We start from the raw sequence: 44,962 nt of genomic DNA, 5'->3' as shown, positions 1-44,962 counted from the left end.
GTTTATTGCTCACCATAATATTTAATTAGAATTTTATTAAAGGTACCGTCTTGTTTCAGTTTTTTAATGGATTGTTTTAGTTTCGGTATTCTATTTAAGTAGGGGGATTTTTTAGAAAATTGGAGCCATTGTTCTTTTTCACCGAGTACAAGTTGATCATTGAGGTTAACTTTTTCTATTACGTGGAATTTTTTTAACTGGTACATTAACGCTAATCCGTTGCCGGCGATTGCATCAATTCTCTTAAGATTAATCATACGTGTTTCTTGTTCAAAGTTGGTCAATTCAATTTTATTAAGAGTATTATCGTTATCAAATCGCTCGCTAAGGTGAATGCCCCGCATGGTTCCAATTAATAAACCCCTTAAGTCATCATAGCTTTTTAAGTGTAAGCCTTCTAAAGGGATAACAACGGTTGGTACTGATTTAATGTGACTAGCATAAACGACTATTGGTGAGCGACTTTCAGATTTAAATATAATTCCTCCATCATGTTTACCATGCTTAATATTCTCCCAAATCCTAGCATATGGCATTAATTCTTTATTAATACATATTCCAGAGTCTTTCTCTATTGCATTTAAGTAGTCCCAATGAACACCTGTAGGGGTTCCCGAGTTATTTACAAAACCAATGGGTTCACTATGAATTACATGAAACTTTAGGCAGGGTCCCTGGGCTTTAGTTTGTAAACTAACAGTTAAAAGCAATGAAGTTAAAAGTTGATGAAACTTAATTTTCTTCAAAATATCGATCCTAATAGAAAATAGAATGTATATTTTTCACTGTTTTTGATTCTTTTTATTAGTGAATGGATTAGGTTCTAGGTTAGCTGTTCCATTTGGGGGTTTAAATAGATAATTAGTCGTAGTAATAAAGTTATTCTGAAGTTTGGTCACGTCCAAGAAGAGAAAGAGCCGCTTCTTTAACCGATTTGTTTTGATATAACACTTTATATATTTGTTCACATATCGGCATTTCTACATTCATTCTAGCCGCTAATTCGTGAACTTCTTTAGTATTTTTATAACCCTCAACCACTTGGCCAATCTCAGTAATTGCGGCTTGAATGTCGAGCCCCTTTCCTAAAGCCAAACCAAAACGTCGGTTTCTAGATTGATTATCAGTACAGGTTAGGACTAAGTCTCCTAGTCCTGACATGCCCATGAAAGTTGCTGGTTTTGCACCCATTTTCACACCTAAACGCGTAAGTTCTGCAAGACCTCGGGTAATAAGTGCTGTTCTTGCGTTTGAACCAAAACCTAAGCCATCAGCTAAACCAGCTCCAATAGCGATGACGTTTTTAACTGCTCCGCCTAATTGAATACCTATGAAATCGTCATTTCGGTATACACGAAATGATTTTGAGCAATGTAATTTATTTGCAAAATCTTCTGCTAATGTTTCATCTGAGGAACTAATTGAAATGGCAGTAGGCAAGCCAGCAACCATTTCTTTGGCGAAAGTAGGACCAGACAATGCAGCAAGGGGAGTGTCATTACCTAGAATGTCTGTGACAACATCTTGCAATAATCTACCAGTATTAGGTTCTAACCCCTTGGTAGCCCAAATAATACGATGTGCTTTAGTTAGGTACGGCTTTATTAATCTTAGTGTTTCAGCAAAAGCATGGCTAGGCACAACAACCAATACGTCGTTACTAAACTTTAGAGCTTTTTGAATGTCAGATTCAACAGCCAAGGCATCTGGGAACGTGGAACCAGGCAAATATTTAGCATTGGTCCGAGATTCAGCCATTATTTTAGCTTGAGCGGGATCTCTACTCCATAGGAGGGTAGGGGTGTTGTTTCTAGAAAGGCAAAACGCAAGGGCAGTACCGTAAGATCCTGCCCCTAAAACACATACAGAACTCATACTAGATGAATTGCTTATGCATCTAGTTTCTGTGGAGATTGCTCTTGACCTTGTTCAGCTCTTTGCTTCATATATGCAGCAAAAATTTGATTGAAGTCAACAGGGGCCAAATTCAATGGAGGGAAAGTGCCACGGTTAACTAAATTTGAAATGGTTTCTCTAGCATACGGGAACAAGGTGTTAGGGCAAAATGCACCGATCATATGAGCCATGTTTTGCTCTGGCATGTCGCTAATGCTAAATACACCTGCTTGTTGAACTTCACATAAGAATGCAGTTTCTTCACCAAGTTTAGCTGTAACTGTTACACTTAAAACAACTTCATATAGATTTTCACCTAATGGTGTGCTTTTTGTATCTAAATCTAACTGAACTTCAGGTTTCCATTCTTTTTGGAAAATAGCTGGAGAGTTAGGTGCTTCAAAAGAGATATCTTTAGTAAAAATTCTTTGAATATTAAATTGTGGAGCTTGTGCTGCGTCTGCTTGTGCAGCGCCTTCAATTGGTTGATTTTCGTCAGCCATGGAAATTCCTTAAAATATTAATTAAACAGCAAGTAATGCGTTTAGTTTGTTTTTTGATTCTAACGCGAACAAGTCGTCACAACCGCCAATATGTTGATCATCAATAAAAATTTGTGGAACTGTATATCCACCGTTTGCTCGTTCGATCATAACGCTGCGCAACTCTGGGTTTACGTCAATTTCAATTTCGTTAAATTGAATGTTTTTATCAGCCAGCAGTGCTTTTGCTCGATGACAGTAAGGACAGTGTCCTTTGGTATAAATGTCTACATTTGCCATAAAAAACCTGGTACTTATTTATTGATAGGAAGGTTGGCACCTTGCCAAGCGCCAATACCACCTTTTAAAACAGATACATTTTCAAAGCCTGCTTTAAGCATTTGAGATGCAGTACGTTTCGCGCTCATCCCCATTGCACAGACAACTATGATGGGTTTGTTTTTTTGATTTTCAAGAGAGCTAAAGTCTGCTTTAGTAACTAATTCAGCTTTTATTTGTTTAGAGCCTAATATATGACCTTTTTTGAAGTCTGCTGTTGGGCGGATATCTAAGATGTATGCATCTTCTTTGTTCATTAATAAAGTTGCATCATGAGTACTTAACTCTTTCAAAGAGGAAAGCTGGGTTGCAACTGTGGTGTAAATTAGAGCGGCTAATAACACGACAAAGGCACCGGATAAAATAAGGTGATTACCGGCAAATTCTACCAATTGTTCCATATCTAAGGATCTCGCTAATAAATAACATAAAAAAAGAGCGCAAAGTATAAAGGTTTTATAGGCAGAAACTAGTCTACAAGCTAAACATATTTAAGAACTGGGAATAACTTATTGTTATCCATTTGGTTTTAAGCATGATTTGCAGATGACGAGCAAGGCTAGTAAGGATAAGATTGGTTAATATAAAGATATTTGTAGATTTACACCATAGGAAACAAACATGAGCCAAGCAAAAAAGACAACAGCACTGATTATTTTGGATGGCTGGGGCCACAGAGAGAATAAAGAGAGTAATGCAATTGCTCATGCAAACACTCCTGTATTAGATGGTTTGTATAACACAAAAACTAATACTTTAATTTCAGGTTCCGGTTTAGATGTTGGTTTACCACCCGGACAAATGGGTAACTCAGAGGTTGGCCATGTGAACTTGGGAGCCGGTCGAGTTGTATATCAAGACTTCACCCGCGTAACAAAAGCTATCAGTGATGGAGACTTCTTCGAAAACCCGACTTTGGTTGAAAATTTAGATAAGACTATTCAAGCAGGTAAAGCCGTGCATGTTATGGGATTGCTATCAGCAGGTGGTGTACATAGTCATACTGATCATATTTTTGCCTTCATTAAAATGGCCGTTCAACGCGGCGCAACTAAGGTGTTTTTACATGCCTTTTTAGATGGTCGAGATACGCCCCCTCGAAGTGCAAAAGGTCCATTAGAGCAGGCTGATGAGTTATTCAATGAGTTAGGTATAGGTAAAACTGCCAGCGTTATAGGTCGCTATTACGCTATGGACCGCGATGCAAGATGGGATCGAGTTGAAACAGCTTACAACCTAATTGCAAATGCTAAGGGAAGTTGTCAGGCTGATTCAGCCATCGAAGCACTAGAGGCATCATACCAAAGAGAAGAAAATGACGAATTCATGCAGGCAACCGTTATTGGTGATGCCGCACCAATTGTTGATGGCGATGCTTTATTTTTTATGAATTTTAGAGCAGACAGAGCAAGAGAAATCAGTCGTCCATTTGTTGAGAAAGACTTTAGTGATTTTAGCAAAGATAAACATATTGAATTGAACGCTTTTGTTACGCTAACCCAATATGCAGAAAGTATTAAAGCGCCTTGTGCATATCCGCCGGTTGCTTTGGTAAACGTAATGGGTGATTGGTTAGCTCAGCACAATAAAACACAACTAAGAATCTCAGAAACGGAAAAATACGCCCATGTAACATTTTTCTACAGTGGTGGCAGAGAGGACTTATATGACGGTGAAGAACGTATTTTGATACCTTCTCCTAAAGTTGCCACTTACGATTTACAGCCTGAAATGAACTCAACAGAATTGACCGATAAATTAGTCGCGGCTATTGAGTCTGGAAAGTTTGATGCGGTAGTCTGTAATTATCCTAATGGTGATATGGTTGGCCATACAGGCAACTTTGACGCGGCAGTTAAGGCTGTTGAAGCAGTCGATTCTTGCATCGCACGTATAGTCGAGGCTATTGGTAAAAACGGTGGTGACTGCTTAATAACTGCAGATCATGGTAACGCTGAACAAATGCAAGACGCCACTACGGGTCAAGCTCATACTGCTCATACAAGTGAGTTGGTGCCCTTTATTCATGTAGGAGCTCGAAAAACTCAGGCGAGAGCAGGCGGTACCTTGAGTGATGTTGCACCGACTATGTTGCATTTAATGGGCATGGACCAGCCTGAAGAAATGACAGGTACACCAATTGTCGCTTTAGTTTAGTTTTACTAAAAATGTCTAATCTAACTTATTCAATCAAAGTAATTAACAGTCGATTACTTTGTTTTATATGGTTAGGTTTTAGTTTTATTGCATCTTGTGCCATGGCACAAGATGCAAGCGACTTACAATCTATTCAGCAACAAATTAAATCTACCCAAGCTGAATTACGTAAGCAAATAACGGCTGCTAAAAAACTTCAAACAAGTTTACAAAAAGCAGAATTAAAAATAGCGACTACAGCTAAATCCTTAAACTCAACTCAAACATCGTTAAAAGACAATCAAGGGCAACAAAAATCTTTATTGCAAAAACAGAAAGAATATTTAGATGCGCTAGCCCAGCAAAAAACAGCATTGGCCGCTCAAATCCGTAGTGCATATATGACCGGCAATTATGACTTTGCTAAAATGTTGTTAAATCAACAGGATGCGACAAACTTTGAACGCACCATTGTTTACTATCAATACTTAAATAAGGCAAGAAAAGCTGAAATTGATAGCTTTAATCTTTTAGTTACAGAGCTTCAAACCGTTAATGCTCAATTAATTGATAAACAAAAGGAATTGGAGGAGTTAAAAACTCGTCAAATTAAGCAACAGGATACACTTACTGCACAACAAGCTGAACGTGAAAAAACGTTAGTTCAATTACGAACCTCTATTCAAAGTGATGAATTAAAGATTGAACAGCTACAGATTAACGAAAAGAACTTAATGGCTGCGATTAGCAAAGCTCAAGCACAAGTCGAAGCAAAGCAAAGTGTCTCATTAACTGGACTTAATGCCCTTAAGGGGAAATTGTTAATGCCAGCGAAAGGTCGACTGCGTAAAATGTTTGGTCGATTTAGGCAAGGAAAAATTAAGTGGAAAGGTATAGTTATATACGGCAGTGTGGGAAGCTCGGTTGTCGCTATCCATGACGCTAAAGTATTGTATTCTGATTGGTTGAGAGGTTTTGGGTTAGTCACTGTATTGGATCATGGTAATGGTTATATGAGTCTATATGGACATAATCAAGCGTTATTAAAACAAGCCGGTGAAACAGTGACTGCTGGTGAATCAATAGCATTATTAGGACAAAGTGGTGGTCAAAGTCGGCCAAATTTATACTTTGAAATTCGCCATAAGGGAAAGCCTGTTAACCCCACAAGTTGGTTAAATTTGTAAAGATTTAAAGCAACAGCCCCTAGTAAATGTCTCCTATCTATTTATAATCAAATTATCGCTACTGCACTAATAATAATAAAAGATGCGTTTATATTTTTTACCACTGTTACTTTTGGTTTGTACCCACAGTTATGCTGCGCAGATTTCTTTGATCATTGATGATATGGGTAACAAAAAAAACGATGAAGCCGCATTTTCCCTCCCCGCTGAAGTTACTTTCGCCATTTTGCCGAACAAACGTTTATCTCAGGTATTTTCTATACGGGCTGCTGAACAAGAGCGTGAAGTGATTCTGCATATGCCTATGGAGTCTTTAGGTAGGCAGAATCAAGAAGAAGGTGTGTTACTGTCTAGTATGAAGCCAGACGAAATTGTGCAAAGCTTAAAAAACGCATTAAAAACAGTTCCTCATGCGGTGGGTGTCAATAATCATATGGGGAGCCGTTTAACTCAATTGTCTATGCCTATGGCTGTCACCATGCAATATCTTTCAAAAAGAGGGTTGTTTTTTGTTGATAGCAGAACAACTCGCTACAGCAAGGCTGAACAAATTGCTAACCAAGCAGGTATTTTGAATACTAAACGTAACGTATTTCTTGACCATGATTTACAGCCCCAAAAAATTGAACAAGAATTTCATCGTTTAATACGTTTAGCTAAAAAATATGGGCATGCAGTGGGTATTGCTCATCCACATTCGCAAACACTTAATTACTTAAAAGAACATTTGCATACGCTAAAAGAGCATGGCGTATCGTTAGTAAAGTTAAGTGATTTGGTGTCTAAATCTTCACACTTAGTGCAGGTTACTAAGCAAAAAACCTCTATACCGATTCTTTAAGGAGTTCACATGGCAGGTGCAAATTTATTAGCTTTGATCGACGACATAGCGACGCTTTTAGATGATGTTGCTATTTTGTCTAAAGTGGCAGCAAAAAAAACAGCAGGCGTTTTGGGTGATGATTTAGCACTGAATGCTGAACAAGTATCGGGTGTTAGAGCAGAACGGGAGTTACCGGTTGTTTGGGCTGTAGCAAAAGGGTCATTTCTAAATAAATTAATTTTAGTTCCGTCTGCATTATTAATTAGTGCTTTTCTGCCTTGGCTTATTATCGTGTTATTAGTAATAGGTGGATTGTATTTGTGTTTTGAAGGTGTTGAAAAGCTCGCCCACAAGTTTTTACATTCAAAAGACGAACTAGCCGAGGAACATCGTCAAAAATTGCAAGCCGTGGCTGATCCAAATGTCAACTTGGTGGAGCTAGAAAAAACAAAAATAAAAGGTGCGATTAGAACCGATTTTATTTTGTCTGCAGAAATAGTCGTGATTATATTGGGTACAGTGCAAGCAGAACCTTTTATGACCCAAGTTACAGTTGTATCCATGTTAGCTATAGCTATTACAGTTGGCGTGTATGGTTTAGTTGCCGGTATTGTTAAGTTGGATGATGCAGGACTGTATTTGTTAAGAAAATCTGTTTCAGGTTCGTTTAATACGGTACAACGCGCGTTTGGTAGAGGTTTGTTAATTATAGCGCCTCTTTTAATGAAGACCCTTTCCGTGGTTGGTACTGCTGCTATGTTCTTGGTGGGTGGTGGAATAGTTGTACACAGTGTTCCGGCTATTCACCATTTAATCTCACCAGCCTTACATAGTGTTGAGTCCATTTCTGTTTTATCGGTAGTAGGGCCTGTTTTAATGGATGGTTTAGTTGGGGTTATTGCTGGAATACTCGTGTTGGCTTTAGTTTTATTAGGTAAAAAGTTATTTGTTAAGTAATAAATTCTGATCAAATAAGCAGAAATTATCATAGTTTATACTTGATCATTTATTGAAATGTTATACTATAACGCTCCATTAGGTTGAGGCGATAGTAATGCAACAGAAAGAAGATAAAACGTTTTTAGACAAACTAGGTATAGTAGCCTCAGGTTTGTGTGCGTTACATTGCCTATCATTGCCTATTTTAATCCCTTTATTACCGTTTGTTGGTTCACTATTCTTTGCTCAAGAATGGTTTGAAAAGACTATTTTATCTATGTCCATGATTGTTGGATTTTGGGCCTTGTTTATTGGTTTTTATCGATATCACAGACAGATTTACCCATTGTACAGTTTAATGTTAGGTGGGCTCATATACTGGAATAAAGATATTTTCGGTGAATCATACGAACCTTTTACAATCGCAGTTGGCGCGTTTTTGATTATTGGTGCACATTTTACAAACTTAAAATTATGTAAGAGTTGCCAAAGTTGCGAGTCTGAGTGCGCTAGCTCTTCTTAGTTTTTTATATCTTCCTCAACAGTAAGTGAGCAAACTCAGTATTGTTCACCCTTAATATTTCTCAATTTTTCTACTATTTAAACGGCATAGAAGATGTCAATTTAGATCCCTTTCTACAAAATAAAACGATATTTATGTTGTTAGCTTTTTCCCTAAATTGAAGCAGTTGCACTATATCGGTGTTTGCTTTTATTACTCGCTTTTTCTGCACTCTAGTTTAGGTTTTAAATTAGTTAGACTTTAGTCTAGTTTTACTCATTCCCTCTTTTTTTGATATATAATCGCTCTATCGACGAACAAAGTATACTTTTTTAAGTTGTTGTTATTGTTGGTTTTATCTTATTTTCTGTTGTTTTTTTTTGCCATGTTATTGATCTTTTTTTTTAATTAAAACGTATACACGGTAAGCATAAATTTTGTTTGGTGCATTGGTGTATTTATTGCTTTGTCGTGCTGAAAGTTTTATTTGAATTCTGTTTAGTTAAGTGGAGTGTAATGTGTCTTTAAAAAGCCGTTTGATGATTGTAATGTCTACCCTATCAATAGTGATAGTCGCCATATCCATTATTTTGGTAGCCAGAATTTCCATTGAGCAGATGCATGAAGATACACTTAAGCGTTATGAGTCAGATTTGACTGCCAAACGAGTTCTTATTTCATCAGAAATTACCGCTTATTTCGATACTATTTCTAAACAAGTCTTGGTCATGGCTAACAGTATTTCCATTAAAGAAGCAACGGCAGAGTTTATTGAAGGATTTAATCGTTACCCGACTAATAAAGCGAATAAAACAGCTTTGGAAAATTATTATTCATCGGAGTTCAAACCTGTTTACAACTCGAAGAACACTGATTCAGTCAATACGCAAGAATTGCTTCAACCTTTGTCTCTTCGTGCCCAAGCAATGCAATCCCAGTTCATTGCCTTAAACTCTTTTCCATTGGGTGAAAAAGATTCGTTAACAGCCTTAGGTGATGATTCAAAATACGATGCGGCCCACCAACGTTATCACCCCACCATTCGTAAGTTTTTGAAGGAGTTTGGTTACTACGATATTTTTATAGTAGAGCCTAATTCAGGGGAAATTGTATACAGTGTGTTTAAAGAGTTGGACTTTGCTACTAGTCTCATTAGCGGGCCGTATAAGGATTCCGGTATTGCTAAAGCCTTCCGACAAGGTAAGCAGTTACAAGACGGTGAATTTCATTTTACAGATTTTCAACCGTATCTCCCTTCATACAATAGTCCAGCCGGATTTATTTCTTCGCCGATATACCAAAACAATAAACTAATTGGCGTTCTGATATTTCAAATGCCGATTAGTTTGATTAATGACGTCATGACTCAAAAAGGTAATTGGAGTAGTTCAGGATTTGGTGACAGTGGTGAGATTTATTTAGTAGGGCCAGATAAAACCCTGCGTAACGAAAGCCGTTTTTTTGTTGAAGACAAACAAGCGTATCTAAACCTGTTCAAATCTCTAGATCCAGCAGCTTATAAACAAATTTTAAAACATGACACCACTGTTGCATTTCAACCCGTGAATAGCGTTGGAGTTGACGCTGCATTCAAGGGACAGACTGGCTTTAATATTTTTGAAGATTACCGGAATGTACCTGTTTTAAGCTCTTACTCTTTGATTAAAGTAGGCAATTTAGAGTGGGCAATCATGTCTGAAATTGATGAAGATGAAGCGTTTCATAGTACAGATTCATTAGATGAATACATATGGTGGTCAGGCACAGTCATAGCGTTAATCATGACCGCAATTAGTTTATTGGTCGCTTATTTCTTAGCCGTGTATTTAATTAAACCTCTTAATCGATTAGCCCATCAGTTTTCAGAGTTATCGGAAGGTGAGGCTGATTTAACGGTTAGATTACCTGAGTACAACATGAGAGAAATAGACAATATATCTGTTGGTTTTAATAACTTTATGGATATATTGCACCGAGTGTTTGGGACGGTAAAAGATTCCGTTGAGCGTATTGCCACTAGTGGAGAGCAGCTTGGAGTATCTACCGAACAAACCAATACTCAGTTACTTGGGCAAAAAGATGCAATGAGTAAAGTAGAGGATTCAGTACAGGCATTTGGGCTGTCTATCCAAGCGATAACCCAAAGAACGGAAGATGCGCTGCTTGGTACTAGTAATGCCAGCGAGAAAGCGTCAATCAATTCAGAAAAAGCTCACCAAGCCGCTGATATGGTGCGTAGATTAGTTGAGGATGTTGAATCTTCGACTCAAGCGATTTTGTCTCTGCAGGCAAATGTACAAGAGATAGGCGACGTACTAAATGTAATTAACTCAATCGCAGAGCAGACAAATTTGCTGGCCCTTAATGCCGCAATTGAAGCTGCTAGAGCAGGTGAACATGGCCGAGGGTTTGCTGTGGTCGCCGATGAAGTGAGAGGACTGGCCTCAAGAACACAAGAAAGTACCGTCATCATTCAAGCTAAAATAGAGCAACTAACAGAGTCTACAGAGCATAGTGTCACATCAATGCATAATGCTTCTAGTGCCGCCAATGAAGGCATTAGTTTAGTAAATGAAGTTCGAGATGCGCTAGGTGAGCTTAAGTTTGCGGTTCAAGAGCTTAGCAATATGAATGCGGAAATTTCATCGACTAGCCAAGAACAATCTAAAACTATGGGCTTTATAGGTGACAGTGTGTCCACGGCCAATAATCAAACTAAAGACATAGCCGATGCATCTTCCAATATTAATCAAGTTGCCCATGAACTGTCGGATGTCGCTAAAGAGTTGAAAGAAAAAACCAATAGGTTTGTGGTTTAGGCTTAGGCCTATTCTACTCGTTTGATTATATTCATGGCATTTTTGGGGGCGTTACAAAATACGCAATCGACCTTCCAAGCTAACAGTTTTTGCAATTCTTGAGGGTTGTCTACGGTATACACCATGATTTTTAATCCTCTATTTTTAGCATCCGTTACAAATTCTTTATCCAGGACCGTCATGTCGATATTGACAGAGTAGGCGCCTAACTCTTCAGCAAATTCAGCATACTGCAGCGGTTTACTCGCTGTAATTGCGCCAATTCGAATATCTGTAGTGTAAGTTTTAAACTCTTTTAAAAAGTGGTGATCAAAAGATGACACAATAAATTGTTCAAACGAAAAGTTTAGTTGCTGGATTGCGCGTTGAATATAGGAGTCTAATAGCTCTGGGCTAACAGCTCCTTTCACTTCAATATTCAGTAAACACTGACCGTTTATGAGTGTTAAAACTTGCCAAAGAGTAGGGATTCTTTGACCTAATCCGGCGTCTAATTTTTGTAATTCTGTTAAATTGTGATCTTTTAATAAACCACTGCCATTAGTGGTTCTAGACAGCACCCTATCATGAAAAACAATAAGCTCGTTGCCAACCTGTTGAACATCTATTTCGATACCATGAGCCCGTTGATTAATGGCTTCTTGAATGGCTAGTAGTGTGTTTTCTGGTGCATCGACACTTGCACCTCTGTGGGCGAAAACTAACATAACGAATATTATCCTTTGTCAGGAATTATTTTTTGTGTGATTTTTGAGCGCTATAGGTTTCGTATATTGCAGCAGAGACAATCATTATGCCACCTAAAAATGTCTGCCAATTGGGATTTTCATTCAAAATGATAATAGCCATGATAGTACCCCAGAAAGGTTGCATGCAGGCTACTAAGGAGAAGGTTTTAGCTCGCAAGTGACGTAAACTTGCGGCGATAAGGGCATGTGGAAAGGCGGTTAACATAGTGCCTAACACAAAAAGCCAAATATAAGTGTGTTGATCAGCTTCATACAATTGGTCTGAAGAAAAAAAGCTCAAACATACAAAAATCACTAATGTCTGGTAGGCCATTGCGTGTGCACCAGAGTAGTGAGAGAAATGCTTACGGTGAATTAAGTTACGAAAAGCATACAATATTGCGGAAACTATACCGATCACTATGCCTAAAGTAGTGTCATTACTTAGCGATATTTCTGGAATGAGTAAAGCAATGCCGCACAATACAATGAAAGCGCTTAACAGATCTTGCCAAACTAAACGTATTTTTTCGAAAAATGGCTCGAGTAATACTGTAATTACGGGAAAGGTAAAAAGGGCTATCATACCAACAGACACCGAAGAATATTGCATGGCTGCAAAATACGTGACCCAATGGGCTGTCATTAATAAACCCAATATCAGTGCAACCAAATAATCTTTAGCACTATATAGGGATAACCTACGACCGGTTATTTTGACGATTGCTACTAACATTATACAAGCAATGATCGAACGACCAAACGTGATGTCGATGGCCGATAATGGAATGATTTTAGAGAACAGCCCAGTGGCACCTAGCAGTACAACAGTAAAGTGTAAAGATATTAGGCTTTTCTTAACAGGATCCACTAGCTTATTTCAATGCAGTTGCAAAAACGTCGCCAAGGCGTGTTACGTCTCCAGCACTAAGTTCAGCTAACTCAATTGCATCAGGTTCGAAACAAGCAACAATGGTTGAACCTAATTTGAACCTGCCCATTTCTTGGCCTTTTTCAATGAATACAGAGTTGTCACCTGAAGTTGGGTAAGTCCAATGTTGAACATTTTTTCCAGCGGGCGGCGATACTGTACCAGCCCATGTTGTTTCTATACTGGCAACAATGGTGGCTCCAACTAGTACCATGGCAAACTTGCCAACTTTAGTTTCAAAGATGGCTACTACACGTTCGTTTCTGGCAAATAAACCTGGTACTCGCTCAGCTGTCAGTGGGCTCACTGAAAATAGTTCGCCAGGCACATAAATCATGTCTGTTAACTGGCCGTCAATAGGCATATGAATTCGATGATAATCTTTTGGTGATAAATAAATCGTTGCAAACTTACCATCTAAAAATGGTTGGGCTATTTCAGGTTTGCCACCTAATAAGGTGGTTAAGCTATAGTCATGACCTTTAGCTTGAAAAATTGCATCGTGCTTAATGTCACCCAATTGACTGACTGCGCCATCTACGGGGATCGCAAGATGGTTTTCATCAGCACAAATATTTCTTGCGTCAGGGCGTAGTTCACGAGTGAAGAAGTCATTAAAAGACTTATATGACTCTGGATTTGAGTCTAGAGCCTCACTCATATCAACTTTATATTGTTTTATGAATAGTTTAATTAATGCCGTGGTGAATGCGCCTAACTCAGCTGCGGCAAGCGTACCTACTAATCGAGATAATAAGTGTTTGGGCATGATATATTGCAATGCAATCTTTAAAGAATCTAACAAGGGGACGTCCTAATAAACTATTTTACCGAGAAGAATTGTACCTAAATAATAGTGCTTGTGTGGTTTAAGCTAAGTTCAATAGGCTATATGGTAGTTAAATTTATAGGGCTTAATTTTACTAGGTAAAAGAGAGGGGATTCGAGATTAAGGCTTAGCGTGTGAAGGCCGTAATTCATCCATATTAGACAATATTTTATGATAACTTTGGTATCGTTGCTGGCTAACTTTTCCTTTTTCTACCGCTTCTTTTAGTACACAACCAGGATCGTTTTGGTGTTTACAGTCTCTAAATTTACAGCCACCCAAATAGTCTCTAAATTCAATAAAACCATTGGTTAATCTTTCAGTTGGTAAATGCCAAAGAGCGAACTCACGTACTCCAGGTGAATCAATTAAGTCTCCGCCAGCAGGAAAATGTAATAACTTGGCAGTGGTAGTGGTATGTTGTCCAAGTCCCGAATTATCTGAAATATCACCTATAACTTCGTCTGCATCAGGAAGCAGTACATTAATTAAACTCGATTTCCCTACGCCAGATTGACCAACGAAAACGCTAACTTTGTCTTTTAAACAGGCAGCTAGTTGTTCTACACCTGTGAGTGTTTTACAGCTGGTATATACAATTTGATAACCAATATCACGATAAACATTAAGTTGCGTTTCTACTTCAGCACGTTCCTCTGAAGTTAACATCTCAACTTTGTTTAATAGGATAACGGGTGTTATCTCGACGTCTTCCGAGGCAACTAAATAACGATCTATGATGTTTAAAGACAAACTAGGTAATACAGAACTCACAATGATTATTTGATCGATATTGGCGGCAACAGGTTTGACACCATCATAAAAATCAGGACGTGTTAGTACTGACTTTCTATCTTCAACCGCTTCAATAATGCCACTAATGCTGAGTGATAAGTCCTTGCCAGGACGAAACAACACTTGGTCTCCACAAACGACACTCGTGATAGTTCGGCGCATATGGCATCTATGAACTATGCCTTGTTGATCTTCAACATCGGCATGTTTACCGAATCTACCAATAACTCGGCCAACTTGTTGTTCTTCAAATTGGTTATCTTCCATTTCGCTTTGATCAGAACTTTTAGCAAGGCGTTTTGAGCGATTAACAGAGACTTGTCTTTTCTGTTTTTTGGTAAGTTTTGGTTTTTTTGCCACGTTTATATATAGTGCCCGTTGAGTTTCGAGTATCATGTTAACGTTTGAAACGTTTTATACCAAATAGTATTAGCAATTCTTTTTATCGCGCCGTAGGAGCCACAATGTCTATAGACAATGAAAACTTAGTTTGGATTGACATGGAAATGACCGGGCTAGAGCCAGAAACTGACGTTGTCTTGGAAATTGCGACTATCGTTACTGACAAAAATTTAAATGTCATAGCCGAAGGGCCTGTCTTGGCCATCCATCAAAGTGATCAGATATTAGATAACATGAGTCAATGGTGCATCGACGTACATGGCAAATCTGGATTAACAGCTCGTTGTCGAGCAAGTACAGTGAGTGAAGAGCAAGCAGTTCAGCAAACTATTCAATTTTTAGAATTGTATGTACCTAAAGGTGTGTCTCCACTTTGCGGCAACACCATAGGCCAAGATCGTCGATTTTTAGTTAAGTACATGGCTGAGTTGGAACAATACTTTCACTATCGAAATATCGATGTGAGTACGGTAAAAGAATTAGTTCGGCGCTGGAAACCTGAATTATTAGAAGGCTTTCATAAAAAGGGTGTGCATTTGGCATTGGATGATATTCGAGAGTCTATCGCTGAAATGGTTTATTACCGTGAACATGTGTTTACCATTTAAATTTGTTTAGAGATTAGGCAAATTTAAATAAAATTTTAAAAAAGACTATTTATTACTTGCATCAAATATAATTTTTTGTAAAATGCGCCTCCGTTTTAGGCATCTCTAGTTTAAGACGTTTAGTAAATTTGTTGCGGGAATAGCTCAGTGGTAGAGCACAACCTTGCCAAGGTTGGGGTCGCGAGTTCGAATCTCGTTTCCCGCTCCAATATTTATCTTCTTTGTATAAACTCCAAATTTTTTTTAATTAATTTAAAACTGAATATTTATTCGTCTCTTGTGTGCACCAAGTAAAGGATACCTATGTCCATTATCGGGCATTCCCAGTTAACCAGTTGATATACATTAAAATTTTAAAGCATGGTTCTGAACAGAAACCAAAGCCTCTCTTTGTGTATTTACAATTGGTTGCATAATAAATAGCTAAACATGCATTTTGGTTACAATTTGAAGTATTTTTTGTAGGGAAATCTGAATGCTTTAGGCATAGAATCTGCACTACACATTTTTTTAATATAGTTGTACCGATTTTCTGGGAACACACATGAATACACAAAAAAACTTATTTAAATATTCGGCCATTGCTTTAGCTATGTCTTCAACGTTTGTTTTACAAACGTCAGCCAATGCTCAAGAGTCGCAAAGTAATGTTGAAGAATTTGAACAAATCATTGTGACAGGGACCCGTCGAGTTAATGATGTACAGGATGTACCCGTAAATATAACAGCTTTAAGCGCCACTCAACTTGAACGAGACCGAGTAGAAAGTTTAGTGGATATCGCAAAGTGGGTGCCTGGATTGACTATAGTTGATCAAGGTGGACGAAATAGTAATACCATTATTGTACGGGGTTTAAATACTGATTCTTTGGGGCCTACTGCTACTAATGACGGTGGTGGAACGGTTGCAACTTACCTAGGTGAAATACCTTTATACCTAGACATGAAGTTAACTGATGTCGATCGTGTAGAAGTATTGATGGGGCCACAAGGAACCTTATACGGCGCAGGCACATTAGGGGGGGCTATTCGTTACATACCTAAAAAAGCAGAAATGGATATTTTTGAAGGGAGTGTATACGGAGACATTAATGACACTGCTCAAAGTGATTCTATTGGTAGTACATTTGGTGGCTTAATAAATGTGCCTTTAATTGATGATGTATTGGCATTGCGAGCTAGTTACCAACATTTAAAAGATCCCGGTTTTATTGATTACGCTTATGTAGTGCAAGAAATTGGTGTGTCAAATCCTCAGCCACCTGCAGGCGAATACGACCAAAATTTAAAATATTTGAAAGATGCGAATGGTGAAAGTACAGATAGTGCTCGCGTCTCGTTAAGATGGACTCCTACCGATGAGTTTGAAGCCAACCTAAATTACTACTATCAAGATCAAGATATCGAAGGTCGTAGTTTAGTTCATCAAGAGTCTTTTAACACTGGGCCTTACGAGTCAGGTTTACGTGTTGAAGAACCAAATAATTTAAAAAGCTCTTTGATTAGTTTAGAAATGAGTTACGACTTGGGATTTGCTGAATTAGTGTCTGCGACTGGGATCTCAAAGTATGATGAATTAGGACAACGTGACCAAACGGATTTGTTATTAGATTTTGAATACGGATATGAGTCGTTTCCTTCGTTCACGTCATTTACTCGTGAAATTCAAGAAGATGAAACGACTACACAAGAACTTCGTTTAGTGTCTACATCTGATGATGCACTTTCTTGGATTGTTGGGTATTTCTACAATAAATTAGATGCCTTTAATACTAGTGAAGAATTCACACCAGGTATTCCTGAGTTTTATGGTGTGTCTCGTCCTGACAATCTAGAATATTATGAAGTATTTAATGGCGTGCTGAAAGAAAGCGCTTTGTTTGGTGAAATAGGTTATGAAGTAACGGATGCTTTGTCAGTGACTTTAGGAGCTAGATTCTATGAATATGAAACAGATGTTACCCAAGGTTTTGATTTACCACTATTAGAAACTTTATATGGTGCTCCTTCAGATCAAATAGCCCCAAACTTGGTAACAAATGGTGCTAAAGATGATGGTAGTTTATTCAAGTTAAATATTGGTTATGACTTAACAGATGATGCATTGGTATATTTCACTGCCAGTGAAGGTTATCGAATTGGTGGAGTCAACTCCGTAGCGGAATGTACCGCAGAAGATCTTGGTAACCAAGGGCAGGCGTTATGTGCTTTACCTGAAGAAGTTCCTATTCTTCCAGATGAAACCAAAAACTATGAATTGGGTATCCATAGCACTTGGTTAAATAACACCCTAATTGTGAATGGTTCAATTTTTTACATTGATTGGACTGATATACAAATAGCTGATGTGACTGAAAATGGTGGGCTTTCTATTACGGTAAATGGTGGTAAAGCTAAGTCTCAAGGATTGGAATTGTCAATGAAGGCCTTGTTAGGTAATGGTTTATCTACCCAAGGTTCTTATGCCTATACAAATGCCGAGTTGGACTCAGATGAGCCAGGATTAGTTGACGGTGACGATGCTTTCATTGGTGACAGATTACCAGGTTCTCCGGAGCATTCATTTTCGTACGGTATTACGTACGACACTGAAGTATTTGATGGTATGCCACTGTTGGTAAACTACGGTATGAACTACACAGGTGATATATATACCAGAGTAGGCTTACGTGATTTTGGAGAAAAGTTACCTAGTTATACCTTACACAACTTATCTATGACTCTTTCTGGCGATGTATGGGATGTCACTTTATATGCCAAAAATTTATTCGATAAATATGCGGTAACATCTACTCGATCAGGTAGAGAGGAAATTCGTAAAGTAAATGGCTTTGATGTGAGATCTTATGGTCGTTACATCAATCAACCAAGAACAGTAGGTGTAGAATTCACTTATAATTTTGGTGACTAATTACCATTTTCTCGCAGAAAAAAGGGGCTTAATAGCCCCTTTTTAGTGTCTAAAGTTCATAAAGTTAATATTACATTAAGCCTACTTCAGTTAAATATTGTTGAAGTTCATCGAGTTCATTTCCGTACTTTTGCCAGCGACCAATGGATTTTGAGTTCATCGGTTGCCTGACTTGCACGCTACTCGCAGTAGAAACTGAAGCTGGGTTTTCGTGAAAGTTTAAACAGCTTTCTTGCCAATCTAAATTACAATAACTGAGTATCTTTCTAATTTCTTGTTCAGGTTTTTCAACCAGTTTTTCGTAGGAAACCTCTAATAAACTATCGCCATAGATTGATTGCCAAAATTTCATCAAATCTTTGAACAAGGCAAAATACTGCCCAGAATCTTTTAGGTCATAGGCATAATTGTAATATGAAAAATTGACGGCAAATAATGTTCTAAAATTGCTTAGGCAGACGTCCATTGGGTGTCGATCTAAGATTATTATTTTGGCATTGGGTAGGGCTTTTTTAATTAAGCCGATATACAAAAAATTGAGTGGCATTTTATCAACAAAATGTGATGTTTGGCTGGCGTTAGTTGATGGAGTAGGTTGAGTACTTTTAAGATATCGTTTGCTCAGCTCAGTGAAATCGATATTTTTAGTGGCCTGTATGGTCTCTAGATCTAATACCTGTCTGGAAGGCGTTTTTGCCAGCTTTTTTAACTCGACACCAAAGTTTTGAGATTCGCCCACTGATATAACGTTGGAATGACTCGATAGAATACGATCAACTAAAGTTGTGCCAGATCTTGGCATGCCTAATACAAAAATAGGTTGTGTGGATTGACAATCACTAACTTGCTGAGCGGCAAACTCATGATCGAATAATTGCTTCATTGCAGTAAACAACATTTTATCTTGTTCAATGTCATAGCCAAGTTGGTTTTTCTTTGCTGCGTTACCGCGCTTTAAAATATGTAAGGCTTGGTTATATTCATGCAAACACTCGAACTCTTTGGCCATGGCATGGCATAAATGCAATTTCCCATCGACATTATTGGCAACTTTGTCTAGTTCAGCTTTCAATCGAACTAGGTTGTTTTGTTCTTTGGTGGCCACTTGTAATTCGGCTAGAGCTGAATGAGCTTGGTAATAATTGGGTTTAAGTTCAATAACCTTTTCATATGCGGCTTGAGCTTGTTCAAACTCGCCGGTAAATTTTAAGGAAGCAGCAAGGTTGTAATAGAAACTTGGATTGTTTGGTTGTTGTTTAATTGCTTTATTAAATAATGGCACTGCTTTTTTATGCTCACCTAAACGGCTCAATACGACAGCCAGCGTGTCATTCACCATAGGATTGTCTGTACCCAATTTTAATGCTTCTTGTACCGCACTTTCTGCTTCTGGATATCGATTGACTAATGACAAAGCTCTAGCGTGGAATGCGTAATACTCTGGATTGTTGGGCGATTGGTTAATAGCGAAACGAATTAGCTCAATGGCTTTGGTCATTTGTTGCATGTTTAAAGCAATCATTCCTAACAAAAAATGAGCATCTGCATGTTTAGGTTGGATTTTTAATATTTGAACACAAGCTTGGTGCGCAGGCTTTAGCTGGCCTCGATTGATATGCTGTTGAGCGGCAATATGTAATTTTTTGATGTGTTCTGAAGGCAAAGTGCTCTCCGCTTAATAAATAATTATTCAATCCACTTGAGCTTTTCAAGTGGGTAACCCAGATACCATTTTGCTCGTTCTAATATTACCCGAGTTTTTATGTCTTTTATGCCTAAATTGGGATTTTTGCCTAGGTCATTACAACAATCATTAAGTGCTTTGACATCTGGAAAACAAGTAAAAGAAATGTAATCCATATCTGAAGCAACTCTTAAACAGTCCATGATTTCGGGGATTTGATTGATTTCTTTTTCGAACGCCTTGCGTCCGTGTGCAGTATTGTTAATTAGCTTAAATTCAACGTAGGCTAATACATGTTCACAAATACGATCTAAGTCCATTTCTGACTGAGAGTTTACAAAGTAACCTGCTTCTTTTAAGGCTTTAGTTCTTTGAAAACAAGCGCTGGGTGATAGCGCTATTTTTTCGGCTAATTCTTGATTGGATAGGTCAGCTTGTTTATGTAAGGTCATGATGATTTTTTTATTGATTGTATCTAACTTGACGATCTTTTTATTTTTCATGTTTGCCACAGTACGCCTGTTAATTACAAAAATACTATTTTGATATAGTTGCCCAAATAAAGACATTCTTTTTATTAAAGATATTAATTAGAAAGAATATTTTTTCTGGGTTGTTTTACTATTAAGTCATGATAGATAAACGTTAGAAAAGGATAGTGAACTTGAGTAGTCAAAGTGAATATTCTGCTGAACCCATAGCAAAAGAACAATTGTTGCCTTGGCCTAGAGTTGCAGCCGTTTCTGCCATGGTTGCTTTCTCATTACCTACTTTTATAAGCGGCCTCGAGGTATATCAAGGCTTGTCTGTTCCAGATACGCTTATGGCTATTTTAATTGGTTCTTTGTTACTTACACTCATTGGCGCGACTATGGGTGCAATAGGGGCTAAAACTCGTATGAGCTCATATCTACTCGTACGAATCGCTTTTGGCGATAAAGGTGCGGGAGTGGTTAACATTGCTTTTGCTTTGTCTTTGATTGGTTGGTTTGGTGTCAATATTGATTTGTTTGCTAGTGCAGTTAGTCGACTGATTGAAGATAGTTTTGCCATGTCTATTCCTCATTGGATGATTGAAGTGGCGGCTGGTATTTGTATGGTAACGACTACCATTTTTGGTTTTAAGGCTATTAATGTTATCGCTTCAATTATGGTACCCATATTAGCGATAGTCACAGGAGTCATGTATTGGGCCGCTTCAAGTCAGCTAGATTTTGTTGATTATTGGAATGTGCAAAAAGGCGTAACTTTAAGTTTAAGTGACGGGGTTGGTGCCATTGTTGGTGGCATTATAATTGGTGCAATTATTTTGCCTGATATCACCCGTTTTAGTCGGCATTGGCGTGGTGGGGCTTACACAGCATTTTGGTCCTATATGGTGGTGGAGTTAATTGTGTTGGTCGTGGCAGGCTTTGCTGCTGCCGCTTCTGGAGAAACTGAAATACTGAGTTTAATGTTAGGGTTAGGTTTGGGGTTTGCTGCCTTTACCATTGTTATTGCCGGTAGTTGGGTTTTAAATTCACTTAATTTATATAGCACTATGTTAAGCGTAGAAGCGACGTTCCCAAAAGTTAAAGGAAACCTTTATATCTGTTTATTTGGCTTGATTGGTGTCATCGCTGCCTTTTTTAACATTTTAGATTTTTTCATTACATTCTTGGTTTTCTTAAGTGCCATATTTATCCCTGTCGCAGGGGTGATTATTGTTGATTTTCTGGTTATAAAAAAACACGCATACACTGTGAGTAATCTTTCTAAAAATATTCAATTCAGTTTGCCGGCTTTTGTTGCATGGCTGGTGGGTTCAGGTATTGCGGTATTTGACAATTCTTCTGTTATTCCTTCAATAACCAGTATTACTGCTTTAGATGCAGTAATAGTCACAGGTTTATTGTATGGGATATTAGCAAAACTTTTTCCAAAAAACGTTGGGTCTAATCTTTAATTTAGGAGTTTACTATGCGTATCGGAATTGATGTGGGCGGCACGCATACGGATGCTGTTTTGATTAATGGCGACGAAATTTTAGCTACCATAAAAGCCTTAACAACAGCCGATGTGGTAACCGGTATATTAAATTCTTTAAATAGTTTATTAAAAGATAGTGGTGTTACCGACCAGCAAATAGAAGCAATTATGATTGGAACAACCCAGTTTACCAATGCTGTGGTTGAAAGAAGAGAACTATCACAGGTCGCGGCTATAAGACTTGGGCTACCTTCTGGAAAGGGGTTACCGCCAATGACAGATTGGCCATCAGATTTGGTGACTATTCTGGGTAATCATAAATATATGCTCAAGGGCGGTTACCTTTATGACAATTGGCCGGTGGCAGAATTAGACGATGACGAGATTAATTTTGTCATACAAGATTTGATAAAAAAAGGTCTGCAGAATGTGGCTATATCTTCGGTTTTTTCTCCAATGAATCCAGAGCCTGAGCTACTTGTAGCGCAGAAAATATTAGATGCAATCCCAAATGCCAATATTACTCTATCTCATAAAATTGGCCGCATTGGTTTATTAGAACGAGAAAATGCCGCCATCTTAAATACCTCTTTATTACCTTTTGCAGGCAAAGTGGTGCAGGCTTTTGAATCAGCTATTCAGCAATTAGGAATACAGTGCCCAGTGTTTGTCAGTCAGAATGATGGCACCTTAATGAATGTCGAATTTGTTAAACAATTTCCGGCACTGACTTTTGCATCAGGACCAACTAACTCTTTACGCGGTGCGAGTAAATTGACGGGAATGCAAGACGCTATTGTTGTGGATATTGGTGGCACTACTTCCGATATTGGGGTGTTACAAAATGGTTTCCCTCGGGAGTCCAGCGCTATTGTTGACGTAGGTGGCGTAAGAACAAATTTTCGTATGCCTGATATCAAAGCTTTAGGTTTAGGCGGAGGCAGTATTGTTTCAGCTGATGGAGTTGAAATTGGCCCAAAATCTGTAGGGCATAAACTTGTCACTGAAGGCCTTGTTTTTGGCGGTGATACGCTTACCGCGACAGATATAGTGGTTGCTGCCGGCGACGCAGAAGTAGGGAATAACCAAGCTGTGGCTAATATCGATAAACAGGTCATTAAAAAAGCAAAGGCAACAATGAAGTCTATGTTAGATCTTGGAATCGATATGATGAAACTAAGTAGTGAACCTATGCCTGTTATTTTAGTTGGAGGCGGCAGTGTATTGGTCAGCGGTGAACTAGCTTCGGCCTCTAAAGTAATCAGACCAAAACATGCAGAGGTCGCAAACGCGATTGGGGCATCTATCGCCCAGATCAGTGGAGAGAGTGAAAGGATGTTGTCATACCAAACTATGACTCGCGAGCAAGCTATAACCCTTGTCACTGAAGAGGCAACAAGAAATGCAGTCAGAGCTGGCGCTGAGCCTAGTTCTGTAAAAGTTGCCGAAATTGAGGAAACTGCCATTCCGTACATGGATGGTGCCAGCACTAAAGTTAGAATAAAGGTGATGGGCGATGTCGCTGCGCTATGTAACCTTACTCAGTCTTAAGCAAAGGAGCTTTTATGTTTTTTGACGAAACCCTGTTAGACGATTTGGCATTAGGCGCAGTATTCTTGGCAACGGGTGGTGGTGGTGATCCATATATTCCCCAGCTACTGACTTCAGAGGTGTTAAAAAAGTACGGACCCGTTGAGTTAATTAAAGTGCAGGAGCTCGAAGACGATGCACATGTGATTACAATTGGAGGCGTTGGGGCGCCAACAGTTGGGCTCGAATTATTACCCTCAATGGATGACAATCTGGATGTGTTGAACGCTTATGAAGAGCTAACCGGAAAGTCTGTAGATGCGGTTATTTCCTTTGAAATTGGCGGAGCTAATTCACTTGTACCTATTATGGCGGCAGCCGCAAAAGGAATTCCTGTTGTCGACGGCGATGGTATGGGACGAGCGCTTCCTGAAGCTCAGATGATGACATATGCCATCCAAGGCGCCTGTCCCACACCCGCGGTATCATTAGATTACGCCGGAAATATTACTTCTTACTCAGCCAAAGATACCCATACTTATGAGCGGCACATACGGGCGTTAACCCAAGCATCAGGTGGTATGTTGCTAACGGCAGAACATCCTATGACAGGAGCGTTTCTCAAGTCAGCCATTGTTGAAGGCACGGTTAGCTTTTCCATTCAGCTAGGTAGATTATTACGTAAAAATCGAGGCTGTGCGGAGTCTTTACTCGATCCTCTACAAGCGTTATTTAAGAGTTCTGTGTATGGTGCATGCCGCTTGTTGTATACAGGGAAGGTCACAGACAATAAATCATCGGTCATTGATGGTTTTGATGTGGGTGAAGCAAGAATCGAAGCTTTTGATAATTCACAAGATGCATTAACCGTGAACATCAAAAACGAATACTTAGTGGCAAGAATTGGAGAGCAGGTTATTGCAAGTGTGCCTGATCTAATTGTTATCGTTGAGTATGAGACATCACAACCAATCAATGCAGAGCGTTTACAATATGGTCAACGAGTTGGTGTATTTGCTATAGGTTGTCCAGAGTTCTTTGCTACACCAGAATCACTCAAAGTGGTTTCTCCTCGATGTTTTGGCTTTGATTTTGATTATATTCCGCTTAAAGCCTAAGTATTTGAGTTGCATGAATTGAGTTTTAAATGCACAATCAACTGGTCTAACCAGGAGTGTGTATGTCTCAATTAAAACCTCAATCCAACCCATTACGTAACTTTGTCGATTTTGCTAATCGCCGGCCAGCATGGTTAAGCTCTTGGTTAATCACTAAAGTTTTTCGTTTCAAAGTAAAGTTGGCCGGCACCACTGGCATTGAAATGCTGCACACGGATTGTAAATCCGTGACCTATCGACAAAAAAACTATCGAAAAGCCCAAAACCATATAGGAAGTGTACATGCTGCTGCGACGGCTTTGTTAGCAGAGTCATGCACTGGATTTATAGTGGGGATTAATTTACCTGGTGACAAATTACCATTAATTAAACGTATGGATTTGCAATACATTAAGCGTGCTACTGGGGATATGACTGCAGTGGCAAGTTTGACCGATAAACAAATTGAATTAATGCAGACTACTGAAAAGGGAGAGGTTAATGTAGCTGTAAAAGTCACTGATTCAACAGGGATTGAACCCGTTGTATGCGAAATGATTTGGGCGTGGGTAGAAAAGCGCCGATAACTAAGACCTTTAGTTAGTTTTGAAAAATAATAAAAGTTTCATACAAACACTATTGAAAGTTCTCAAATTTGGTTTATAAAACATGTTAGAGCGCTAATTTTCTTAGCTAGCTCAGTAACCTTGTGTTGTATATTTGCTATTGAGAGAAAAACTATGGCGAAACTTAATAGAGACACTTTGCTTAGTCAAATGTTTGCCGATCCTAAAAATTACCCTTATGGTTTTTCCCGTTCTGGGGATTTTTCGATTAATGAAAGTAAAGCGTTAGTGCAATCTGGTTGTTTGATTGCTGCATTAGTAGACGGGCTTATTGCTCCAGAAACAATAGAAGATAATGAACTACTCGCTGCAGCATTCGCGAAAAAAGAGCCTCAAACCCCAACTGAAAAAGCTTGGGTAAAATATCAAAAACGTATCAATAGGCCAAAATTGGGAAATATTTACGGCACTCATAATACGAGTCTAGAAGATGAAGATATTGTTGACGAAGATAACGATATTGAAATTGAATTAGACGACGAGTAAGTTGATTGGTTTTTATAAAGTTGTTTTATGTTAATACCATGTAAAATATCCTAATTTGTTCGTATAATTAAAGCTTAATTAGTATGTTTATCCTAATATTTCACTGTGTTAGGATATATGTCTCGCTTTTTTGTGTTTTACTGTTTAATCTTTCTAATCCCTCAAGTATAGTGCCGCCATTGACTTAATAATCACCAATTTCTGGAGAATTTCTAATGGAAATGATGTCAGGCGCCGCAATGGTTGTGCGAGCGTTAAAAGATGTAGGCGTAAAACATGTATTCGGCTATCCCGGTGGATCTGTTTTAGATATATATGATGCATTATACGTTCAAGATGACGTAGAGCATATTTTAGTAAGACACGAGCAAGCTGCTGCCCATATGGCAGATGGTTATGCCCGTTCGACTGGTAACACTGGTACAGTGCTTGTGACCTCTGGTCCTGGCGCAACGAATACTATTACTGGTATTGCTACTGCTTACATGGACTCAGTTCCAATGGTTGTTCTGTCTGGACAAGTACCTACCATGCATATTGGGGAAGATGCTTTCCAAGAAACAGATATGATTGGTTGTTCACGTCCGATTGTTAAACATAGTTTTTTGGTAAAGAGAGCGGTAGATATTCCTGAAGCCATCGCAAAGGCTTATCACATTGCAAATACGGGGCGTCCTGGTCCCGTGGTGATTGATTTACCTAAAGATATTGTTAATCCTTTAGAAGAACACCCATATGTGTTCCCTGAAAATATTCAAATGCGTTCGTATAATCCAACGCTGAAAGGTCATAACAAACAAATCAAGAAAGCTATCGATACAATCAAAGCTGCTAAACAGCCTGTTTTATATATAGGTGGTGGAGTGGTAGCGAGTGAGTCTAGCGAGGAAGTGACTCGTTTCGCGGAATTATTAGGTTGCCCAGTAACCTCTACACTTATGGGGCTAGGCGCCGTATCTGGTACTCATGAGCAATTTGTTGGCATGTTAGGTATGCATGGTACATTTGAAGCAAATAAAACCATGCATAACGCAGATTGTATTATTGCTTTAGGTGCAAGGTTTGACGACCGAGTGACTAACAATGTCGCCAAGTTTTGTCCAAATGCCACTATTGTACATGTAGATATCGACCCTACTTCAATTTCAAAAACAGTCAGTGCACATATTCCTGTTGTGGGATCGATTGAAACTGTTTTAGAGCAGTTTTTCGATAGACTAAAAGATTTTGATAAGTCTGCTCAGAAAGAGAATTTGGCTCATTGGTGGGAACAAGTTAACCAATGGCGTGCCACTAAATGTTTAGAATATAAATTAGATAATGATCAGATAAAACCACAACAAGTGGTGGAGTCTTTGTACAAACATACCAATGGTGACGCTTATGTGACCTCGGATGTAGGTCAGCATCAGATGTTTGCAGCGTTATATTATCCGTTTGCTAAACCTAGACGTTGGATCAATTCTGGTGGTGCTGGCACCATGGGATTTGGTTTCCCTGCTGCTATGGGTGTTCAAATGGCGCATCCTGAAGCAACCGTAGCTTGTGTAACAGGTGACGGTAGTATCCAAATGAATATTCAAGAGTTAGCGACCTGCTTACAATATAATATTCCTGTGAAGATTATTTCAATTAATAACCGAGCTTTAGGTATGGTGCGTCAGTGGCAAGACATGATTTATAAAGGTCGCCACTCACATTCTTATATGGATTCCTTACCTGACTTTGTAAAACTTACAGAAGCTTACGGTCATATTGGTATTCGAGTTGATAAGCCTGAAGAGTTAGATGACGCGATGAAGCGTTGTTTTGCAGAAAAAGATCGCTTGGTATTTATGGATATTCGAGTGGATCAAAATGAACATGTGTACCCAATGCAAATTAAATACGGTGCGATGGACGATATGCGTTTAAGTAAGACGGAGCGTACCTAATGAGAAGAATATTATCGGTATTAATGGAAAACGAACCAGGTGCATTATCTCGTTTAGTGGGAGTGTTTTCACAACGTGGATATAACGTAGACTCTTTAAGCGTTGCACCAACTGATGATAAAAGTTTATCAAGATTAACCATAGTGACTGAAGCTGATGACAAAGTGATTGAGCAGATCACAAAACAAGTTAATAAGCTGATTGATGTTATTAAGGTTATTGATTTGTCTGACGGTGTTCACGTTGAACGTGAACTTATGCTGATTAAAGTGGCGACTCGTTCAGAGTCAGTACGCTCAGAAGTAAAACGTAATGTAGATATTTTTAGAGCTCAAATTGTGGATGTGGATAGTTCAAACTATACCATTCAAATAACTGGCACTAGCGATAAACTAGATGCATTTGCTCATACAGTTAGCCAAAGTACTGAAATTATTGAAGTATCACGCTCTGGAGTTTGTGGTTTAGCTAGAGGTGAAAAAGCATTACGCCTGTAATGTGACAGTTTAAATTAATATGTTTAAAAAGCCCTACGGGGCTTTTTTTATGCTTGTTTACTCATTGTGATTACCAAACTAAGTCTTTGAAATGTTTGCGACACATTGATTCGTACCTATCATTTCCACCTACTTCAACTTGTTCACCTTCTTTTGCTGCCTGACCATTTTCATCTATCCTAACTACAAATGTGGCCTTTCTGCCACAGTGGCAAATTGTTTTTAGCTCCACTAATTTATCCGCCCAAGCCATTAAATAACGGCTGCCTTCAAAGGTTTCACCTAAAAAGTCGGTACGTAAACCGTAAGCTAAGATGGGAATATTGAGATCGTCGACTACGTGCACTAATTGTTGAACTTGCTGTTTTGTAAGAAATTGTGCTTCATCAATAAATAAGCAGTCGATATTTTGTTTGATAACCAATTGTTTAATTACTGATAGCAGGTCAGTTTGAGGTGTGAATAAGTGAGCTTTAGCCTCTAGGCCAATTCGTGAAGCAACTTTTCCTTCACCGTATCTATTATCTAATGCAGCGGTAAATATTTCTGCACGCATGCCTCTTTCTGCATAATTATAGGCTGATTGTAATAAGGAAGTGGACTTTCCGGCATTCATTGCCGAATAATAAAAATAGAGTTGCGCCATGTTGTAATCTCGTTCGCGAATTTTAATCTGAGGATTTAGAGATAGGATTTTGCCAAATAATTAAATCTTCATTTTTCATTGGTTTAGCAAAGTAATAACCTTGTAAGTAGTTTACACCCATAGACGCTAACATATTAGCTTGATTTTTACTTTCAACACCTTCGGCAATGGTTTTACAGTTTAACTCTTGCGCAATAAATTGAGTTGCACGAATAATGGCTTCGCCTTTACCATCCATATTATCGACAAAGGTTTTGTCAATTTTCACATAATTAACCGGTAACGTTTGTAGTTGCGAAAGAGACGAGTAGCCCGTACCAAAATCGTCTATAGAAATTTTAATATGTCGTTTTTGAATTTCCTCGAGAATTAATAATACTTTGCTTTCGTTTTCGACAAATGTAGATTCAGTGACTTCTAAGTGCAGCCTGTGAGGAGGTAAAGCGCTACTTTGTAAACATTGGTCTAATTGACGAATAAAGCCATCATCCATCAATTGAATCACCGACACATTGACTGAAACGGTGGCATCTGCACAATGTTGCCAATGTTTTGCATCCATACAGGCTCGATTAAGTACCCAAGCCCCAATTTCTTTAATCAGACCTGATTTTTCAGCTAAGGGAATAAATTTATCTGGCCCAATAAATGTTCCATTAAAGTCCCATCTTAACAATGCTTCAAACGCCCAAGGAACATGAGCACCTGCCGACATAATTGGCTGGTAACATAAAAATAATTGTTTGCGGTGTATAGCGTGCTGTAATCCTTCAAGTATTTTTTGTGAAGCTTGGATTTTTTCTTTTAAATGAGTGGTAAACATTCGAGGCGCATTAATGGAAGTGCTTTTTTGCTCACACATAGTTAAATCTGCAAGCTGAATTAATTCGGTGGCTGACGTGCTATGTTTTGGAGCGATGGCGACACCAATCGCGGCGGTTAAGTGCAATTCATTTCCATGTACAAAGATGGGCTGGTCAATACTCGTGATTATGGCACTGGCAATTGACATGGCGGTATCTTCATTACTATAAGGTAAGGCAACTAAAAACTCATCTCCTCCCCAGCGCCCGACCCGGCTTAATTCAGCAAAGGCAACAATCCTTTGGGTAACTTGAATAAGTACGCTATCTCCAACTCTATGACCCATGGTATCGTTGATCTTTTTAAAGCCATTTAAATCAATAAACAATAAAGCCAGTGGGTTGTTTTTAGCCTTTGCATTTTCGATTAGTTTTTCTAAATTACTGGTAAAGGTTTTGCGGTTTAGTAACTTAGTCAATGAGTCTATATTACTCATTCGCAAAACCTGTTCAGTGCGACTTTTAATTTCTTGTTCTAATTCCGAATTAGACTGATTAAGCTGCGAGGAAACGGCATGTAGTTCTTTATTACTCGTATCCGCTCGTTGCTTTTCGAGTTTCATAGCTTCCATCAGGTTTTCATTTTGATGTTTTTGTTTTATCGCATCTTGAGTGAATTTAGAAATTTTATAACAAATAGGAATGAGTAAAAAAGCAGAGGGTAAAATCACGTAACCAAGAAATTGTTGGTATTCCTGTTCTGACATTAAACAAACAATGCCAACAGGTACGAGTAAAATAAGGGAATAACCAAGAGAGATTATTTTACTGGGAGATAATAAAGGAATTGCCCCAGCTGCGAACGCAGATAGTACAATTGCGTTAAACGAAAACTCAGCCACTCCCATTGTCGGCATGTAAATGAAAGAGTGTATTGACCACAATATTGCCGTACCAATTGCACCGGTGCCAAACCTAATAATCCCAAATGAACCGTTGGATACCGTTTTTTTACCGCGAACTTTCCATTCAATAAAGTCAAAAATCCGGATAAACATGAATAGGTTAATGGCTATCCACCAAGTTAATTTTCCTTCTGCACCGCTGTCGTAAATAAACACCAATATACTACTGGCTATAGAGCTGAATAAAATTCCGAGCAAACTATTGTCGTATAACAATTGTGCTGCATGAAACTTTAATTTGTGATGAAACGAACTGTCGTGATTAATAACAAGTAACCTTAAGACTTAAATTATTGAGTTTGTACGCTGGATCTTGTCAACTTGTTCTCTTGAAAGAAGTGTTAATAGATATTAACAAAATAAACAAGTTGTTAACTCAGATACTTAGATTAGCTAAAAAGTCTTTCGATAACCAGTATAATACGCCTAACTTACACTAATAAATTCGCAATAAAAGTTGTCTGGTCAGTTTAGCTTTGCACCTAGACTAGATTACAATAGCGGAAATGGTTTCATAAGGTTTAGTTTTGCAGCAAAAAAAGGTTGTCGCCCCGAAGTTTGAAATGGCATTTTTGTTACCTAAATATTGGTTAACTTGGATTAGTATTATTATTTTATACAGTCTTTCTTGGTTACCTTATAAGTTACAAATTATATTGTCTAAGCTATTGGGTAAGTTGTTGAAGGTATTAGCAAATAAGCGCTATTTGGTAGCTAAGCGTAATTTGCAATTGTGCTTTCCTGATTACACAGAACAACAACGAGAAGAAATACTCAAGCAAAATTTAGACAACGCAGGCATGGCGATTCTTGAGACGAGCATGGGATGGTGGTGGCCGAATTGGCGAGTAGCAAGAAAAGCTGAATACGAAGGGTATGAACACGTAGAAGCGATTCAAGCCAAAGGTAAAGGTGTACTGGCTTACGCTATTCACAATATGAATTTGGAGTTTTCGTGTCGAGTGGCAGGGTCACATCTTCCATCTGTTGTATTTTATCGAAAACACAATAATGCCTTAATGGAATACATGCAGTATTACGGACGAAATCGTTCGAATAAATATATGATCCACAAACGCAATGTCAAAGGGCTGATTCAAGCGCTCAATGATGGCGAGTTATGTATGTATTTGCCCGATCAAGATTATGGTCGAAATAGAAGTGAATTTACCCCCTTTTTTGCAGTGCCAGACACCGCAACCACAACAGGTTCGTTATTGTTCGCCAAAGAAGCAAATTGCGAAACCGTATTCTTGGCTTCAATAAGAACTAAGACCGGGTACAAAATTAAAATAATGCCAGGACTGGAGAATTTCCCCTCTGGTGACGATAAGTATGATGTAACCCGAATAAACCAAATGATTGAGAAAATGATCATGCTAGCTCCAGAGCAATATTTATGGATGCATAAAAGGTTTAAAACTAGGCCAACTGAAGACACGCCATCTTTGTATGAATAGATTAATGAGATGCTCATTTTAAACTTATGGGCAAATTAAAAGTGAGTCAAATTTTATGATTTGGATGAAACATGTTTTGTTAGCAATCTTGATTTTGATCATTGCTGGCATTGTTTTATATTTAAATAGTACTCGTATGTCCGAGGTAAGACCCGATGGCGCTCCGGCTAAGTCGATAGCAGACAGCATGAGTAACTTTTATTCGGACTATAAACTCACGTCTCGCGATCCCTTAGTCGAAGATATGGGGGACTTTGTACTTCGAGTTAAAACACCTCAAGAACCCTTAGCTAACCGTCTTAAAAAGATGGAAAGATTACAAAAACCAGCATCAGGACGATGGGTTGGTGAACATAAACATCGTTCTTTTAAATCCGGTAGCACGCTACGCAGTGCAATCACCGATTACGCTGTTTCAGAAGGCATGCAAGTTATCTGGGAGTTAGATCAAGATTTTATCATTAAACACACCTTTCAATTAGACGATTCAATATTAGGTAGCCTAAGAATGATCGCTACCGCAATTGATGCTAATTTCGATGGCGAAGTAAAAGCTTATATGTGTCCCAAACAACGTTCACTTGTTATCACAGAAAACTCGACAGCCTATTTGAAGAAATATTGCGCATTAGCCCGTCGTTAAGATTGGGCTAATTATCATGGTCAATATAACTCGTGCACAATATTTGTTATGGAGTTAAATATTTTTGCCAAACCTTAGAGACCTTGCTTTGATGCTCAGTTAATTCGTGAGTTGCTTTGGCTAACTTGCCATTTTGTAAGGCTAACCTGTGAGTATTTTTTCGATATTCTAGATAAGCTTGAATTAATGTATTGGCTTCATCTTCCTTAATAATTTCTAACTTAGCCAGTGTTTTTAGTACCCGAACATTGTCTGTCCACAACGCTAATTGCGCAAATTTTCTAGTATGCGCTAGCAGCATGAATTGCACTAAAAACTCAATGTCAGCTACGCCCCCTTGATCTTGTTTAAGATCTATATTTTGCGTATCACCTTGGGCTAAATGAGTGCGCATTTTTTCACGCATTTCTATCACATTTGTGATTAATTCTGGTATCTCTCGGCTTGTCGATAATATGGATAAACGGATGTCAGAAAAGGCTTGGTGAATTGTCTCGCAACCACTGATAAATCGAGCTCGACACAAAGCTTGGTGTTCCCAGGTCCAAGCGTTGCTTTTTTGGTATTCTATGAAGCCATTAACATGACACACTAATAACCCTGCATTACCAGAAGGCCGCAAACGCATGTCTACTTCATATAACCAGCCTAGGCCCGTTTTTATAGTAAATATGTGCAAGATGCGTTGGGCCAACTTAAAATAAAAGCTGGCCGATTCAATTGCTTTTTTGCCATCGGTTAACTCATTTCCTTGGCAATTATGTAGGAACACCAAATCCAAATCAGAGCCATAACCTAACTCCCAGCCTCCCATTTTTCCATATCCAATGACAGCAAACCCTTTATCTTGAATCGTTTTTACTCCGGTTATTTGGCATGTCGGTGCGCCGTACTTTTGGGTCATTTGTTGCCACGCAATGTCCACTACTTGGTGAATAATCGATTCTGCTAAGTAGGTGAGGTGATCACTTATTTGCATTACGGGTAACACATTGGAAATATCAGCCGCTGCTATTTTTAATTGTTGGCACAGTTTAAATTGACGCAGTGTTTCTATTTGTAATTCTAAATCTTCTGGTTCAACACGTAACAAAGACTGACGTAATTCGTCACTATATTGGGTTTTTTCGATAGGTTGATAAAGGGTAACAGGGTTTAACAACTCATCTAACAGAAGAGGAAACCTAGAGATTTGTTCGGTAACCCAAGGGCTAGCATCACATAACTTAATTAGCTGACCAAGTGCCCCTTGGTTTTCCCACAGTAACTGTAGATAGGCAGTGCGTCCTAAAATAGATTGTAATACGGTTAATATTTTAATTTGTAAGCTAATTGGTTCAGAGGATTTTGAAGACCAAATCAACTTAAATACCAGTGGCATTAAGTTATTTAAAATACTTAACCCACGTTGTCCGACCCTTTTTTTCTGTAAGCTACTTCTAAAAGTAAAATATGTTTGAAAAAATTCATCGCTAAATTCAGATGAAGACACACTTTTTTGGCATTCTCCAGCTAGCTGTAAAAACAACTGCTGAGCTTCTGTTGAGTCCAGTTCTAAGTGCCATAAATCAAGCGCGGTTTGTACTAGTTTGTCTGATGAGTTTTGTGTGTCTGTACTCTCTTCCTTAACTAGTAGAGAAAACTGTTGATGAATGACATCATGATGAGCAAGCAAATGGGTCATAAATTCTGTATAACTATCGAAACCTAAAATAGTTATCAATCTTGCCTGATCGATTGGCTCATCGGGTAACAGTTGGGTTTGTTTGTCGCCAAATTGTTGCAAACAGTGTTCTACTTTTCTCATCCATAAATAACTTTCTAGGATTTGCTCAGCGTTATTAGCAGGCAATATATTCAAAGCACTCAATTCTTTTAGCGCTACCTGTAAACTTTGTATTTGCAAGCTTGGTTCTCTACCACCATTGATGAGTTGTAAACTTTGCACTACAAATTCAGCTTCTCGAATACCTCCTTGTCCTAGTTTTATGTTATTGACTAATCCTCGACGTCTAACTTCTTGTTGGATCATATTCTTCATAATGCGTAATGATTCAATCGCACTGAAATCTAAATAACGACGGTAAATAAATGGCCTAAGTATCTTATTGAGTTCTTGTGTGTACTCACAAGGAGGATTAAGGATCCGCGCTTTGAGCATAGCGTATCTTTCCCAATCTCTTCCTTGTTCCTGGTAATAGTCTTCCATAGCATCAAAATGCATCACTAAAGGCCCACTTTCACCAAAAGGGCGTAAGCGCATGTCAACTCGGTACACTTGGCCGTCTGCAGTTATTTGGTTTAGTGAGGTAATTAGTTTTTGCGCTAACTTAATAAAAAATTGCTGATGTTCAATGGATTTACGACCATTACGGGTCTCACCTTGGGCGGCGTATGTGAATATCAAATCAATGTCAGATGAAAAGTTTAGTTCTTTGCCACCTAGTTTACCCATACCTAAAATAAGCATAGGTTGTGGGCCATGTTCTCCTTCAGGAAAACCAAATCTAGGAGTAAGTGATTGATATAGCCAAGTATTAGTTTGGTTAATGAGTTGCACTGCCAATTCTGAAACTTGTGCGAGTGAGTGTTCAATAGTTTGTATATTAAGGAGATCACGCCAAGCAATACGTACCATGTGATAATTTCTGAATTGGCGAAGTGTTTTATGCAGGGATAACTCGTCTTCTACTTTTTCTAAGTGTATTTTCAGTTCTTCTGCAAAGTTTATCGAATCTAAAAATAGTTGTTTTTCTACTATTAATTGAGTTACCCACTCTGCTTTGGTCGAGCATTGTTCAAAAATAAAGTCGCTTAACGTAAACCCTTGCTCTATCTGTTCTTGGTGCTCATCAAATTGTGCGTTTCCGTGTTGTTCACAGAAACTTTGCCAGCGTTTACGGCCTAAAGTCTTAAGCTCTTCATAAGTAGAGTTGGAACCTTGCATGTTAATAAATATCCTTGTTCGGCAGTGTATTTTTCAATGAAGTGCCGACTAATTGGTTTTTGACGAGTTTTACTTTGTTGGTTTTTGACTGTTTCTTTATCCAAATCTCTGACTTTAATGCCTGTGAGTGATCGTCAACCTGGCTGACAAATTTTAGTGTCAAAGGGCCTTTTCCTTTTAATGCTTTAGCACATTTAGGACCACTAGAATTATGTTCCTGAAAACGCCTTTGTACATCAGTACAAATTCCGGTGTAGTAGTGGCCTAATCGATTTTCGATAATATACACATACCAAGCACTCTGAGCTAAGTTAGTGTGGTCTTCTTGTTTTACCTCTTTGATACAGATTCTCTTTTTTTAACTCACAAGTTATTAAATTTAAGCTTAAGGTTTAACAAAAATAAGTCAATAAACGACAGCTAGTGTAGAACTACTTCAGCTACTTTTGTATTTCAGTGTACAAGTGTACGCTGAATGAGTTATATTCTTTCGCAGAACTCTGTTACCTGTAGAATCCTATTGTCTATTCTTGATAAACCTTATTCTTATACTGAAGAAAAGTTAAACGTTGCTAGCCACGGCTTTGGGCTAATAACAGCTTTCGTTGGATTAGTGTTTTTATTAATGCGAGTCGAAACGGTATTCGCGCAAATAATCTGCGTCGTTTATTGTGGATCTATGATGATGATGTTTATGTCATCTACTTTATATCATGGTGTGTCCCAACCAAAATTAAAGGCTAAATTAAAAACGCTGGATCATAGTGCTATTTACATATTGATAGCCGGCACCTATACGCCCTTTATGTTACTAACCTTAGGTGGAAAATTAGGCATAATAGCCATTATATTAATATGGTGTATAGCTATTGCTGGTGTGACATTTAAGTGTTTTTTCACCCATAGATTTCCTCGACTATCTTTATTCACCTATTTGTTGATGGGGTGGTTAGCTATTGGTTTTGTTTACCCTTTATATCAAGCGCTAACGCCGCAAGGGTTTTGGTTGTTATTGGCTGGTGGCGTTTGTTATACCGTTGGGGTGGCTTTTTATGTGGCCAAGTCTATTCGGTTTACTCATGCAATATGGCACCTATTTGTGGTGGCCGGCTGTGTTTGCCATTACCTTTCTATATATCAAAATGTATGATCTAAAATATTATAAATGTTTGCTAAGCAGGCCTTATATCGCTTAAGCTAAGGCCACTAAAAATGTAATTTATTATCTTCGGATCGAGTGATTCAATACCATGTATGAAAATTATTACGGCCTAAAATCAAAGCCTTTTCAACTAACACCTGACCCCAGCTTTTTCTTCGGCAGTAAATGGCACAAGCGAGCCATGTCTTATTTACAATACGGACTTTCTCAAGCCGAGGGTTTTATTGTGATAACAGGTGATATCGGGACAGGTAAAACCACTATTGCCAATAGTTTATTGGACCAAATGCAGCAAGATATAGTCGCTGCGCAAATTGTGTCTCCAAAGTTAAACCCAGACGAATTGGTCAAAATGGTGGCCAGTAAGTTTGAAGTACCCACTAAAGGCAGTACTAAAACCGACATACTGAACGACCTCGAAGCTTATTTAATGAGTTTACATAAAGAGGGTAAACGCGCGTTGTTATTAGTGGATGAGGCGCAGAACTTACCTTTAGAAACTATCGAAGAATTACGTATGTTGTCTAACTTTCAGGCAGACGGTAAACCTTTATTACAAAGCTTTTTGTTAGGCCAAGAAGAATTACAACCTATTTTACGTGCGCCCAATATGGAGCAGTTTAGACAACGTATAGTGGCCAGTTGTCATTTGGCTCCACTGACCGACGAAGAAAGCCGTGCCTATATCGAATATAGACTGAGTCACGCAGGCTGGGATGGAAAAAAAGATTTATTTTCTAAAGAGGCTTACGACAACATCTATCAATTCACCACAGGTGTTCCACGTCGAATAAATACCTTAATGGATAGGGTTTTACTTTATGGTTTCCTTGAAGAGTTAGAGACCTTTGATGCAGAAGCGGTTGAAAATGTCATTAAGGAAGTCTCTGAAGAAATGTTTCGTCCAGAAAAAAGTGTCCAAGCAGCAGAGTCAACTCCTGCTAGTCCTCAAGGGCAATCTACCAGTATTTTAGATTTACCTACGGCAGAAGGTGAAGTCAAAGATGTGGATTATTATAAAACTATGCTCACAGAGTTAGTCGACGCTTTAGATAATGCCTTAAGTCAAAAAATAAAATTAACTCGTTATATTGATAAACTTTTACAGAAAAAATACAAGACTTACGTAAGAATGAAGTCAGACGATTAATCGCGGTAAACAAAACTCTCTTATTTTTCAATTACTTCCGAATTTTCGGTTTAAACGTGAAATTTGGGTAGACTATTTTCCCGAAAATGCAACATTGTATAAAAAGTTAATGTTTTGTTAAAAAAAAGCTTTATTTATGGAACTAATTGGGTATTATTCTGTCCGATGGTCATATATTTTAATAATAATTAACTTGATCGCATAGTCTGTTTTTTGGGGAGGTGTTTATGAAACACGATTTGAATGACAACGGACCTACATCAGATGAATTTTCTGACGGTTTGTTTTTCAAGGAACGACGTAAAGCTTATTACCATGGAAAGTACCATAAAAGAATGTTTTCACTGTTATTAGTCGTAACTGGTTTTGCTATCATGTTGGCGAAACAAGGCGTATAACTTCTGTATTCTTTAAAAACGCCAGTTGTTTACAGCTGGCGTTTTTTTATGCTTAAAATTAATTTCATCAACGTTATTTAACCAGTACCCAGGTTATTTCACTAATTTAGAACGAATAAACTCGGCCAATTTAGCGCAAGCTTGGGGATGTTGGGTATTGCCGGTGATCAAACAAATTTTTATATAACCTAAATCAGGCAGGTTTTTGTGTTGAATAATATCTAGTTCAGCCGGCACACTGCTTCTGGCTAACGCACTGATGCCTAATCCCTGCTGAATGGCAGCGGTTATTCCACTCAAGTCGGCGTTAGTGTAACTAATTCGCCAAGCTTGAGTTTGTTGTTTAAGGGTGTTGATGATCCGCGTACGATAAACGCAGCCATCAGGCGCCACTACTAAAGAAATGGTGTTATTGGTATAAGGAATAGACTTGTCGCTAACCCAAACCAGTTTGTCATCTAACAACACTTGGCCTTCTACATGAGTTGTGGGATTAACCAAAGCCATGGTTAAGTCAAAGGCGTTTTCATTGTCTTTAGAGAGTAGGCTTTTACTTAAAGCAGAAGTAACTTCTAATGATACTTCTGGGTATAACTTGCTGAACTCACCAATAATGCTAGGTAAAAGTGTGGTGGCAAACTCACTAGGTATGCCTAAACGAATTCTACCTTTTAATAATGTGGGTTGAAATTGACTAAATAACTCGTCGTTTAAGGCCAACATTTTTTGAGCGGTTTGGTATAACTTTAATCCTTCATGGTTAACCACTTGCCTTTGACCTTGTTTGTTAAAAAGGCGCGTAGACAGCTGTTGTTCAAGGCGTTTAATTTGCACGCTTATAGCGGGTTGAGACTTTCCCAGTATGTCACCGGCTTTGGCATAACCGGCTTCATTTACCACAGTGACAAAGGTGCGCAAATTATCTAGCGAAAGTTGTTTCAAACCAGCCTCTATGATTAATTAACATATATTTATGATTATACAGATATACATAATATATTTTTATGTATAGATAAAATATTTCAATTTGTTGTTAGTTTCGACTCTGCCTATACTGCTGCCATTGTTTTAATACGAGTCGCGTTGCACATGTCTAATAAAACGGTTTTACATACAAAACATCTAGAATCTAATGCCAAAATGGTTGATTTTCATGGATGGGAAATGCCAATTAATTATGGCTCTCAAATCGAAGAGCATCATGTTGTACGCAAAACTGCGGGCATGTTTGATGTGTCACACATGACAATTGTTGATATCACCGGTGTGGATGCACAAAACTATCTACGTTACTTGTTGAGCAACGATGTATTAAAACTTCAAGACAAAGGTAAAGCCTTGTATAGCGGTATGTTAAACCAAGCAGGTGGCGTGGTTGATGACCTGATTGTGTATTATTTTTCTAGCACCAATTATCGCTTAGTTGTGAACTCAGCAACACGTGAAAAAGACATGAACTGGTTGCTAGAGCAAGCCAAGTCATTTGATGTGACGATAACCGAACGCCCAGAGTTTGCCATGATCGCCGTGCAAGGTCCCGACGCAAAATCTAAAGCTGCTGAGTTATTTTCTGCCGCTCAAAAAGAAGCGGTAGCAGGCATGAAACCTTTTTATGGTGTACAAGCTGAAAACTTGTTTATTGCCACCACAGGTTATACCGGTGAAGCGGGTTACGAAATCATGGTGCCTAATGCAGAAGCTGCAGACATCTGGCAACAATTGTTAGATGCGGGTGTTAAACCTTGTGGTTTAGGTGCTCGAGATACTTTACGACTTGAAGCAGGTATGAACTTATACGGCCAAGACATGGACGAAACTATTTCTCCATTAGCCGCTAATATGGCCTGGACTGTGACTTGGCAGCCAGCCGACAGAGACTTTGTCGGCCGCAGCGCACTAGAGCAACAAAAGTCGGCAGGTACAGATAAGTTGGTAGGATTAGTCATGACCGACAAAGGTGTACTACGAGCTGGCCAAACGGTAAAGGTTGCTGGTGGTGAAGGTGTCATCACATCGGGTACCTTTTCTCCCACTTTGGGCCATAGTATTGCCATGGCACGTGTACCAGCTTCTGTAACAGAACAAGCAGAAGTGGAAATCCGTAAAAAGTGGGTTACAGTAAATGTAGTTAAACCTAGCTTTGTCCGTAATGGAAAAAGTGTCTTATAATCGTTATGCCAATTTGGTATCAAAAAAATTAGTTAATAATTATTAGGAACAACAATGAGTAATATTCCAACAGATTTACGTTATGCCTCCACTCATGAATGGGTACGTCCTGAAGGTGAAGGTGTATTTACAGTAGGTATCAGCGAACATGCACAAGAGTTATTAGGTGACATGGTGTTTGTTGAGTTGCCAGATGTAGGCGCCGAAGTTGGAGTCGGTGACGACGTAGCCGTGGCTGAATCAGTGAAAGCCGCTTCTGATGTTTATACACCTATCACAGGCGAAATTCTTGAAGTCAATGAAGACCTAGAAGATTCTCCAGAGTTAGTTAACTCAGACCCATACGGTGATGGCTGGTTATTCAAAATTAAAGCTGAAGATCCTGCAGAAGTCGAAGCCTTGTTAGATGCTGAAGGCTACGAAGGCAGCATCGAAGACGAATAAGTGTTTTCAGTTAGTTAAATTGTTTTTAAGGGCTTATTCGTAAGCCTTTATTTTTGTCCGTTATACCACCTTGAGGTTTGTACTTAGTCATGTCTTTAACTCATTTTTCGTTATCTCAGCTTGAACAAAAGCAGGATTTTATTCGTCGTCATATTGGTCCTAGTGAAGTTGAAATGGCAGATATGCTGTCGGCAATTGGTGCAAACTCTCTGGACGACTTAATGCAACAAACGGTACCTGAAAGTATTCGTTTGGCATCGCCTATTCAAGTAGGCGAGGCGCATACCGAAACCCAAGCGCTAGCCGATTTAAAAGCCATGGCCGGTCAAAATCAAATTAATCGCTCGTACATAGGCATGGGGTATTACAACACCTTAACGCCCAATGTGATTTTGCGTAACGTGTTAGAAAACCCAGGTTGGTATACGGCCTATACACCGTATCAACCAGAGATCGCCCAAGGCAGACTCGAAGCGTTATTAAATTTTCAACAAGCCACCATCGATTTGACCGGTATGGAATTGGCCTCTGCTTCATTGCTAGATGAAGCCACAGCCGCAGCCGAAGCTATGGGCTTAGCTAAACGCGTATCTAAAAATCGTAAAGCGAATATTTATTTTGTGGCAGATGATGTACACCCACAAACATTAGATGTGGTGCAAAACCGCGCCGACATGTTTGGTTTTGAGGTGATTGTGGGTAAAGCCGCAGAGGCCAGTGAGCACAATATATTTGGCGCCCTTTTGCAGTATCCCGGTACCACAGGTGCAGTCAACGACATCGAGCCCATTATCAAAGCCGTACAAACCAACAAAGGCGTGGTGGCAGTGGCTGCCGATTTACTCAGCTTAGTGGTATTGAAATCTCCCGGTGAATTCGGTGCAGATGTGGTGTTAGGTAGCGCCCAGCGTTTTGGCGTGCCAATGGGGTACGGTGGCCCACATGCTGCCTTTTTTGCCACTCGCGACAGCTACAAACGTTCATTACCAGGGCGCATTATTGGTGTGTCTAAAGATACCCGTGGCCGCCCAGCATTACGCATGGCATTACAAACCCGCGAGCAACATATTCGCCGTGAAAAAGCCAATTCAAATATTTGTACGGCGCAAGTATTGTTAGCCAATATGGCCTCATTCTATGCGGTATATCATGGGCCAGAAGGGCTAAAAACTATTGCCTCAAGAGTGCATAGATTTGCCGATATATTAGCTTCAGGATTACAAAAATCAGGCTTTGAGTTAGTGAACAATACTTGGTTTGATACCCTTAGCGTAAAAGTAGGTACTAACAAACAAAAGATTGTTTCCGCCGCGCTAAGCAGCCAATTAAACCTACGTACCGATATCGATGGTGTATTAGGCATTAGCCTAGACGAAACTACCACCCGTGAAGATTTACAAGCACTTTACCAAGCTTTTGTAGGCGCTAATGTCGAGTTAGACATAGACGCATTTGACAAAGAATTAATTGCCAATCAAGGTCAAAACGGCAGCCAATCTATTCCTGCTCAGCTACAACGTACCAGCGACTTTTTAACCCATTCAGTATTTAATAGTTACCACAGCGAAACCGAAATGCTACGTTATATAAAGTCTTTAGAAGATAAAGACCTCGCCTTAAATCACTCAATGATTTCGTTAGGCTCGTGCACCATGAAGTTAAATGCCACGGCCGAGATGCTCCCCGTCACTTGGCCTGAGTTTGGTCAACTTCACCCGTTCGCTCCGTTAGATCAAGCTCAAGGTTACAAGCTGATGATGGACGAGCTGAGTGAATGGTTAATTGAAATCACAGGTTACGATGCCTTGTCTATGCAACCTAACTCAGGTGCACAAGGTGAATACGCAGGCTTAATTACCATTCAAAAATATCATGAGAGCAAAAACCAAGGCCACAGAAACATTTGCCTTATTCCCAGCTCTGCCCACGGCACTAACCCTGCTTCAGCGCAAATGGTCAGTTTAAAAGTGGTAGTGGTGGCTTGTGATAAAAACGGTAATGTGGATTTAGACGATTTACGAGCTAAGGCCTCAGAAGCAGGTGAAAACCTATCTTGTGCCATGATCACCTACCCATCTACCCATGGAGTATACGAAGAAACCATCCGCGAAATGTGCGACATAGTCCACGAGTTTGGTGGCCAAGTGTACATGGACGGTGCCAACATGAATGCCCAAGTGGGCGTGACATCACCTGGCTCAATTGGCTCAGACGTGTCACACCTAAACTTACATAAAACCTTTTGTATTCCACACGGTGGCGGCGGCCCAGGTATGGGGCCAATCGGCGTGAAAGCTCACCTAGCGCCGTTTTTACCTAACCACAAAGTGGTTGGGGTAGAAAACGTTGGAGACGGCCAAGTACGTCAGCATGGGGCTGTTTCAGCAGCACCTTGGGGCAGTGCTTCTATTTTGCCAATCAGTTACATGTACATCAAAATGATGGGCGGCCAAGGCCTGAAAAAAGCCACCGAAGTCGCCATGCTTAATGCCAACTACGTTGCCAATAAATTGGGTAGTCATTACCCAGTCTTGTATCGTGGCCGTAACGACCGTGTGGCTCACGAATGTATTATCGATTTACGTCCACTTAAAGAATCAAGTGGCGTAACCGAAATGGATGTAGCCAAACGTTTAAACGATTATGGCTTCCATGCACCTACTATGAGTTTCCCAGTAGCGGGCACCTTGATGATTGAACCCACAGAGTCAGAGTCAAAAGTTGAGCTGGACAGATTTATCGAAGCTATGGTGTCGATTCGCCAAGAGATTGCCAAAGTCGAAGCAGGGGAGTGGTCTGCCACAGATAATCCTTTATTCAACGCACCTCATACTTTAGATGATATTTGTGATAACAACTGGCAGCGCAGTTACGACAGACAACTTGCGGCTTATCCGGTAGCAAGTGTGGCACGTAATAAGTTTTGGCCATCGGTTAATCGGATTGATGATGTGTATGGGGATAGGAATTTGATTTGTTCTTGTCCTTCAATAGAAAGTTACCAAGAGTAACTTTCTATTTTTGAGCAAAGTATTCGCTTTGCTCATGGAGCATGTGCTGCGCGCACTAAGATTATTCACTGCGTTCACAAAGCATGGCTTCGACACTTATGCTCTGCGCTTATGGCATCCATGCCTTTTCTTAAGCCTCATCCATGAGGCTTAATTTACTTTTCCCCAACAGCCGCAAAAAGTAAACAAAAAGGGCCGCGCTCCGACCAATTTTCTAGTCAAATTCATAAATAGCCTTATATGCCAGATCGGCGAAAGGTAACATCCATGTAAAGCAGTTCGCCTTGCCCAGTCGTCCATGCCTGGACATCTGGCAAGTCGATTTAGAATTTGGAAAGTTGGAGTCGCGGGTAAATCAAAAGCATGGCTGCTACACTAGGTATGTGCTTCATGCATATGTATTGTTTACTTCCAAAATTGCTCGGCAATTAAACAATTTTTTTCTTACCTGCAAATGTATCACTATTTTCTTCTATGCATTTAACGAATGCTTCAATTGACGGGTAAGACTTAGCTCCTCCCGCTGCGATCCTAAGGTCTCTCAATAAATAATGTCCTTTTTCAGGAGATATTAAAAACCTAAGTTGCTCTGAAATGATGTCTTTATCTGCAACATTATGCCTCCACGCTGACAGTACTCCTTCAATTGAATTTAAATATGTAACAGTTAACCATCTAACATGTGAAATCTCAGATTCAGTTAAGAATATTTTTCCTTCTCTTTTATCAATTTCTAACTGAGTTACTGCAGATTTAAAACAACTTTCAAATAATGGTTGATATTTTTCATTTATAAAAAAAGGCTCTTGATTAAATAGCATCCTACATTGTTCTGCTGATAATTCTTCTACAAATTTTCGAGCTGATGTAGCATTTTCATTTAAATTATTTGCCCACATTAATATTAACTCGATTGCTTTTTCTCTTCTCGAACGTTCATGGTCAGCTTTTAGTTGCTTCCATAACAAAAATATACCTATTACAGCTAAACTGCTAGCTATCGCTGAAATCCATG

The 44,962-nt window shown here is 39.0% G+C and carries 40 protein-coding genes and 1 tRNA gene; 24 read left to right on the top strand and 17 right to left on the bottom strand.

The annotated features are described in order from the left end of the window. Window positions 1-2: 2 nt before the first annotated feature. The 5 genes from ACSHXM_RS08110 to ACSHXM_RS08090 all read right to left on the bottom strand — a co-directional run bounded on the left by ACSHXM_RS08110 (window position 3) and on the right by ACSHXM_RS08090 (window position 3,118). Window positions 3-746, bottom strand: a complete 744-nt coding sequence (locus ACSHXM_RS08110) for a substrate-binding periplasmic protein (protein WP_435688248.1) — start codon at window positions 744-746, stop codon at window positions 3-5. A 133-nt stretch (window positions 747-879) separates the two neighbouring features. Beyond that, window positions 880-1,875 carry an NAD(P)H-dependent glycerol-3-phosphate dehydrogenase gene (gpsA, locus tag ACSHXM_RS08105; RefSeq protein WP_435688247.1) on the bottom strand — a complete coding sequence of 332 codons (996 nt, stop codon included), beginning with the start codon at window positions 1,873-1,875 and terminating at the stop codon, window positions 880-882. 14 nt (window positions 1,876-1,889) lie between these two features. After that, entirely contained in the window at window positions 1,890-2,399 is a 510-nt protein-coding gene (gene secB / locus ACSHXM_RS08100) for a protein-export chaperone SecB (protein WP_435688246.1), read from the bottom strand. 21 nt (window positions 2,400-2,420) lie between these two features. Beyond that, window positions 2,421-2,678, bottom strand: a complete 258-nt coding sequence (gene grxC / locus ACSHXM_RS08095) for a glutaredoxin 3 (RefSeq protein WP_435688245.1) — start codon at window positions 2,676-2,678, stop codon at window positions 2,421-2,423. A gap of 14 nt (window positions 2,679-2,692) precedes the next feature. Then, complete coding sequence (locus tag ACSHXM_RS08090; RefSeq protein WP_435688244.1) at window positions 2,693-3,118, bottom strand: rhodanese-like domain-containing protein; 426 nt, start codon at window positions 3,116-3,118, stop codon at window positions 2,693-2,695. 220 nt (window positions 3,119-3,338) lie between these two features. Here ACSHXM_RS08090 and gpmI point away from each other — a divergent pair, with 220 nt between their 5' ends. The 6 genes from gpmI (at window position 3,339) to ACSHXM_RS08060 (ending at window position 11,123) form a co-directional block, all read left to right on the top strand. Continuing rightward, window positions 3,339-4,874 carry a 2,3-bisphosphoglycerate-independent phosphoglycerate mutase gene (gpmI, locus tag ACSHXM_RS08085; RefSeq protein WP_435688243.1) on the top strand — a complete coding sequence of 512 codons (1,536 nt, stop codon included), beginning with the start codon at window positions 3,339-3,341 and terminating at the stop codon, window positions 4,872-4,874. A 101-nt stretch (window positions 4,875-4,975) separates the two neighbouring features. After that, window positions 4,976-6,040 carry a murein hydrolase activator EnvC family protein gene (locus ACSHXM_RS08080; protein ID WP_435688249.1) on the top strand — a complete coding sequence of 355 codons (1,065 nt, stop codon included), beginning with the start codon at window positions 4,976-4,978 and terminating at the stop codon, window positions 6,038-6,040. An 82-nt stretch (window positions 6,041-6,122) separates the two neighbouring features. After that, window positions 6,123-6,881, top strand: a complete 759-nt coding sequence (locus ACSHXM_RS08075; RefSeq protein ID WP_435688242.1) for a divergent polysaccharide deacetylase family protein — start codon at window positions 6,123-6,125, stop codon at window positions 6,879-6,881. Between the two features lie 9 nt (window positions 6,882-6,890). Beyond that, window positions 6,891-7,820, top strand: coding sequence for a DUF808 domain-containing protein (locus tag ACSHXM_RS08070; protein WP_435688241.1), 930 nt, complete (start codon window positions 6,891-6,893; stop codon window positions 7,818-7,820). 97 nt (window positions 7,821-7,917) lie between these two features. Continuing rightward, the gene (locus ACSHXM_RS08065) at window positions 7,918-8,325 is read left to right on the top strand and encodes a MerC domain-containing protein (protein ID WP_435688240.1); all 408 of its coding nucleotides are present in this window, start codon (window positions 7,918-7,920) and stop codon (window positions 8,323-8,325) included. A 497-nt stretch (window positions 8,326-8,822) separates the two neighbouring features. Further along, window positions 8,823-11,123, top strand: a complete 2,301-nt coding sequence (locus ACSHXM_RS08060) for a methyl-accepting chemotaxis protein (protein ID WP_435688239.1) — start codon at window positions 8,823-8,825, stop codon at window positions 11,121-11,123. 8 nt (window positions 11,124-11,131) lie between these two features. Here ACSHXM_RS08060 and ACSHXM_RS08055 read toward each other — a convergent pair whose 3' ends face one another. The 4 genes from ACSHXM_RS08055 to rsgA form a co-directional block, all read right to left on the bottom strand. After that, complete coding sequence (locus ACSHXM_RS08055; RefSeq protein WP_435688238.1) at window positions 11,132-11,830, bottom strand: glycerophosphodiester phosphodiesterase; 699 nt, start codon at window positions 11,828-11,830, stop codon at window positions 11,132-11,134. A 25-nt stretch (window positions 11,831-11,855) separates the two neighbouring features. After that, a complete protein-coding gene (locus ACSHXM_RS08050; protein WP_435688237.1) occupies window positions 11,856-12,722 on the bottom strand; it encodes a DMT family transporter in 867 nt (288 codons plus the stop codon). Between the two features lie 4 nt (window positions 12,723-12,726). Further along, window positions 12,727-13,587, bottom strand: a complete 861-nt coding sequence (asd, locus tag ACSHXM_RS08045; protein ID WP_435688236.1) for an archaetidylserine decarboxylase — start codon at window positions 13,585-13,587, stop codon at window positions 12,727-12,729. 144 nt (window positions 13,588-13,731) lie between these two features. Continuing rightward, a complete protein-coding gene (gene rsgA, locus ACSHXM_RS08040) occupies window positions 13,732-14,766 on the bottom strand; it encodes a small ribosomal subunit biogenesis GTPase RsgA (RefSeq protein ID WP_435688235.1) in 1,035 nt (344 codons plus the stop codon). A gap of 104 nt (window positions 14,767-14,870) precedes the next feature. Between rsgA and orn the strand changes: the two genes are divergently transcribed. The 3 genes from orn to ACSHXM_RS08025 all read left to right on the top strand — a co-directional run bounded on the left by orn (window position 14,871) and on the right by ACSHXM_RS08025 (window position 18,327). Next, on the top strand, window positions 14,871-15,416 hold the full coding sequence (gene orn, locus ACSHXM_RS08035) for an oligoribonuclease (RefSeq protein WP_435688234.1): 546 nt from the start codon (window positions 14,871-14,873) through the stop codon (window positions 15,414-15,416). 133 nt (window positions 15,417-15,549) lie between these two features. Beyond that, a tRNA-Gly gene (locus tag ACSHXM_RS08030) sits at window positions 15,550-15,624 on the top strand. A gap of 336 nt (window positions 15,625-15,960) precedes the next feature. Further along, window positions 15,961-18,327: a TonB-dependent receptor gene (locus ACSHXM_RS08025; RefSeq protein ID WP_435688233.1), complete on the top strand. Its 2,367-nt coding sequence runs from the start codon at window positions 15,961-15,963 to the stop codon at window positions 18,325-18,327. Between the two features lie 70 nt (window positions 18,328-18,397). On the opposite strand, the gene ACSHXM_RS08020 is transcribed toward ACSHXM_RS08025, so the two are convergent. Then, window positions 18,398-19,990 (bottom strand): tetratricopeptide repeat-containing sulfotransferase family protein, encoded by a 1,593-nt coding sequence (locus tag ACSHXM_RS08020; RefSeq protein WP_435688232.1) that lies wholly within the window; start codon window positions 19,988-19,990, stop codon window positions 18,398-18,400. Window positions 19,991-20,013: 23 nt separating this feature from the next. Beyond that, window positions 20,014-20,514 (bottom strand): Lrp/AsnC family transcriptional regulator, encoded by a 501-nt coding sequence (locus ACSHXM_RS08015; protein WP_435688231.1) that lies wholly within the window; start codon window positions 20,512-20,514, stop codon window positions 20,014-20,016. Window positions 20,515-20,675: 161 nt separating this feature from the next. Here ACSHXM_RS08015 and ACSHXM_RS08010 point away from each other — a divergent pair, with 161 nt between their 5' ends. From ACSHXM_RS08010 to ilvN, 7 genes are all read left to right on the top strand, one after another. Further along, window positions 20,676-21,956 (top strand): purine-cytosine permease family protein, encoded by a 1,281-nt coding sequence (locus tag ACSHXM_RS08010; protein ID WP_435688230.1) that lies wholly within the window; start codon window positions 20,676-20,678, stop codon window positions 21,954-21,956. A gap of 14 nt (window positions 21,957-21,970) precedes the next feature. Further along, complete coding sequence (locus tag ACSHXM_RS08005) at window positions 21,971-23,530, top strand: hydantoinase/oxoprolinase N-terminal domain-containing protein (protein WP_435688229.1); 1,560 nt, start codon at window positions 21,971-21,973, stop codon at window positions 23,528-23,530. Window positions 23,531-23,544: 14 nt separating this feature from the next. Further along, window positions 23,545-24,627, top strand: a complete 1,083-nt coding sequence (locus ACSHXM_RS08000) for a DUF917 domain-containing protein (protein WP_435688228.1) — start codon at window positions 23,545-23,547, stop codon at window positions 24,625-24,627. Between the two features lie 62 nt (window positions 24,628-24,689). Next, on the top strand, window positions 24,690-25,193 hold the full coding sequence (locus ACSHXM_RS07995) for a DUF4442 domain-containing protein (protein ID WP_435688227.1): 504 nt from the start codon (window positions 24,690-24,692) through the stop codon (window positions 25,191-25,193). 153 nt (window positions 25,194-25,346) lie between these two features. Continuing rightward, the gene (gene maoP, locus ACSHXM_RS07990; RefSeq protein ID WP_435688226.1) at window positions 25,347-25,718 is read left to right on the top strand and encodes a DUF413 domain-containing protein; all 372 of its coding nucleotides are present in this window, start codon (window positions 25,347-25,349) and stop codon (window positions 25,716-25,718) included. 215 nt (window positions 25,719-25,933) lie between these two features. Continuing rightward, the gene (locus ACSHXM_RS07985; protein WP_435688225.1) at window positions 25,934-27,652 is read left to right on the top strand and encodes an acetolactate synthase 3 large subunit; all 1,719 of its coding nucleotides are present in this window, start codon (window positions 25,934-25,936) and stop codon (window positions 27,650-27,652) included. Further along, window positions 27,652-28,149, top strand: a complete 498-nt coding sequence (ilvN, locus tag ACSHXM_RS07980) for an acetolactate synthase small subunit (RefSeq protein WP_435688224.1) — start codon at window positions 27,652-27,654, stop codon at window positions 28,147-28,149. Before ACSHXM_RS07985 ends, ilvN begins: the two co-directional genes overlap by 1 nt. Before the next feature lie 70 nt (window positions 28,150-28,219). Here the strand turns inward: ilvN and ACSHXM_RS07975 are convergent, their stop codons facing one another. Together ACSHXM_RS07975 and ACSHXM_RS07970 are read right to left on the bottom strand one after the other, a co-directional pair. Continuing rightward, entirely contained in the window at window positions 28,220-28,795 is a 576-nt protein-coding gene (locus ACSHXM_RS07975) for a thymidine kinase (RefSeq protein WP_435688223.1), read from the bottom strand. 22 nt (window positions 28,796-28,817) lie between these two features. Beyond that, window positions 28,818-30,719: an EAL domain-containing protein gene (locus tag ACSHXM_RS07970; RefSeq protein ID WP_435688222.1), complete on the bottom strand. Its 1,902-nt coding sequence runs from the start codon at window positions 30,717-30,719 to the stop codon at window positions 28,818-28,820. A 371-nt stretch (window positions 30,720-31,090) separates the two neighbouring features. Between ACSHXM_RS07970 and lpxL the strand changes: the two genes are divergently transcribed. Both lpxL and ACSHXM_RS07960 read left to right on the top strand, forming a co-directional pair. Then, complete coding sequence (gene lpxL / locus ACSHXM_RS07965; RefSeq protein WP_435688221.1) at window positions 31,091-32,023, top strand: LpxL/LpxP family Kdo(2)-lipid IV(A) lauroyl/palmitoleoyl acyltransferase; 933 nt, start codon at window positions 31,091-31,093, stop codon at window positions 32,021-32,023. Window positions 32,024-32,078: 55 nt separating this feature from the next. Further along, window positions 32,079-32,666 carry a toxin co-regulated pilus biosynthesis Q family protein gene (locus ACSHXM_RS07960; protein ID WP_435688220.1) on the top strand — a complete coding sequence of 196 codons (588 nt, stop codon included), beginning with the start codon at window positions 32,079-32,081 and terminating at the stop codon, window positions 32,664-32,666. 46 nt (window positions 32,667-32,712) lie between these two features. Here the strand turns inward: ACSHXM_RS07960 and glnE are convergent, their stop codons facing one another. Together glnE and ACSHXM_RS07950 are read right to left on the bottom strand one after the other, a co-directional pair. Then, a complete protein-coding gene (glnE, locus tag ACSHXM_RS07955) occupies window positions 32,713-35,613 on the bottom strand; it encodes a bifunctional [glutamate--ammonia ligase]-adenylyl-L-tyrosine phosphorylase/[glutamate--ammonia-ligase] adenylyltransferase (protein WP_435688219.1) in 2,901 nt (966 codons plus the stop codon). A gap of 1 nt (window position 35,614) precedes the next feature. After that, window positions 35,615-35,902, bottom strand: coding sequence for a GIY-YIG nuclease family protein (locus ACSHXM_RS07950; protein WP_435688218.1), 288 nt, complete (start codon window positions 35,900-35,902; stop codon window positions 35,615-35,617). Window positions 35,903-36,088: 186 nt separating this feature from the next. Between ACSHXM_RS07950 and trhA the strand changes: the two genes are divergently transcribed. From trhA to ACSHXM_RS07935, 3 genes are all read left to right on the top strand, one after another. Continuing rightward, window positions 36,089-36,763, top strand: a complete 675-nt coding sequence (gene trhA / locus ACSHXM_RS07945; protein ID WP_435688217.1) for a PAQR family membrane homeostasis protein TrhA — start codon at window positions 36,089-36,091, stop codon at window positions 36,761-36,763. 100 nt (window positions 36,764-36,863) lie between these two features. After that, window positions 36,864-37,925 carry an XrtA/PEP-CTERM system-associated ATPase gene (locus ACSHXM_RS07940; RefSeq protein WP_435688216.1) on the top strand — a complete coding sequence of 354 codons (1,062 nt, stop codon included), beginning with the start codon at window positions 36,864-36,866 and terminating at the stop codon, window positions 37,923-37,925. 227 nt (window positions 37,926-38,152) lie between these two features. Next, complete coding sequence (locus tag ACSHXM_RS07935; RefSeq protein ID WP_435688215.1) at window positions 38,153-38,323, top strand: hypothetical protein; 171 nt, start codon at window positions 38,153-38,155, stop codon at window positions 38,321-38,323. Between the two features lie 93 nt (window positions 38,324-38,416). On the opposite strand, the gene ACSHXM_RS07930 is transcribed toward ACSHXM_RS07935, so the two are convergent. Further along, window positions 38,417-39,265 (bottom strand): LysR family transcriptional regulator, encoded by an 849-nt coding sequence (locus ACSHXM_RS07930; protein ID WP_435688214.1) that lies wholly within the window; start codon window positions 39,263-39,265, stop codon window positions 38,417-38,419. Between the two features lie 147 nt (window positions 39,266-39,412). On the opposite strand from ACSHXM_RS07930, the gene gcvT reads away from it, so the two are divergent. The 3 genes from gcvT (at window position 39,413) to gcvP (ending at window position 43,947) form a co-directional block, all read left to right on the top strand. Continuing rightward, window positions 39,413-40,492, top strand: coding sequence for a glycine cleavage system aminomethyltransferase GcvT (gcvT, locus tag ACSHXM_RS07925; RefSeq protein WP_435688213.1), 1,080 nt, complete (start codon window positions 39,413-39,415; stop codon window positions 40,490-40,492). Window positions 40,493-40,546: 54 nt separating this feature from the next. Continuing rightward, the gene (gene gcvH / locus ACSHXM_RS07920) at window positions 40,547-40,936 is read left to right on the top strand and encodes a glycine cleavage system protein GcvH (protein ID WP_435688212.1); all 390 of its coding nucleotides are present in this window, start codon (window positions 40,547-40,549) and stop codon (window positions 40,934-40,936) included. Between the two features lie 89 nt (window positions 40,937-41,025). Next, a complete protein-coding gene (gcvP, locus tag ACSHXM_RS07915; RefSeq protein ID WP_435688211.1) occupies window positions 41,026-43,947 on the top strand; it encodes an aminomethyl-transferring glycine dehydrogenase in 2,922 nt (973 codons plus the stop codon). A 428-nt stretch (window positions 43,948-44,375) separates the two neighbouring features. On the opposite strand, the gene ACSHXM_RS07910 is transcribed toward gcvP, so the two are convergent. Continuing rightward, window positions 44,376-44,962: hypothetical protein (locus ACSHXM_RS07910; protein ID WP_435688210.1), on the bottom strand; the 587-nt coding region annotated here is incomplete at its 5' end.

The organism is Paraglaciecola sp., assembly GCF_051252315.1.
GTDB lineage: Bacteria > Pseudomonadota > Gammaproteobacteria > Enterobacterales > Alteromonadaceae > Paraglaciecola.
This window is presented reverse-complemented; position numbering and strand designations above follow the sequence as displayed.

Bases quoted from the DNA above. Each gene is read 5' to 3' on its own strand.
- trhA (WP_435688217.1), top strand. From the start codon at position 36,089: ATGAGTTATATTCTTTCGCAGAACTCTGTTACCTGTAGAATCCTATTG.
- ACSHXM_RS07940 (WP_435688216.1), top strand. From the start codon at position 36,864: ATGTATGAAAATTATTACGGCCTAAAATCAAAGCCTTTTCAACTAACA.
- ACSHXM_RS08065 (WP_435688240.1), top strand. From the start codon at position 7,918: ATGCAACAGAAAGAAGATAAAACGTTTTTAGACAAACTAGGTATAGTA.
- gcvH (WP_435688212.1), top strand. From the start codon at position 40,547: ATGAGTAATATTCCAACAGATTTACGTTATGCCTCCACTCATGAATGG.
- ACSHXM_RS08000 (WP_435688228.1), top strand. From the start codon at position 23,545: ATGTTTTTTGACGAAACCCTGTTAGACGATTTGGCATTAGGCGCAGTA.
- orn (WP_435688234.1), top strand. From the start codon at position 14,871: ATGTCTATAGACAATGAAAACTTAGTTTGGATTGACATGGAAATGACC.
- ACSHXM_RS08070 (WP_435688241.1), top strand. From the start codon at position 6,891: ATGGCAGGTGCAAATTTATTAGCTTTGATCGACGACATAGCGACGCTT.
- ACSHXM_RS07960 (WP_435688220.1), top strand. From the start codon at position 32,079: ATGATTTGGATGAAACATGTTTTGTTAGCAATCTTGATTTTGATCATT.
- maoP (WP_435688226.1), top strand. From the start codon at position 25,347: ATGGCGAAACTTAATAGAGACACTTTGCTTAGTCAAATGTTTGCCGAT.
- ACSHXM_RS08055 (WP_435688238.1), bottom strand. From the start codon at position 11,830: ATGTTAGTTTTCGCCCACAGAGGTGCAAGTGTCGATGCACCAGAAAAC.
- ACSHXM_RS07935 (WP_435688215.1), top strand. From the start codon at position 38,153: ATGAAACACGATTTGAATGACAACGGACCTACATCAGATGAATTTTCT.
- glnE (WP_435688219.1), bottom strand. From the start codon at position 35,613: ATGCAAGGTTCCAACTCTACTTATGAAGAGCTTAAGACTTTAGGCCGT.
- ilvN (WP_435688224.1), top strand. From the start codon at position 27,652: ATGAGAAGAATATTATCGGTATTAATGGAAAACGAACCAGGTGCATTA.
- ACSHXM_RS08015 (WP_435688231.1), bottom strand. From the start codon at position 20,514: ATGAAAAATAAAAAGATCGTCAAGTTAGATACAATCAATAAAAAAATC.
- gcvP (WP_435688211.1), top strand. From the start codon at position 41,026: ATGTCTTTAACTCATTTTTCGTTATCTCAGCTTGAACAAAAGCAGGAT.
- ACSHXM_RS08005 (WP_435688229.1), top strand. From the start codon at position 21,971: ATGCGTATCGGAATTGATGTGGGCGGCACGCATACGGATGCTGTTTTG.
- ACSHXM_RS07995 (WP_435688227.1), top strand. From the start codon at position 24,690: ATGTCTCAATTAAAACCTCAATCCAACCCATTACGTAACTTTGTCGAT.
- ACSHXM_RS07985 (WP_435688225.1), top strand. From the start codon at position 25,934: ATGGAAATGATGTCAGGCGCCGCAATGGTTGTGCGAGCGTTAAAAGAT.
- ACSHXM_RS08090 (WP_435688244.1), bottom strand. From the start codon at position 3,118: ATGGAACAATTGGTAGAATTTGCCGGTAATCACCTTATTTTATCCGGT.
- gpsA (WP_435688247.1), bottom strand. From the start codon at position 1,875: ATGAGTTCTGTATGTGTTTTAGGGGCAGGATCTTACGGTACTGCCCTT.
- gcvT (WP_435688213.1), top strand. From the start codon at position 39,413: ATGTCTAATAAAACGGTTTTACATACAAAACATCTAGAATCTAATGCC.
- secB (WP_435688246.1), bottom strand. From the start codon at position 2,399: ATGGCTGACGAAAATCAACCAATTGAAGGCGCTGCACAAGCAGACGCA.
- ACSHXM_RS07975 (WP_435688223.1), bottom strand. From the start codon at position 28,795: ATGGCGCAACTCTATTTTTATTATTCGGCAATGAATGCCGGAAAGTCC.
- ACSHXM_RS08075 (WP_435688242.1), top strand. From the start codon at position 6,123: ATGCGTTTATATTTTTTACCACTGTTACTTTTGGTTTGTACCCACAGT.
- grxC (WP_435688245.1), bottom strand. From the start codon at position 2,678: ATGGCAAATGTAGACATTTATACCAAAGGACACTGTCCTTACTGTCAT.
- ACSHXM_RS08025 (WP_435688233.1), top strand. From the start codon at position 15,961: ATGAATACACAAAAAAACTTATTTAAATATTCGGCCATTGCTTTAGCT.
- gpmI (WP_435688243.1), top strand. From the start codon at position 3,339: ATGAGCCAAGCAAAAAAGACAACAGCACTGATTATTTTGGATGGCTGG.
- ACSHXM_RS08080 (WP_435688249.1), top strand. From the start codon at position 4,976: ATGGCACAAGATGCAAGCGACTTACAATCTATTCAGCAACAAATTAAA.